Raw genomic sequence first — 56,879 nt, 5'->3', positions numbered from 1 at the left:
CCACCAGTGAGCCCACGGCAATGCCGGACAGCGAAATGGTCACGCCGCCCAGCTCCAACACGATGGCGCCGGCGGTGCTGTACGCGATGCCGAGCGAAAGCACGAGCACCAGCGCGGCAACCAGCACGTTGCGGTTGTTCTGGAAATCGACCTGGTTCTCGATGAGGTTGCGGACGCCCACAGCGCTGATCATGCCGTAGAGCACGAGCGACACACCGCCGATAACGCATGCCGGCATGGCGGCGATGACCGCGGCGAACTTGGGGCAGAACGAAAGCACGATGGCGCAACACGCGGCAATTCGAATTACGCGCGGGTCGAACACGCGCGTCAGGGCGAGCACGCCGGTGTTCTCGCCATACGTAGTGTTGGCCGGAGCGCCAAAGAGCGAAGCCAGAATCGTGGCAAGGCCGTCGCCGAGCAGCGTGCGATGCAGACCGGGATCGGCAATGTAGTTGCGCTCGCAAGTCGAACCGATAGCAGAGATATCGCCGATATGCTCGATCATGGTCGCGAAGGCCAGCGGCATGATGGTGATGATGGCCGTCGTGGCAAGACCGTTATCGAACTGCGGCCCAAAGAGTGCAAACACGGTGTTGTCCCACACGATGGGCAGACCGACCCACGGAGCGGCGGCAACGCCCGAGAAATCAACCTCGCCGAGCGCAGCCGCAACGGCATAGCTCACCACAACGCCCAGCAAAATCGGCACGATCTTGACCATGCCACGGCCCCAGATGTTGCAGATGACGATAACGGCAACGCCAATGACAGCCACAAGCCAGTTGGTCTGGCAGTTAGCAATAGCGGAGCTCGCCAGGATCAGACCGATCGAAATGACGATGGGGCCAGTCACCACCGGCGGGAAGAAACGCATGACACGCTTGGCGCCAAAGGCGCGGAAGAGCGCCGCAAGCACCGGATAAAGCAGGCCGGCGCAAGCAACGCCCAGACAAGCGTAGGGCAAAAGCTCGGTCTCGCCGTTGGGCGCGATTGCGGCATAACCGGCAATAAAGGCAAACGATGAGCCCAAAAATGCCGGCACCTTACCGCGCGACAGGAAGTGGAACAGCAGCGTGCCCAAACCGGCAAACAAAAGCGTTGCCGAAACCGAGAGACCGGTGAGCACGGGCACCAGCACGGTGGCGCCAAACATGGCAAACAGGTGCTGCAGACCGAGCAAAAACATGCGCGGGCGGCCGAGCGACGATGCGTCGTAGATGGCATCGCTGGCGGCGGGCGTCGAGGACTGGGACATGAGAGTCCTTTCAAAATGGAAGGGCGCTCGAGCATAGCGGATTACCTGCCCGAACGATACGATCCGAACCATTGTACGCGATGCGCCATGTCTCGCACGCGCCGTCACCTGCGAACGTTACCGCTATTTCCAAACGCGCTCGGCAATACGCTTGACCAGCGCGATCTTTGCCCATTGCTCGTCCTCGGTCAGCTTGTTGCCAATCTCGCAGCTGGCAAAGCCGCACTGCGGAGACAGATACAGGTTCTCGAGCGGAACATACTTTGCAGCCTCGTGAATACGCTCGACGATGGCATCCTCGTCCTCAAGCTCAGCGGCCTTGGTGGTCACCAGGCCCAACACGACCTTCTTGCCAGGGGCAACGTACCTCAACGGCTCAAAACCGCCGGCGCGCGGCGTATCGAACTCCAGGTAAAATGCGTCAACATCCTCGTTTGCGAACAGGTATGGCGCGATGGGGTCATAGCCACCCTCGAAGGCATAGGTAGAGTGGTAGTTACCGCGGCACACATGCGTGTTAATGACCAGGTCGTCGGGCTTGCCCTCGATAGCGGCGTTGTTGAGCGCCACGCCCAGCTCACTCACCTTTTGCAGATCAACCGGGCTCATGCCGGTCTTGGACACAAAGTCGGTATCGCAATAGATGCCCCAGGTGCAGTCATCAAACTGGATGTTGCGGCAGCCTGCAGCGTACAGGTCGGCGATCACCGTACGATAAGCGGCTGCGATGGCGTCGGCAAGTTCCTCATCGGTCTTATAGACAGCGCGCAGGCTCTCCTGCTGGCCATCGCAGCGGTCGAGCGTGACCTCAGAGAACGTCTGGATAGGCGCCGGGATGGTCTGGCGTGCAACGTGGTCCTCGCCCTCAAGTGCCTTGACAAACTTAAAGTGCTCGACGAAGGGGTGGTTCTCGCCGCTGATGGAGCCAGTCACCACGGCGGTATCGGCCGTGGTCTCCTCGTCGTGGAACATATATCCCGTACGCGAGGTGCGACGCTCGACGCCGTTCAGCCCCCACATAAAATCGAGGTGCCAGTAGCTGCGGCGAAACTCGCCATCGGTGATGACCTGCAGGCCGGCGGCCTTCTGCTTTGCCACCAAATCGCGAATAGCATCGTCCTCGACGGCCTTAAGGCCGGAAGCGTCAAGTTTACCCGCGACATAGGCGGCACGGGCATCCTTTACAGCCTGCGGACGAAGAAAACTGCCGACGATATCGGCGCGAAACGGCGCGTTCGGTTGAATCGAAGTGCTCATAGATATCTCCCTTTGCATTGGTTGCTTTACTGGGACAGAGTATGAGCGCTCATATGGCCATCGTAAAATATACGTTTATAACAGTTTGATATAGATGCTTCCTATATCAGTCTGGACTGTCATAAAGAGACTTGAACCGTGCGGAGCACAGCAGCCTAGATATGCTGACGAATCGCGTCGATATAGGCCCGACCGTAGCGCGTGAGCGTCGTGTTCTTGCGCGTAATAATGCCGATCTCCATGTACTCGTCCACGTCGAGCGGAATCGAGATAATGCCGGGGCCGTTGAGCTCGTGGCTGATCACGCCCGAGCATACCGTGTAGCCGTTGAGGCCCATGGCCAAATTGAACAGCGTCGCACGGTCACGCACGCGGATATTCTTGCGACGCTCAAAGGTCGAGGTCAGCTCCTCGGAATAATAAAACGAGTTATAGCTGCCCTGCTCGTAGGACAGGAACGGGTAGTCTTCCAGATCCTCGAGCGTCACGCTGGAGCGGCCCGCCAGCGGATGGTCGGCGCAGACGAAGACATGCGGCGTGGCGCAGAAGAGCCCTTCGAACACGAGCTCGTTGGCCACCAGCATGCGCTCGATGACCTCGCGATTGTGCTCCGACAGATACAGGATGCCCAGCTCGCTTTTCATATGCGCGACATCCTCGATAATCTCGTGGGTCTGCTCCTCGCGCAGGGTAAAGTCGTAGCGCGCGGCATCGAACTCGCGGATCACATCGACAAACGCATTAACGGCAAAGGAATAATGCTGGCAGCTCACACTAAAGTGCGGCACCTGCTCGGACGTACCTTTGTACTTGCCCTCGAGCAGGTCGGCCTGGTCGAGCACCTGGCGCGCGTACCCCAAGAAGGTCTCGCCCTCCTCGGACACAATGACACCCTTGTTGGTGCGCTCAAAGATATGCACACCCATCTCGTTTTCGAGATCGCGGATCGACGCGGTAATCGAAGGCTGCGACACAAAGAGCCGGCGCGAGGCCTCGGTGATGCTGCCGCATTCGGCAACTTTGACGACATATCTGAGTTGCTGGAGCTTCATGGCTTTCTCCCTAGACGTTCGTGACGTCAAAACCCGCCGTGTCCATTTGGCTCATAAACGACGGCATCTCCCCCGTCGCGGCGCAGGCGGCAATCTGATGCAGAGCCCCGGCAACCGCATCATCTGCCGCAGCGCCAATATGCCAGCGTGCGGCAGCCGTGACGGCCTCGTTGGCATTGGCGACTGCAACGGAGTTAGGAACGGCATCGATCATGGGCAAATCGTTATCGGAATCGCCAAATACGGCCACCTCGTCGGGCGTCAGGCCCAAAGCGCGCGCCAGCTCCAGCGCAGCGCAGCCCTTGTCCCAGCCGGTCGGAAGAACGTCGAACAGGCGCACGCGGTTGTTGGGAAACACGAGTGAGAGCTCCGGCACCTCAGCGGCAACACGCTCGCGCAGCTCGGCGAGCTCCTCGCGCGAACGGGCACTCCAGATATTCGCCTTGTATACCGGGGCATCGTCAACGACAGGACGACAGGGAGCCTCTTCGCCCTTGAGCCACGCGTTGCCGCCTGACTTCATGGCGCGACGCACACGCTCGGGATCGCTTGTCACGCAATAGGCATCGTTATTCCAAAAGTCATCACCCAGACGGTAGACCTTCAAATACGTATCGTCGGTCTCCTGTTCAAAATAATCGGCTAAGCGCATAAGGACATCGTTATCGATTGCGCGCGAAGCGACTACTTCGCCATCGACAAACATCACCTGGCCGTTGCAAAACGCACCGGTCGAGAAGCACTCGGAGCGATTGCGGAACATCCAGCCCATCGCGGACGGCTGACGACCCGAAACCGGCCCAAAGTGCAAACCCGCCGCCTGCATGGCATGAATACCCTCAATGGCGTAGTCGCTGGCGCCGTCATGCCCGGCTGGAATCAGTGTATCGTCCATATCGGTCAGCACAAGTTTGATCATAAGGTCCCCTCGGTCATTCTTAATCCCATCTATTGTACCGACCTGCCAAAAAGGGACAGGTTTATTTCGGCAGGTTTCATCTGGGAAAACGCAAAGTCCCAGTTGTTACCTGCCAAAATAAACCTGTCCCTTTTTGGCAGGTGCGCTAGTATAGGGAACAACAGATTCGATGCGGGAGTGCCGGCGGTGCAAACCACAAGGCTGAGAGGGCAATGGGCCCAATCCTTTGAACCTGTCAGTTAATGCTGGCGTAGGGAGCATGCCGCCTTTACAGGGGCGCTGTCTATGCACAGCGCCCCTTTTCTATGCCAAGGAGGCATGTGCAGTGATTGATTCGGAACAGCTTAAGCAACATATGGTCAAGGCCGTGGAGGAGATTCGCGCTACCAATCCGATGGCCGGTTCCATCACCAACACGGTGACGATCGACTTTGTCGCCAACGCGCAGCTCGCCGTGGGCGGATCGGCCGCCATGGTCTATCTGCCCGACGAGGGCGAGGCACTCGTTGCCGGCGGCGGCGCCATCTATCTCAACATGGGCACGCTCTTCCCCATTTACGAGCAAACGATTCCCCGCGCGGCCAAGGCGGCACACGACGCCGGTAAGCCCTGGGTGCTCGATCCGGTGGGCCTGGGTATCGGTAGCCTGCGCACCCAGCTGGTCAACGAGCTCAAGCAGTACAAGCCCGCCATCGTGCGCGGCAACGCCTCCGAGATTATCGCGCTCGCCGGCCTGTGGGGTCTTGAGGGCGAGGCGGCCGATCTGAGCCGCGTGCGCGGTGTCGATACCACCGACACGGTCGACGCCGCCCGTGGTGCCGCCGTGGCGCTCGCTCGCCACACCGGTGGCGCCGTTGTGGTCTCGGGCGAAGTCGACCTGATCACCGACGGCACGACGGTGGCCAAGTCTCACGGCGGCAGCCCGCTCATGTCCAAGATCACCGGCTGCGGCTGCTCGCAGGGCGGCGTGCTGGCCGTGTACGCCTGCGCCGCCGACCCGTTTACGGCAGCCGTCTGCGGCACCGCCGTCTACAACGTGGCCGGCACGCGTGCCGCCGCTGTCGCCGACGCCCCGGCAAGCTTTAAGGTCGCCTTTATCGACGAGCTCTACCGCGCAACCGCCCAAGACATCGCCGATAACCGACTCGAGCTCGAGGAGGCATAGGCCATGTCCGAGCCCGCAACCAATGCCGGCATGAACACGCTCGTCGCCGTGGCCATCGCCCCGTGCGGCACCGGCGATGAGCTATCCGCCGAGGTCGCCGAGGTCGTGCGTGTCATTCGCGAGAGCGGCCTGCCCAACCGCACCACCTCCATGTTCACCGAGATCGAGGGCGACTGGGACGAGGTCATGCAGGTCGTGCGCGACGCAACCTTTGTGTTGGCGAGCAAGGGCATCCGCACCGAAGTCGTGCTCAAAGCCGATATTCGACCCGGATTTACCGACACCATGACCGGCAAGCTCGAACGCATGGAAGCGCAGATCAAAAAGCAGGAGGAAGCACGATGAGCATCCGCGACAACCTTGATATCTCGGCCTATCTGGTACTCGGCCCCGAAAACACGCTCGGGCGTCCCGTGGGCGATGTGGTGGCCCAGGCGCTCGACGCCGGCTTTACCTGCATCCAGGTGCGCTCCAAGGTGGCAAGCGCCCGCGAGATCATTGCGCTGACGGGCGACGCCGCGCAGGCAATCGCACAGGCCGGCAAAACCGGTCAGGTTGCCCTGCTGATCGACGACCGCCTGGACTGCGTACTCGCCGCGCGCGAGCAGGGTATTGCTGTCGACGGCGTGCACGTGGGCCAGAGCGACATTCCCGTCGAGGTCTGTCGCAAGCTGCTGGGGCCCAACGCCATCGTGGGCCTTTCCGCCCGTTGCGAGGAGATGCTCGAGTACGTCAAGACCGCCGACATGAGCCTAGTCGACTACCTGGGCATCGGCCCACTCCACGAGACCGAGACCAAGCGCGACTGCGGACGCGCGGCCGACGGCTCTATCATCACCAAGAGCTTTGAGGACCTGGCCGCCCTCCACGCGGCAAGCCCCGTGCCCATCGTGGTGGGCGGCGGCGTCAAGACGGCCGACCTGCCACAGCTCAAGGCCACCGGCGTCGACGGCTTCTTTGTGGTGAGTGCCGTCTGCAGCGCCGATGACCCCTACGCCGCGGCCAAGGAGCTCGTCGACACCTGGCAGCAGGCGTAAGTCTAGGCCGAGCAGCTGATTCGCAGCCTCATATCTTCAGCAATGGAAAGCGCATCCCAGTTTGAGCCTCCATTCCGGGATGCGCTTTCCGCATGCGACCCTTACCCCGCCAGATACGCTTTCAACGCCGGCAAAGTCGCCTCCGCATCTCGACGACCGATCTGATAGATGCGCTCGAGCTCATCCGGTTCGCGGCACAGCGACGGCACCTTCACCGATTCGCTCGGCCGCACCATAAAGACCTCGCCGGCAGCCTCGCGACGCGCCAGGTCATCGAGCGTGGCATTGTAGACCTCATGCCGATGCTCAAGCGCCGCGACAAACTCCGGGTAGTGACGGAACACGCGCCGCAGCATGGGCATAACGCTGTTGGGCTGCTTTACAAAGCCCGCCGGTTGCGTCAGCACCACCACGTTGCGGTCGTAGCCCTGCGCAAACAGCCATGCACTGGGAATAGAATCAGCCACGCCACCATCCAGATATTTGTGTCCCTCAATGACAACAGGACGCGTCGCCACGGGAATAGCCGACGACGCCCGGATCCACTCGATATCGCGCTCATCGCCATAGGGCAGGTCGTGGTAGACAGCCTTGCCCGTCTCGATATCGGTACACACGCACGTAAACCGCATGGGACAGGCGCGATATGTCTCCAGGTCGATGGGATCGCGCTCGATAGGCACCTCGTGATAGGCAAAATCGGCATTGAACATATCGCCGGTCCGCAGCCAGCTTGCTACACCCGCATAGCGCTTATCGGCACAATAGGCCTTGTTATAGCGAATGGCGCGGCCGATCTGGCGCGATTTAAAGTTGTAGCCAAACGCCGCACCCGCCGAGACACCCACCATATGGTCGCAGGTCAAACCGTGCTCCATCCAAACGTCGAGCACGCCCGCCGTATACATACCGCGGTAGCCGCCTCCCTCGAGCGCAAGCCCCACCGTGTGTGATGTCTCCGGCTGTGTCATGCAACCATCTCCGTTCCCATGCTTTTGAACTCAACAAGTATATCTGTCAACGTATGCCGTCAAAAACGTGTTTATAAGCATTTATCGAACGTTTCCCAATGCATTCCCCATGCCGTACCGCAATGCCCCTAGATGGCCTTAGGCATGAACGCCCTTAAGAACGTTGCGGGATAAACATCGCCCGCACCATGCCGACGTCATCGCACGCAACGTGAGATAATTCTCAGCAGAAGTCACCAAAAGCAGAGGGAGTTTATGATGAAGGTTCTTTTGGTCAATGGCAGCCCCAAGGCAAACGGCAACACCGCCCGCGCACTCGCCGAGATCGCCGAGCAACTCAATGCGGAAGGCATTGATACCGAGGTGTTTCAGCTGGGCGCCAAGCCCATTCGCGACTGCATCGGCTGCGGTCAGTGCGGCAAGCTTGGCGGTCGCTGCACCTTTGACGATGACGTGGTGAACGAGCTCATCGCTGCCGCCGAGCAGGCAGACGGCTTTGTCTTTGGCTCGCCCGTCTACTATGCGCATCCCAGCGGACGCATCCTCTCGGCTCTCGACCGCGCATTCTATGCCGGCGGGCATGCCTTTGAGCACAAACCCGGCGCCGCGGTCGCCGTCGCCCGTCGCGGCGGCACGTCGACCACCTTCGATGTGCTCAACAAGTACTTCACCATTAAGCAGATGCCCGTAGTTGCTTCCACCTACTGGAACAACGTGTTTGGCCGCGTGCCCGGCGACGCCGATGGGGATGCCGAGGGCCTTGCCACCATGCGAAACATCGGTAAGAACATGGCTTGGCTTCTACGTTGCATCGAGGCCGGACAGGCCGCCGGTATCAACGCACCCGAGGCAGATCGAGCAACGACCAACTTCATCAGGTAGAACGGCGGAACATACTATGAACGTGCAAATCTTCGGCACCAAGAAGTCCTTCGATACCAAGAAGGCACAGCGTTATTTTAAAGAGCGCCGCATTAAGGTGCAGTTTATCGACCTTAAGGAAAAGGAGATGAGCAAGGGCGAGCTCACGAGCGTGATGCAGGCGGTCGGCGGTATCGACAAGCTGCTCAACCCCAAAGCCAAGGACGAGGAGACGCTCGCGCTCATTCAGCATCTCACCCCCAGTCAGCGCTTCGACAAGCTGCTCGAGAACCAGCAGGTTCTAGCCGAGCCCATCGTGCGCAACGGCAAAAAGGCCACCGTCGGTTATTGCCCCGATGTATGGGGAGCCTGGGAGTAGCTTGTGTTATTTGCCGGCGCGTGGGTATAAGAGCAGGCGTTTGGCATAAGATTCAACTGTAAGCCATGTCTAACAAAGGAGGGCACATGCCCAACAAACCCGTGAAGATCATCATGCTTACCGGATACCTCGGTGCCGGCAAGACCACGCTGCTCAACCACATCCTCGCTAACGACGGCGGCATCCGCGCCGCCGTGATCGTCAACGATATCGGCGAGATCAATGTGGACGCCAGCCTTATCGCCGACGGCGGCCTTTCCGAGACCGATGACCTCATCCCGCTCACCAACGGCTGCATCTGCTGCACGCTTTCGGACGACCTGGCCAACCAGCTGCAGGGCATCGCCGATTCGGGCAACTTCGATTACATCATCATCGAGGCCTCGGGCATTTGCGAGCCCATCCCCATCGCCTACACCATCTCGAGCTTCTGCGACGAGGCCAAGGTGGGAGGCGAGCCCAAGCTCGCGCTCGACAACATCGTGGCCGTGGTCGACTGCGCCCGCATGTACGACGAGTTCAACGGCGGTCGCGACCTGCTGGCAGAGGATATCGACGAGGACGACATCGAGAGTCTGCTCATCCAGCAGATCGAGTTCTGCTCCACGCTGATCCTCAACAAGACCGATACCGTGAGCCCTGAGCAGATCGCCGAGCTTAAGGCCATCGTGCGCAGCCTGCAGAAAGACGCCGTGATCGTCGAGGCCCAAAACGGCGAGGTCCCCATGGAGGAGCTGCTCGACACCGACCGCTTCGACTTTATGCGCGCCTACAACTCCGCCGCCTGGATCGAGGCCATGGAGCATCCCGAGGAGCACGACGACCCCGAGGTGCTCGAGTACGACATCGAGACCTTTGTGTACTCGCGCCGCAAGCCGGTTGACCTGCAAAAGTTCACCGATTTTGTTGAGCAGGAGTGGCCCGACGAGGTCATTCGCGTCAAGGGCCCGCTGTGGCAGACCGGCGATCCGGACATGTGCTACATGTTTGAGCAGGCCGGCCACCAGATGCGCCTGATGGAGAACGGCCTGTTTGTCGACTCGGCGCCCGAGGGCGAGAAGCAGAAGATCATCGACGAGAACCCCGAGATCATGCAGATTTGGGACGACGAGACGGGCGACCGCATGACGAGCCTGTGCATCATCGGCCGTCACATGGACAAGGATGCGCTCATCGCCTCCCTCGATGCCTGCCTGACCGACTGGCACCGCGCCTAGGTTTATCCAAGCGGACATTTTTCCGCTACGTAACCGCCAAACCACCACGAAGGTGCCTGTCCCCTTCGTGGTGGTTTTTCGTTCTGAGCCAAGGAGATTCATGTTCAACATTGTGCTGTATGCGCCCGAGATTCCGGCCAATACGGGCAATATCGGCCGCACCTGCGTGGTTACCGGCGCCCGCCTGCATCTGGTGGAGCCGCTGGGCTTCTCGCTCGACGACAAAACGGCACGTCGCGCCGGCCTGGGCTACTGGCAAAACTTGGACGTGACCACCTATGCCAGCTGGGAGGATTTCCTTGCGCGCAATGGCCTCTCCCCTGCCGACGAACGCCTGCATCTGCTGACCAAAAAGGCACGCCGCACCTATGCGCAGAGCACCTACCGCGACGGCGACTACTTGGTCTTTGGCAGCGAGAGCTCGGGCATTCCCGAGCCGCTGCTCGCCGCGGCGCCCGAGCGCTGCGAGCGCATCCCTATGCTGCGCGATTGCGACTCGCTCGATAACGCCGAGGCCTGGGAAGCCCACGAGGAATCGCTCGGGCATACCGAGGACGGCCACGAAGCCATCCTTCGGCAGGACATCTGCGGCAACTTCGTCAATCCGGACGACTACCGCATCAGCGCACTCAACCTCTCCAACAGCGCCGCCATCGTCCTCTACGAAGCCCTGCGCCAAACAGGCTTTCCGGGAATGTGACAAAGGAACTGTCCCTTTGTCACATTCAAGCGCCGCGCCGATGGCGCACACGCCTAATTGATGCTCTAGATAAAGAGCCTCACTTTTAATCAGAATTAACTAAAGTAAAATGAAGTTAAACGGCGGTGTGAAAGGAGAGCCTTGTGGAATATCTCGAGAACCCGTTTACCCCCAGTTTTGGTGAGGTTCCCGCCCATCTCGCTGGCAGACAACAGATTATTCGGGATTTGGACCGTGCCTTCTTGAGCCAGCGCAGGCGCCCAGAATTGACCTCGATCTTCTCAGGCGCGCGTGGAACCGGTAAAACCGCTCTCATGTCGTCGCTCGCGACAAGGGCGGAATCCCACGGCTGGATAGCCGTAAAGACGACCGCGCTCCCGGGAATGCTTGAGGAACTCGAGTTCGGGGCGAAACGCGCCGCAGCCCATCTCATCGACCCGTCCAACCACTTCGAAGTCACCGGCCTCGGAATTGCACCGCTCGGCAGCATCGAGGTCAATCGTGTCCACGATGCCTCAACCTGGCGTTATCGCATGAGCGACATCATCGACCAGCTCAACGAGGCGGGCACCGGTCTGCTCGTCACGGTTGACGAGGTGGACCCGACACTCGACGAGATGATTCAGCTCGCAGCGACGTATCAGCACTTTGTGACCGATGGGAAACGCGTCGCCCTGCTCATGGCGGGACTTCCCAACAACGTCTCGACGTTGCTGAACCACAAGACGGTCTCGTTCCTTCGCCGCGCCCAACAATATCATCTGGGTCGCATTGCCGACTATGACGTACGCGAGGCCTTGATTCGCACGATCCAGGAAAACGATCGCTTGGCAGATGCTGAGGGAATCGATAGAGCCGTTCGCTCGATCTCTGGTTTTCCCTTCCTATTGCAACTCGTAGGCTACCGTGCCTGGGATCTCACAAGCGATTCGAAGGAGATCTCGTCACGCGACTTTGACCTGGGAATCAAAATCGCGCGCGACGAGATGGACAACCGAATCCTCGCGGCAACCTATCGGGAACTCACTGCAGAGGACAAGCGATTCCTCATCGCCATGCTCGATGACGAGGAAGAGTCCACCACCGCTGACCTTGTCGAGCGCCTTAGGCGTTCGCCGCAGCAGGTCTCCCGCTACCGACGCCGCATGATAGACGCCGGCATCATCGGGGAGCGAGGACGAGGGCTCGTCGCATTTGAATTGCCATTCTTCCGCGACTATCTCTCCGCTCAGTGCGTGAAATAGGCATCAATGAGGCAAAGGGACTGTCCCTTTGCCTCATTGTCTATAGGTAGCGGCCAGTAACGCTCTTGGGACAGGCAGCGATATCCGCCGGCGTGCCGGCGCAGACGATTTGCCCGCCGGCGTCGCCACCGCCCGGGCCCATGTCGATCACATAATCGGCGTTACGGATAAGGTCGAGATCGTGTTCGATCACGATAACCGTGGCGCCCTTGGAAACAAGGCCGTCGAACACACTCAGCAACACCTGAACATCGAGCGGATGTAGTCCGATCGTGGGCTCGTCGAATACGAACACGGCATCGTCCTGCACGCGGCCCATCTCGCTCGCGAGCTTAAGGCGTTGTGCCTCGCCGCCCGAGAGCGCCGGCGTGGGCTCACCGAGCGTGAGATAGCCCAAGCCTAGGTCATGCAAGGTCTGCAAGCGCGCCTGGACTTTCTTGAGTCCCACCGTGGCGTCGAGGGCCTCGTCCACACTCATGTCCATGAGCTGCGGCAACGTAAGCAAGCTCCCGTCCTTGCCCTCGCGATGGATATGCGAGGCGGCCTCGGCGTAGCGCGAACCACGGCATGCCGGGCAGATGATCTCGACGTCGGGCAAAAACTGCACGTCGAGCGATATCGAGCCCGTGCCGTCACACGTAGGGCAGCGCAAGGCGCCGGTGTTGTAGCTAAAGGCGCCCGCCTTGTAGCCGGCTGCCTTAGCCTCGGGCGTACGGGCGAAGGCGCGGCGCAGCTCGTCATGAATGTCGGCATAGGTCGCTACCGTCGAGCGTACGTTGGCGCCGATGGGCGTAGCGTCAATCAGATTTGCGCGGCCAATGCCCTCGGCATCGACCCAACGCACGTGCCCCGGCAAGCGCTCGCCAGCTGCCTGCGCCTTAAGTGCAGGAATGAGCGTCTCGAGCACGAGCGTCGTCTTACCCGAACCCGAAACGCCCGTTACCGCGACAAGGCGGCCGCGCGGGATATCAACCTCGAGCGGCTTGACGGTATGGATGGCATCGGTTGCCATGCGGATATGTCCCTGGTCGAACATTTCGTCGTCAGTCACCTGCGGACGCAAGCGCTTGAGCTCGGCGCGCAAAAACGGCGCGATACGGCTGCCCTGCGATTGCTCGACCTCGTCTACCGTACCAGCGGCGATTACACTGCCGCCGCCTGCTCCGGCAACGGGGCCCATCTCGACCAGATAGTCGGCTTCCGCCAGTACGCGCGTATCGTGGTCGACAACAACCACGGTGTTGCCGTCATCCACCAGATCGCGCATCACGCCCACCAAGCCGTCGACATTGGCGGGATGTAAGCCGATCGAAGGCTCGTCCAGCACATAGAGCACGCCCGTCGATCGGTTGCGCACCACGCGGGCGAGCTGAACGCGCTGGCGCTCACCCGTGGAGAGCGTGGCACCAGCGCGGTCGAGTGAAAGGTAATCGAGACCCAGGTCGACCAGACGACGGGCCACGCTCAAAAACGAATCGCAGATATCCGTCGCCATGGGCCGCATCTCGGGCGGCAAGGATGCGGGCACCCCGCGCACCCACTCAACCGCATCGCCAAGCGTCATGGCCGCGGCCTGCGCCAGATTGATACCGCACACCTGGGGCTGGCGCGCAGCCTCGGAGAGACGCGTGCCGCCGCAATCGCGGCATGCTCCCTCGCGCAAAAAGCGCGCAACGCGTTTGAGGCCCTTGTCGTCCTTAACCTTGGCGAGCGCATTCTCGACGGTATAGACGGCGTTGTAATAGGTGAAGTCGAGCGGCGTGGCACCCTCGCCGTTTTTGGGAACGTAGAGAATGTGCTTCTTAACCGCCGGGCCGTGGAACACGATGTCGCGTTCTTCAGGCGTGAGCTGGTTAAACGGCACATCGGTGCGCACGCCCATCTCGCCAGCCACTTGCTTCATCAGATCCCACATGAGCGTACCCCAGGGAAGCACCGCGCCCTCGTTGATAGTCTTTGACTCATCGGGCACCAGGCTCGCTTCGTCCACCTCGCGCATGACACCGGTGCCGCCGCAGGTGGGACAGGCACCGCCGCTGTTAAAGGCAAGGTCCTCGGCGCTCGGCGCGTAGAACTCGCGACCGCATGCAGGGCACGTGAGCGACAGGCCCGCAGCCACGTTAAGGCTCGGCTCCACGCGCGCCCCGCAGTGCGGACACACGTGATGGGCGCAACGGCTAAAGAGCAGGCGCAGGCTGTTGTTGAGCTCGGTCATGGTACCAAAGGTCGAGCGCACGCCCGGCACGCTGGGGCGCTGATGCAATGCGAGCGCCGCCGGTACGTGCAATACCTCATCCACCTGGGCGTGTTCGGCCTGCGTCAGGCGACGTCGAGTATAGGTGCTGAGCGCTTCCAAGTAGCGGCGCGAACCCTCGGCATAAAGAACCCCCAGTGCCAGCGAACTCTTGCCCGAACCCGATACGCCGGCAATACCCACCAGCTTTCCCAGCGGAATATCGATATCGATGTCTTTGAGGTTATGGACGCGCGCGCCGCGTACCTCGATAGCCTGCGGGCTCATCTTCTGTTCCGTCACCTTTATCACCCTACTCATGCCATAAAACTCGATCGCGAACGTACGCGCCCAGCATGGGCACGGTAAATCGGACGAGGCCGTATCCGGCAGCCTCGATGACACGCTCGCGAATCAGGCTTGCGCGATATTTGCTCGCCCAGCTCTGGGTGCGATCGCAGCGCTCAATGATATCCGCCATGCGAGTCGGTTTGCCCTCGTCAACCGCCATGGCCTCGATAAAAAGGCGCTGTGGACTGCGCAGCCCGTAATATAGAGGCGCGTCAACCGCTTCGTAGAACTCGGAGACGGCATCCGCATGGCCATCCTCGACATCGTGCCTTTCGATGACTTGCGAGCCACGCCGGACAGCAGAGCGCCACATGTAATAGCCCACCAGCTGAACCATATAGGGATGCCCCATGCTCCTGTGTGCCGCAAGGTCCGCCGTCTCCGCGTCAACGTAAAGACCAGCGTCTTTGACCGTCTGGATATATGAATCACGCACCTTGGGCAAGGATATCGCCCCCAGCGTACGCTGCTGGGCACGCCGCAAAAACGTCACGCTCGGCTCTTCGAGCAGATCGTCAACCATACTGGGTAAGCCGGCGAACACCAGCGCAAGACCGCGCTGGTCGCTATCGGGCAATCCCGTGGCATCCTGGTCTCCGAGCACCTGCTGATAGAGAACGGCAAGAGCCGCTAGTTCCTCGATAGACGCAGATTGCGCCTCGTCAATCGCAAACAGTATGCCCTTGCCTGGACCGAGCTTCTTGAGGCGCTCGTTGACCAGCCCTCGCAACGTTTCGCCCTTTGCTCGCGCCGCCTCGACCGACATCCGGCCAAACGACGAACCGAATTCCATTGACGTCACAACGGGCCTATTCGAGCGAAGCGCGTCGGCCAAGCGGTCGCATAAGCCAAGCGAAGCGGAATCGGAGACAACCGCCCATCCGCGCTCGCTGGCCAGACGTTGCAGCTCCCGCAGGAGAACTGTCTTGCCGCAGCCGCGGTTTCCCGTAATGAGCATGAGCCTGCCCGGCGCTCCGGCGCCGTTATCGAGCCCTTCCTCGAAATCTTCGATGACCGACTCGCGACCAATGAGCATCGGAGGCCGCTTGCCTGCCGTTGGCTTAAAGGGATTTGGATTCATGTCGGCCTCCTCGGATTGGCAAACGCTGCCTATAGTTATACCAACTTATACCGAGTTATACCAACAGCAGGTGACAAAGAGGCCGCCCTTCTATCACCTATGGCAGAAGAACTCTGCGTCTGCTGCTCGCCAGGGGCGGAAGGTGGCGGGATCGATCTTTACGTGCGCCGCGGCGGGCACGTCGTACCATTTGACCGTGTAACCGGCGCCGTGAGAGCAAAAGACCGAGTCGGGCGTGTTGGGCAGATCGGCCTCGGGCTCATAGGCGGCCGTCTCGATTACGCGCTCGGCATCATGACAGGCCGCATAACCGGCGAACTCCAGGTACAGATGCCCGCGACCGCTCGTGTAGGCAGCCACCTCCAGCGCGTAATCCTGCACCTCGGATGCCGGCACGCGACCCACAAGCTTCGCCCGGTCTCCCGCCATCGCCGGTGGCTCGTACTCGGCACCCATGCGCGTGGCATCCGAGAGCGCCCGGCCCACGCACTCCCCCGGCACCTCAACCTCAAAGTGGTACCACGGCTCCAACAGCACCGCCGCGCCAGCCTCACGCGCCTGCATGAGCCCCTGACGAATCGCGCGGTACGTGGCCTGGCGAAAATCGCCGCCCTCGGTGTGTTTGGCATGCGCACGGCCGCCCGTGAGCGTAATGCGCACATCGGTGATGGGCGAGCCGGTCAGCACGCCCAGGTGATCGCGCTCCATGGCGTTGGTGAGTGCCAGACGCTGCCAGTTAAGATCGAGCTCGTCGGTCGAGGTCACGGTGCCAAACTGCACGCCCGAACCCGCCGGCAACGGCTCCAGACGCAGATGCACCTCGGCATAGTGGCGCAGTGGCTCAAAGTGGCCCACGCCCTCGACCGGCTGCGAAATGGTCTCCTTATAGAGAATGCCGCCGGGCTCAAACGCAATCGAAAGACCGAAGCGATCGGCCAGCACCCGCTGCACGACCTCGAGCTGCACGGCGCCCATCAACTGCAAGTGAATCTGCTCGAGATGCGTATTCCAGCTTACGCCGAGCATGGGGTCTTTGTCCGCTAACTCAGTCAGCGCTTTGAACACCGCGTGGACATCGTGTTCGCCCGGAAGCACCGTATAGGTGAGGACCGGCGCAATGACAGGCGCATCGCCCGCAGGCTCCGCGCCCAGGGCGTCCCCCGGGCGAACGTGCGCAAGACCCGTCACGGCACAAATACCGCCAGCAGCAACTTCTTGGGCAAGCTCATACTTCTCGCCGTTATAGATGCGCACCTGGTCGATCTTTTGCTCCCAAGTGGAGGCGCCAGAGCATCCCTCGACAACTTGCTTTGCACGCAGCACACCGCCCGTCACCTTGACCCAGGCAAGACGCTCGCCACGGTCTCCACGACTCACGCGGTAGACACGCGCGGCGAACTCCTGGGGCCATGTTCGCTCGTACATCAGAGTGCACATACCGTCGAGTAGCTCGTCCACGCCTTGGTCCTTGAGCGCCGAGCCGGCAAAGCAGGGAAAGAGCTTGCGCTCGGCGACCATGCGCGACAGCGTTGCGACGGAAAGCTCACCCGCCTCAAGAAACTCGTCGAGCGCCGCCTCGTCTAACGCAGCGGCGTCCTCCTGAACGGCGCCGCCCGCCAGCAGTTCGTTGGCGTCCAGGCAGCCCTCGGAAAGACGTTGCCCAAGTTGTGCCAGCAAAACATCGCGGCCGGGATTCTCCAAATCGATCTTGTTGATATAGATGAACGTCGGGATCTCATAGCGCGCAAGCAGGCGCCACAGGGTTTCGGTATGCCCCTGCACGCCGTCGTTGGCGCCCACAACCAAAATCGCGTAGTCGAGTGCGCGCAGCGTGCGCTCCGCCTCGGCTGAAAAATCGACATGCCCTGGTGCATCCACGAGCATGACGTGGGTATCGCCATGGTCGAGCACAGCCTGCGACGAGAAGATCGTAATACCGCGCTCGCGCTCAATCTCGTTCGTATCCAGATGCGAATCGCCATCGTCCACGCGGCCGCGCTTGCGAATGCGGCCCGCGTTGAATAGCATGGCCTCGGCCAACGTGGTCTTGCCGGCATCGACATGCGCCAAGATTCCAACGACCGCTTGCTTCGACATGGCTCTCCTCTTATTGCAAGCCCATCGCACGCGGCAACGGGCGTCCTCATTCCACACTGGATGATACAATTTACGGGCCGGCGGGCGAAGCGGGCCCTATCCCCCGACCGAGCTCATCGCCCTGCGTTGCCGCGCGGCGATTTTCGTAGGTTCGCGCCTTGCGAAAGCCGGCTTGCAAAACAGCCAGCGAACGAAAATGGCCCCACCCGGGGCCATTTTCGTTCGTGCAAATTGTTGATACGCGTCCCCGCTCTTATGCCTCGCGCAGCCAGTCAAACGCAACACGCGGTGTACCGTCGGACACATACACGATGCCGGCGCGCTCAAACCCCGCCTTGAGGCTCGCGCCCTGCATGGGCAGGTTGTCCTGATGCGTGTCGATGCGCAGGTGATCGGCACGCTCCTTGGCAAAGGCAAACATCGCAGCCGCGATACCGTGCACGGTGCCGTCGGATGCCACACGGTGCAGCACGGCGTACGGAGTGTCGCTACGCCATTGACCGTCCTCAATTACGTCATAGCACTCGTCCGGGCCCTGTAAAAATGCAAACGTCGCCACCACGCGACCGTCGACTTCACACACATAGCTGCCACCGGCAGCGATATCGGCAGCCAGCTGCTCGGCAGAAGGCGTGCCCTCGGGCCACTGCGTGGCGTTGCCATGCGCGCGCATAAAGGCGCGGGCCGCGTCATAGACAGCCATGACGGCGGGAATGTCGGTATCGAGGGTTTTTCTGATCATCACGCGGCGACCTCACGTTTATTGGTATCACTTTGATTGAGCAATGATACCAACGTTTGGAGAGGGGCGCGAAGCAGATGGGGAGCAAAAAGCGAGCCGCTTGGTCAAAAGCCAAAAGCGAGTTTTTAGGCGCTGCCACGGGCGGCGATATGAGTGACCTGTTTGCGCGCGAAGACGAGCGCCGCGACGCCCTGGACGCCGAGCGCGATGAGGCCTGGCGCTACAAGTCGTGCGAGCGCAAAAACCGTTACGACACGCGCGCCGAGGCCGAGGCTGTTATGGCCGAATGTGAAAACCGCGGGCGGCGTGGCTTGGCCTGCTACAAATGCGAATACTGCGGCGGCTGGCATTTGACGTCGCACCCTTGGAAATAGACCCCACATTGGCACGGCACTGACGGAGCGCCAGCCATCGCACACAAGCTACGGGCGCGGCGGCACCAAAACATCGTAGCGAACGGCCTTGCCCGCAAGTTGATAGCTCGGCTTAACGCCGGCAAGCAGTGGCCCCTTCACCGGTCGCTTGATAACGACCTTGCGCGGGTGCACCGCAAGCGCAGCTTCGACCAACGTCTCCTCATCGGCGCACGGCTGTTCCAGATGATGCAAAAGTTGGAACTTCTTTTTAACCGCCGCGCTCTTGGTGCGCTCGGGAAACATGGGGTCCAGATACACCACGTCAGGAACGGTGAGCTCGCCCTGCCCGATCAGCTCAGCTGTATGGCGAAGGCCGGCAATGCTGTCCTCGCCCGCATGTAAGCGCATGCGCGCCACGGCTGTCGCAAGCGCCGGATCATCTGCCGCGCGATCCAAGGCATCCTTGAGGAGCGCCGCGATCACGCAATCCTGCTCATACAGATCGACGGTAAAGCCCGCGGCCGCCAGCAGCAGCGAATCCTCGCCAAAGCCTGCCGTGGCGTCAATCGCCCATGGGCTCTCGATGCCTTTTGCGCGCGCAGCCTTTACCAGCAGTTCTTGCTGCAGACGGCCCTGCTTGAGCCGTGGAAGCATGCGGCCAAAATCGGCACGCAGCTCCATCGTGCCGTCGGTGAGCGTGAGGCCCTCGGACTTCCCGATTAGCTCAAGCCCCGCGGACCGAGCAACAGAAAAGGGATCAACGACGCCCATGGGTACTCCTTAACAAGCAAAACGAATACGCGAGCGCCGTTTATGTCGGCACCCAACCGTCCGCTATTGTCCCACATGCGACATGGCCCACAGCATCCCAATGCAAAGCACCGCCATCAATCCCGTGCACACGGCAGCGATCACAGAATCACCCATGCGCCTTCCCAACGACCGCGGCTCATGCACTTGCCCTGCTCCGTACATCATGGCTCCTCCTTGAGACCAGCTCTTACCATGGACCCATCATCGCAGCGCCACGCATACGCTGCCATCGATTTGACTTACGCCCAGCTTTCCTTTTTGAAAGGTTGGGTTGGGCCGCGCGGGCTCAATGCGCTTTCAAACGCATGCATCGCCGCGTTGAACTACAATGTGCTTCACCATATGTGCAGCACATTGGGTGCGCCAAGTTGGCGTACTCGTATCGAAAGGACCAGCCATGAGCTTCACTCGCAAGACTCTCAAAATCCTTGCCCTCGTCTACTTTGTTTTGGGCATCGCCAGCCTCGTCATCGCCGGCGTCGGCATCGCGACCGGCAACCTCGATTCCACGTACGGGTCGAACGCCATGCTCGCCGCGGTCGTGCTGGTCGCCAAGGGCCTCATCGATCTCGCCGCGGGCGTTGCGGGCATCAAGGGCGCCAACAAGCCTTCGCAGGTGGATGGTGCGTTTAAGCTCGGCATCGTTGCCGCAATCGCCACGATTGCGCAGGCCGCGCTCACGCTTCCCGCGCTCGGCGGCAGCTCCGTCAATATCGTCGCCTTTGTCATCGTGGTCTACGACCTGTTCTTTGTTCAGCAGGCACACGCCGTTAAGGCCGAGAACAAGGACCGCCTGTAAGCGCTCGCTTCTCATAACCTCTGCAGCCAAGCAACTAAAAAGGGCCGATCGCGCATCTCCGCGGTCGGCCCTTTACGTTTGCCCAGACAAAACCTACCAAAACAAACCTGTCCCTTTTTGGCAGGTTGTTAGCTGTGGCGGTACTCGGCGATGATGAAGTCGATGTCGGTTTGAAGGGTGTCCAAGTTTGCCAGGCGCTCTTTATCGGCAGGGCGCGTGCGGTAGTAGTACGGCGTCATCTGGAACACCGCCTCGATGTCGGCCTGGGTTTGGAGCGTAATGTTCGCAGACACCCGCCGCGTTCCGACCAACTCGAGCTCGGTGGTCTTCGGCAGCTTCTCATCGTTAAGGTACGGCGTGTCGTAGAGTACCTCCTTGAGCCCAAACAGATGACGGGCACCCGGCACCACGGTGTAGAGCGAGCCCTCTGGCGCCAGCACGCGAGAAAACTCACGCTCGTTAAAGGGAGCAAAGAGCTCGGTCACCATATCGAAGGTGCCATCGGCCACGGGGATGTCCTTCATGTTGGCCACGAAGTAGGTCGCATCGCCGCGCTTGGCGGCAAGGCGCACCATCTCTTTGCCCAGGTCAAAGCCGTAAGCATCCACGCCCGGCACCGCACCCATGGCGCTGGTGTAATAGCCCTCGCCACAGCAAATATCGAGCAACGTCATGGGGCAGTTCGTAGACGCGGCACGTCCAGACACCCGCTCGCGCACCAGCTCGACCATCGCATCGCGCAACGGCGCATAGTAACCGCGGTTCAGAAAGTCGCGACGGCTGCGTGCCTGCGACTTGGGATCGCCCATGGAGTCGCCGCTCTTGGACGAGCGCAGGAGATATAGATAGCCCTCGCGCGCACGGTCAAACCGGTGCCCACCCGCGCATGCAGCACCGCGTTCGTCATCCACCAGCGGCTCATGGCAAACGGGACACAACAACATGGCAACTCCTTAGCGCGAACAACACAACGTCCACCATTGTCGCACGCCTTCCCCGCCTAGTCATTGGGGACGTTCTTGAATGAGTAATCGTTTTAGAACGTCCCCAATGACTAGTCGATTAGGAGTATCATCGTCTGCGCAAATAAGCACAAAAGAGCATGTTAGAGATTGAGAGCGTATGGCTGACACCGTATCTAAGCACATTGACATGACCACCGGATCGCTGTGGCGCAATGTTCCCCTGTTCGCCTTCCCCGTGGCCGCCACGAGCATCTTGGAGCAGCTGTCGAACCTCATCGCCACGGTCATTATCGGTAACTTCTCGGGTGACCAGGGAACCCTCGCCATGGCGGCGGTCGGCTCCAATGTTCCGCTTACCAGTCTTATGCTCAACTTGTTTATTGGCATGTCGCTTGGCTCCAACGTGGTCATCGCCAACGCTATCGGCCGCAACGATCAGAACATGGTCAAACGCGCCGTCCATACCTCGATTTTAATGGCGCTCGTGGGCTTTGTCGTCATTGCGCTGGGCGAGATCTTTGCCGAGCCCATGCTCGCCGCGCTCAATGTTCCCGCCGAAACCATGCCGCTCGCTTCACTCTACCTACGTGTCTTTTTGCTCAGCATGCCCTCGATTTTGCTCTACAACTTTGAGGCCGCGATTTTCCGCTCCGTCGGCATCACCCGCATGCCGCTGCAGGCGCTTGCCGTGTCCACCGTCCTCAACATTGGCCTGGACCTCATCTTTGTCCCCGTACTCCACTGGGGCGTCGCGGGCGTCGCTATCGCCACCGCCATCGCTTACACCGTCAGCGCCGCTACGCTCTTTATCCGCCTACTCAAGACCGACTCCGTCGTCCGCGTCACCCCGCGCGACCTGGCTATCGACCCCGTCGCCCTCAAGCGCATCGTCAAGATCGGCCTGCCCGCCGGCATCCAAAGCGCCGTCTTTGCCGTCGCCAACATCATCATCCAGTCTGCCATCAACAGCCTGGGCACCGAGGTCATGGCAGCCTCGAGCGCCGCTATGAGCCTGGAGTACGTGTGCTACAACCTGCTCAACAGCTTTAGTCAGGCTTGCACCACCTTTGTGGGACAAAACCACGGTGCCCGCCAGATCGACCGTTGCACCAAGACGCTCAAGGTCTGCCTAGTCGAAGGCGGTATCGTCGCGCTCACCACGATTATCGTTATTGTTGGCCTGGGGCGCGAGATCTTGTCGCTGTTCAACAGCGACCCCAACATCGTCTCGATCGGCTATATCCGCGTATGTTCGATCTTCCCGGCGTACGCCTTTAGCATGTTCTACGAAAACATGTCAGGCTACCTGCGCGGCTTTGGTATCTCGCTCACGCCCGCCCTCATCACCATGATCTGCGTCTGCGGCATCCGCTTCTATTGGGTGTTCTGCGTGTTCCCGCATTTCCGCACCTTTGCGAACATCATGATGGTCTACCCCATCAGCCTGGGCACCACGGCGTTCTTTATGGTCGTGGCGGTACTACTTTGCCACCCGGCACGCACCTATCGCGCCACCCAAGCCAAAGCGACAGCCCGCTAAACACCGCACTCAACGCCACGCCAGTCATTAATTGACAATATGAGAGCTCATATAGTCGATAAAGCGCCTCGTGGCGATGGGCATGGTGTCCCAGCTGCGCCAAGCGGCCACCACGTCGCGCGAGGGGGCATGCACGATAGGACGTACGCGAATATCGGCCTGCATGCCCTCAACGGTACGACGATACAGCATGCTCACGCCTAGGCCCTCCTCCACCATCGCCATGATGGTGTAGTCGTCGGTCACCTCACTCGTTACGTGCGGCGACTGCCCATGCGCCGCGAATGCATCGAGCACCAGGCTCTGTTCGCCTTCATCCAGCAGCACAAACGGCTCGGACGCTAGGTCAGCGAGTGTCACCTTTTCCTTTGCCGTCAGCGGATGCGCCGCCGGCAACAATGCCACCAACTCGTCGTGATAGACCACACGCTTCTCGAGCCCCGCGGTAAATCCGCGTGCCGTAAAACAAAAATCAACCACGCCATCGTGCACCCACTGGGCGTTGCGCGTGTAATCGCCCTGCTTAAGGGTAAAGTGTACCCCCGGGTGAAGGGCCCCAAAGTCGCGGATCACGCGCGGCAACACGGTTCGACTCACGTTGGTAAACGTCGCAATACGAATATCAGTCGACGAAAGCCCCAGCAGCTCCTGGCGCTTGCCCTCGAGCTCGGCCTCGGCAGTCACGATCTGGCGCAGGTACGGCAGATACTGCTTGCCGTCGCGCGTAAGCGAGACGCCCTGCTTTCCGCGCTCGATAAGCGTGGTACCCAGCTCGCGCTCGAGCGCCTTAACGGCCTGGCTCACCGCACTTTGCGTATAGCCCAGCTCGTCCGCCGCGCGTTTCAGGCTGCCGCAGTCGACCACCATACATACAATCTGATACCGCGATGCCATCGTGCCTCCGCATCAATGCAGACGTAAAACGTTTTGCCAGCGCTTTTCGTGCCTACTTTAGTATTTCTTAATCATACTGAAGATACATTCGCTTTACTACACCCACATCTGGGAGCAGAATCCTTTGTGCGAAACCGTTCTGTAACAAAAGGAGTCCCATGGATCGCAAAAAAGCAATCGCGCTCTCATTTTCCGTTCCCGTCGCATGGGGCTTTTCGTATCCCCTCATGAAGATCGGCATGGACAGCATGAACGCCACGAGCATCGTTGCGCTGCGCTGCATCATCGCCTTTGCGGCCTGTCTGCTGCTCTTCCACAAGCACGCGTTTCGCATCAACCGCGACCTTATGGTCCGTGCCGCCATCATCGGCGCCATCATGGCAACCGAGCTCACCTGCATGTGCCTGGGCTCCAGCCTCACCTCTGCCTCCACTGCCGGCTTTTTGCAGAGCCTGACGGTCGTGATCGTGCCGTTTGCCAACGCCGCCCTGCTGCGCCGCGCCCCCGAGCGCAAAGTGCTCGTCGGCACCGCCATCGTCACCTGCGGTATGTTGCTGCTCTCGGGCGCCGACTTCACCAGCCTGAACCCGGGCGCGCTCATCATGCTGCTCTCCGCTTTTGTCTATGCCGGCCATATCATTGTGGCGAAGCGCTTTGTCGAAGAAGTCGATCCGCTGTCCCTGGGCGTTTGGCAGCTGGGCTTTGGCGGCCTGTTCTCGGGCATTGCCGCATGCGTCTTTGGCGGTTTCACACTTCCCAGTACGCCCAGCGAGATCGTGGTTGTTGTCGCGCTCGCACTCATTTGCTCTGCCTACGGCTTTATCACCCAGACGCTCGTGCAGCCCCACGTGCCCGCCGAGACCACCGGCTTCGCCTTCTCGCTCGAGCCGGTCTGCTCCGCTGTCTTCTCGTTCTTCTTGGTCGGCGAGGTCCTGAGCCCCATCGCCTTCCTGGGTGCAGCTCTTATCCTCACCGGCGTCATGGCGGCAACCGTCGAGTTTCCGCGACTTCATGCGCATGCTCACGACCACGCCCACATGGCAGGAACGCCCGAGCGAGCCTCGTAAGCGCCTCACCTTTTGTGGCCCCGACACAAAGGCAACCGGTGCGCCTTTACAATAGATGCCAACAGAGCATCTGCCATAAAGGAGCCCCATGGACACCGCAACTCGCGACCGCAACATAGCAACTTGGTTGGGCGATGCGCCGCAGCTGGTACGTGACACTACGAACCAGCTGCTCGAGCGCATCGCCCTTTTGCGTGCCGAGCAGACCATCTACCCGGCACAAGACGACATCCTCAATGCCCTCGCCTATACGCCGGCCGACCAGGTCAAGGTTGTCATTCTGGGTCAAGACCCCTATCACGGGCCCAACCAGGCCATGGGGCTGTCGTTCTCGGTCCCTGCGACGCAAACCAAGTTGCCGCCGAGCCTGCGCAACATCTATAAGGAGCTCAAAGCCGATCTGGGTTGCCCCATTCCCGCCACGGGAGACCTAACCCCATGGGCACAACAGGGCGTCCTGCTCCTCAACACCACGCTCACCGTGCGCGAGCATGCCGCGAACTCGCACGCCAAGCTGGGCTGGAGCACGCTCACCGACTACGTTATCGAACGCTGCTGCCAGCTGCCCCAGCCGGTAGTCTTTTTGGCATGGGGCCGCTTTGCCCAGCAGATGGTCGAAGGCAAGCTCGCCGCGACCGGCGCGGGCAAGGCGACCGGCAAGTTCTGCCTGGCCTCCACGCACCCCTCACCGCTTTCGGCTAACCGTGCCACGGCAGAACTCCCCGCCTTTATGGGGTCGCGCCCCTTCTCGGCAGCCAATCGGCTACTCGAACAGCACGGCTCGACCCCCGTCAACTGGACTTGCCTCGGCTAAAAATCGATACATCAAAAACGCGCCCGACAGCTTTCCATCGGGCGCGTTTCCTATTCGGGCCAAATAAATTGTGTGCGGCCGGCCTCGCCGCCATCGATTAGCAGACTCTGCCCGGTCATAAACCGGTTGGTCACGCCCACAAAGTAGATCCACTCGGCGATCTCTTGGGCGGTGGCCCAGCGCTTAAGCGGCGTGAGCTCCATAATCTGGTTCCACAGGTGTTCGTCTTCCATCACGCAACGGTTGAGCGGCGTGATAACGCCACCCGGGTCCACACTGTTGGCGATAGCCTGCGGCGCCAGACGGTTTGCAAGGTTCTTGGTGTAGGCGATAACGCCGCCCTTGCTGGCGGCATAGGCGGGAAACTCCGATCCCGTATGCCCGCTCGCCGACCCCACATTGACCACGGATTTGATAGCCGGCGCCGGCTTGGCGGCAAGCCCCTCCCCCGCAAAGGCGTAGCGCTCGGTCACGTTGATGGTGCCATACAGGTTGGCGGCGATGTCGTCAGCCGAATCCTGCGTACCGGCAACGTTCACGATCACCTGGGGTTCAAGATCGTCTGGAAACGCGTCCGGCTTGCGAACATCAACGATCAGATGGCGGTAGCGCTCGTGTTTGATCGCCGCCGGTAGCAAATCAAAGCCCACGACCTCGTGGCCCTCGTCCAAAAATCGTTGCACGCATGCGGCTCCGATACCGCCCGAAGCACCCGTGATCAAAACCCGCATACTTGCTCCTTAGGCGGTTGCGTGGCGCTCGAGGTACTCGGAGCCCACATTCTCGCGCTCCCAGCCGCGCACGACCTTGTAGCCCACGGGGCTCAGGAAAACCTCGCACAGCAGCTCGGCAACAGCGCCGGTCAGCGAGCACATAAGGACCTGCACCCACGTCCAGCCAAAGAACGTGTGGCTTACCACAATGGCAAAGACCAGGTTGTCGATAAACTGGCCAACGCCCGTAGACACATAGGAGCGGAAGGCAAAGCTCGCGAAGTTGTTCTTCTTGAGCATACGGCCAAGCGACTGGTTGAGCGTGGAGTTAACCACGGCAGAAACGAGCATTGCCAGCGAAGAGCCCAGCACCACGTACCAGGTGCCGCCGATGGTGGCGTTAAGGGCAGTGTTGACCTCGATCATGCCCGTGTCGTAGTAGGCGCCCCACATGCCGGGCGTGAGCGAGCATACCCAAAAGCACAGGCTCACGGCGAGGTTGACTGCCAGCGCGAGGATGGAGATTTTGATGGATGCCTTGGCGCCAAAGCGCTTGCAGATCATGTCCTGGCACAAAAACGAAACCCAGCTCACCACAAAGCCGCAATCGAGTGCCAGATACGGCAGGCTGATAAGCTCTTTGTTGGCCAGCAGGTTCATCATGATGACGCTCACGAAAAACAGCGAAACCGTTGCCGCGGGAATGCTCCGCAACAGGACCTTGTAGTCCTCCATGACCTTCTTGATCATTATGTACTCCTTTGGTTTTAGGTTTAACGAGCAGGATATCGGACCCGAACTGCTCGGACGCCCCGGTCTTGAGACGACGGTGGGTATGATAGCCGCTCACACGGCATCAGGCAAGCAAACGGCGCGGCAGCCCCGCAGGACCACCGCGCCGATGCGTTAAAAGGCTACGTTGCCAAACTCCGACAGGATAAGGTCGGGGTTGTGGTCGGTTGCCCAATCCACGTTCCACGGGCTCGTGAACAGCAGCAGCTTACCGCCGCGCATGTCCTCGACGCGCAGCGTGTCGCGCGTGAGCGAAAGAGCCGGGATATCGATGGTATCGGGGTCGTTCTGGATCCAGCGGATGTCCGTATAGGGCAGCGGCTGGCGACGAACCTCAACACGGTATTCGGCCTTAAGGCGGCGCTCGAGCACCTCAAACTGCAGCACGCCGACCACGCCCACGATGACGCTCTCCATGCCGGCACCCAGCTCGCGGAAGATCTGGATGGCGCCCTCCTGGGCAAGCTCCTCCATGCCCTTGACGAACTGCTTGCGCTTGAGCGTGTCGACCTGCGTAATGCGAGCGAACATCTCGGGGGCAAACGTCGGGATCTGCGGATACTGCACGTGGCGCTTGCCGGAGCACACAGTGTCGCCGATGCTAAAGATACCCGGATCGAACAGGCCCACGATATCGCCCGCGTACGCCTCGTCCACGATGGCGCGGTCGTCGGCCATCATCGACGTGCCCGTGGCAAGCTTGAGCTTGCGGTTGCCCTGCACGTGGAAGGCGTCCATGCCGCGCTCGAACTTGCCCGAGCAAATGCGCACAAAGGCGATGCGGTCGCGGTGGTTCTTATCCATGTTGGCCTGGATCTTAAACACAAAGCCGCTAAAGTCGTCGCGGCAGGGATCGACCGGTTCGCTGGTGAGCGTATCGGTATAGGCGCGCGGCGTCGGGGCCAGACGCAGGAACTCCTTGAGGAAGGGCTCCACGCCAAAGTTGGTGAGCGCCGAGCCAAAGAACGCCGGGCTCAGCTTGCCGCAGGCCACGGCATCCAAGTCGAGCTCGTCGCCGGCGCCATCGAGCAGCTCGATGTCGTCCATCAGGTTCTTATGGTTTTCCTCGCCGATGAGCTCGTCCATGGAAGGATCGCCCAACTCGGCTTCGACCTCGGCGACCTTTTTGGTGGCGTTGGCGTGGCCGTCGCCCTCAAAGGCAATGACGTGACGAGTCTGACGATCGAACACGCCGCGGAAGTTGCGGCCGCTGCCGATCGGCCAGTTCATGGGATAGGTGTTGATGCCCAGAACATTCTCGATCTCTTCCATGAGCTCAAACGGATCGCGGGCCTCGTGGTCGAGCTTGTTCACAAAGGTGAAGATGGGAATGTGGCGCAGCGTACAGACCTTAAAGAGCTTTTTGGTCTGGGCCTCGACGCCCTTGGCGCCGTCGATGACCATGACTGCGGCGTCGGCGGCCATAAGCGTACGGTAGGTATCCTCCGAGAAGTCCTGGTGGCCGGGGGTATCGAGGATGTTGACGCAGGCGCCGTTATAGGTGAACTGCAGCACCGAGGAGGTAACGGAAATGCCGCGCTCCTTCTCGATATCCATCCAGTCCGAGACGGCGTGCTTGGCCGAGCTCTTGCCCTTGACCGAACCGGCGGTCTGGATGCTGCCGGTATAGAGCAGCAGCTTCTCGGTAAGCGTGGTCTTACCGGCGTCCGGGTGGCTGATGATCGCGAATGTGCGGCGCGACGAGATTTCATCCGACAGGCTTGCCATGCGGATCCTTTCTTGCATTGAGTGCATTACGTCGATGTAACCGCCCTATTGTAGCCGCGAAATCCCGCTCTAGGGCGCCTATCAGGACAAATTCATCAGTTGGGGCCTGGGTAGCCGGCCCAATCCACATTTGCCTCTTGCATAACTGTGCATAGTGTATATATACTGTGCTTACCGGTTATATACACGTGTAGCCCATCAGCTAAGGAGCCGCTGTGGACATCATCCTATCCAATTCGAGCGACAAGCCCATCTACGAGCAGATAACCTCGCAGGTCAAAGCCCAGATCCTTTCGGGCACGCTCGCTGCGGGAGCCAAACTCCCCAGCATCCGTGCACTCGCGAGCGACCTTGGCGTGAGCGTCATCACCACCAAGCGCGCCTACGCCGACCTGGAGCAGCTCGGGTTTATCTGCACCGTGCAGGGCAAAGGCTGTTTTGTCGCCGAGGACAACCAAGAGCTCTTGCGCGAAAACCAGCTCTGCTATATCGAAGAGCTGCTTGCGAAAGCGGCAAGCCAAGCCGAAACCCTGGGTGTCACGCGCGACAAACTGCACGAGATGCTCGACCTGGTAGCCCCCGAAACCATGCAGTAGCCATCTGCAAGAAAGGCTATACCATGCAAAACTTGCTAGAACTCAAAGGTATCTCATGCCGTGTGAGCGACCGTTTTTCGCTGCGCGACGTCACGCTTGCCGTGGAGCCCGGCCAGATCGTTGGCTTTGTGGGCGCAAATGGCGCTGGCAAGACGACGACGATTCGCGCCGCGCTTGGGCTTATAAAGCTCGATGCCGGCGAGGTGCACCTGTTTGGGCAGCACTGTGGCGCCGGCGCGCCCGATGAAGCGCAGTGCTGCTTGCGCACTCGTGTCGGCCTCGTGCTGGACACATGCCCCTTCCCTTCCACACTCAAGGTGACCGAAGTTGAGGCACTCGTAAGCCCGGCGTACCCCACCTGGAGCCACGACACATTCGCCAGCCTTATCGATCGGTTTGGCTTGGATCCCAAGACAATGGTCAAGGACCTCTCCCGCGGCATGGGCATGAAACTGCAGCTTGCCTGCGCACTCAGCCACAAAGCCAAACTGCTCGTTTTGGATGAAGCCACCGCGGGCCTCGACCCCATGGCACGCGAGGAGCTGCTCGATGAGCTGCTTGCCTTTGTCGCCGACGGCCAGCACAGCGTGCTGCTCTCGAGCCACATTACGTCCGACCTCGATCGCGCCGCCGATCGCGTCATCTGCATCGATAACGGCTCGATTGTGTTTGACCTGCCACGCGAGGACATTACCGACCGCGCCGGCATCGCCCACTGCACCCAGGCACAGGCCGCCGAGCTCATGGCTTGCGTCGAAGGCACCCGCGCCGCCCGCCACGCCTACAGCGTGGACGTACTCGTGCCCAACCGTCGCGAAACGCTCGAGGCCTTCCCAGAGATTCCCCGCGATCGGGCAACCATTGATGACTACCTGCGCCTCATGCTGAAAGGGGCTTCGAAATGAAACGCGCCTTTATGTCCGAGCTCGCCATCGTTCGCACGCTTATCCCGAGCATCGCGGGCGTCAGCCTGTTCATCTTCGTTGTGTTGACCCTCGCCAACGCGTCGGATGGCGATTCCGGCATGAGCGCTGGCGCCTGCGCGGTCAGTGCCATGTCGCCCATCATGGTCATGAGCTCGCTGGCCGGCTTCGACAATCAAAATGGCTGGGAGCGTTATCGGGCAACGCTGCCCTTCTCGCGCAAAGACATTATTTGCGCACGCTACCTGAGCGTTATTGTCTTCTCGGCTGTCATGGCGTGCGCCGCCGCGCTTCTGAGCATCGTCTCCATCCCGCTATTCAACAGCGTGGGCATCCCCTCGACGGGACAGACGGTCTTTGAGATCGTTATAGCCTCGGCAGCATCGATGCTCATCTCCCTCATGATGGTGTTTTTGGCACAGCCGCTGTTCTTCCGATTTGGACACATGGAGGCGCTGCGCCTATCCGTCGGCCTGTTTGCCCTGCTCTGGTGCCTTGCCATTGCCACGCTGAGCTCCTCCAACCCCATCAGCAACTGGCTCATGTCGATTGCCGGAGCGAATCCCGATCCCGCCGTCCTTGGCTGTCTGTGTGCAGGCATCGCCACACTTGCCCTCGTGCTATGCGCAATCAGTTGCACCGTCAGCACCAAGGTTTATCGAGCACGCGACCTGTAATCGACAGCTAAAAAAGCTTAGGTGGTACCCCGCTTATTTTTTCAATGAAACAAGGCGGCATAGCGTCACCACCGCCCCTCACAGCAGGCCGTCTAGTTCTTGGCAACCAAAAAGACACCGTCAGCATATCGAAGGTGAATACTTTTCCGAGAAGTGAACGAGTAAAAACAGTGCCCTGTAGCATCGACATTTTTAAGGACTCAATTCCTGCGGTTTTGTCTAAGAATCCTGCAGTTTTGTTCGAAAAAAGTGTGCATGTTCCAGGGTTCCAGATTTACTCGTTCACTTCGCGGAAAACCATTCACCTTCGATTCGAGCCTTAACCAAATGCCCTCTCGAACTATGGCCCCTGTCTCACCACAGCGATATCAAAGCTTCATGGCGGGACGGTATCATCGGACGAGCGCCGTAAATCTAGCGCGGTTGTTCTTTGGGGAGGCATTTCACCCGTGTCGTGGGTCGCAGCAGCATTTGTGTCGGCTTTCTTTGCCGGCATCACATCTATCCTGGCCAAATGCGGCATCAAGCAGACCGACTCCGATGTCGCGACGGCCATTCGCACCTGCGTGGTGCTCGTTTTCGCCTGGGCAATGGCGGGCATTTCTGGATCCATTGGAACCATCGGCAGCATCGAACCCAGATCTTGGCTCTTTCTCGTCCTCTCGGGACTCGCTACCGGTGCTTCGTGGATCTGTTACTTTAAGGCGTTGGGCATCGGAGACGTCAATAAGGTCGTACCGGTCGACAAGATGAGCACCGTACTCGCTGCACTGATCGCCATCGTGCTTTTTGGCGAGACGAGCAACCTTGCGGTTAAGCTCGTGGGAACCGCTGTCATCACCCTCGGCACGTTTTTAATGATCGAGAAGAAGCAGCCTGCCGGACCCGAGCAGCAGCAAGACCGGACCTGGCTCGCTTACGCCCTCGGCGCCGCCGTGTTCGCAGCGCTCACGTCCATCCTTGCCAAGGCTGGCATCGAAGGCGTCGAATCCAACCTGGCCACGGCAATCCGTACCTGTGTGGTACTGGTTATGGCATGGGCAATCGTGGCAGCTAAAGGCAAGATGGGCCAAGCCGTGCACGTAGACCGCTACGAACTCGTATTTCTCGCGGCATCGGGCATTGCGACTGGCGCATCGTGGCTGCTATGCTACTACGCCATCGCCACAGGCCAGGTGAGTGTCGTGGTGCAGATCGACAAACTATCGATTGTCGTATCGGTACTATTTGCGCGCCTGGCATTCAACGAAAAACTCTCACGACGCAGCGCCATCGGTCTCGCTCTCATCGTCCTGGGCACTGCAGCGCTCGCAGTTTGGAAGTAGCGCGGCCAGCAGCCGCTACATCCTCACACCTGGCTTGGGATGCCTGTACTGACCGTGGGATGCCGTGCGCTTACCGTGCGAGATGGCAAATTTGGGACAACAGTGCAGGCAACGAAGGCAGGCTGCGCACTCCGGCTTTGTCCAGACGGGAAGGCCGTCGCGCATCTCAATCGCCGCCATGGGGCAGCGCTTGGCACACAGGCCGCAGCCGATGCAGCGATCGGCATCGACGGCAAACTTGCTCGTCTGTTGCATGCGCGGCAGCCCAATTGCGTGATACGCGCACGATGCAAACAGAGGCACGCGATGGCGCATCATGTTGCCCGTGCGGCGTGCCCGCACCGCCTCGATCACGGCATCAATCTGCGCCTCGGCAGCTCTATTGATACCCTCAACCTTTTGAGGGTCAGACAGGTCGAAAACAGGCGTCCAGGTATCGGGCATCTTGACGCTCATCGCCGCATCTAACTCGAGCCCACGCTCGTGCAGCAGGTCGCGGGCAAACTTGGCCGATTGGCCGGTCGTCGAACCGTACGTCGAAACATAGAACGTATAGGGGCGCTCGCCGCCCTTTGCACCGGCAGCAATCGACAGGTCGGCAGTCTTCAAAAACTCGATCATCGGTGTCGGCAGACCCCAGGCATACACCGGAGCAACAAATCCCAGCTGGCAGGGGCCTTCCGTCGCAACAAGGCGAAGGGCTTCGGCATCAAAGCGCTCAATCGACATAACTTTGTCGCTTGTCGCCGCTACAATGCGACGCGCCACATGCTCGCTGTTCCCTGTCGCGCTAAAGTACAGGATCATCTCGTACCCCTGGAATTGACTCGTGAAAAACCGCGCTACTTGCGCAGCGGCTTGGGCAGCGGAATGCCGGCGGCGATGACGGCCGCGATGATCATGCAGACGATACCCTTGAGTGGGAAGCACATGAGCAGCAGGCCCACGACCATGACCGGCTGGCGCATGACCGCACCCATCGTCGATGCCGTGCAGACGGCGACGCAAAAGACCGGATCTGCGCCGGTGAGGATGGCAAGGCCGTAGCCCAGGCTCACACCCGAGAAGATAACCGGGAAGAAGTGGCCGCCACGCCAACCAAGGTTGATGAGGGCGGGCGTCAGCATGGCCTTAACAAGACCGGTCGCGATAAGCACGCCAGCGGGAATGGTCAGGTAGGTTTCCATGAGCACGTCGGCCTGGGTCTCGCCGGCAAACATGGTGTAGGGCAGGACCGTGCCGCAGATGGCGAGCGCCAGACCGGCCAGCATGGCTTTGACGACAGGGCGCGCCCCTATTGCATGGGCAAGCGCTTCGCTCGCATGCTCAGAGACAAAGAACAGCCAACCGCATACGGTGCCGACCAGCGCCAGCGGAATGAGCCAAACAAGTTCCAGGTTGCCTACCTCGGCAGCCTCGAACCTGGGCATGCCCATGCCACCGCCCACAAGCTGGCCAAGCAGCAGGTAGGTGCCCAGACCACCGGCAATCGCAATGCCGTAGACCACCGTCTTTTGCGCCTTGGGCAGCTTGATGGTGATCTCGCCGGACATGGACTCATCGTCGGCGTCTTCGCCCTGGCCGTCAGTACTTCCGGCAAGCGGCGCCACAAAGCCAAAGACGGGCGCGGTAAAGAGTGCCGTCAGGGCAGCCTGGGTGCCCAGCAGCGTGAGCTCCCTAAACTCGGCGCCAAAGCGACGCATGCGATCGCCGACCCAGCTGCACAGACCCGCGATGACGCCGGTCAGGCCGGCCTCCGGTCCAATGCTGCCGCCAAACAGCAGCGGCAGCAATGCCGCGAGCGAAAGCTTGCCCAGATTGTCGTACGGGTAGCGTCCATCGCGCTTTACCTTGGCCATCACCTGGTTGAGGTCATCGGTCTTGGTGCCCGTCGTCTTTTCGTACAGACCGATCAGCAGGCCGCCCAGCAGGCAGACGAAAAACGGGTATGGCAGAAAGCCAAACGGGCCGCTGGCAAGCTCGGGCGAAGCGACGCCCAGCGCGTGTGGAATCTCGGTCCATAGATAGTCGATGCCGTGCTCCATCGCAAAGAAGAACAGCCAGACTGCGGCACCTGCGAACGCACCGGTCACGGCAACGCTAACTAAAAACAGCGCGCGGTTTGTGGGTTTGGCAAGGTTATCCATCGGGTCCTCCCGCGGTCAAAGTCGACATAGATACGTTTTATTGTAGAGCGAGTGTGGCCCAGACAAGCCAACCGCCTGCGCCGCAAACGGCACCATTGGGAGCCATAGTGGGGCAGGCTCAAGGCTTATCCGTTGATAATCGAGGCAATCTCGCGCAAATCGTCGGCAAAGTAGATGCCGTGCTGGCGCTTCAGGCTCGAAAGCCCCTTATCAATCATGTGCCCGAGCAGCGCCTTGAGGTCGTTGTAGTAACCGTTCAGGTTGTACAAAATGCACGGCGCATCGAGATGCCCCAACGACACCGCGGACATGACCTCGGCAATCTCCTCGAGCGTACCCGTCCCGCCGGGAAAGGCAATGAAGGCATCACCAAGCTCGATCATCTTGGCTTTACGCTCGGCCATATCGCTCGTCACGATGAGATCGTCGATTCCGTCGTGCTGAAACTCGGCCTCGATAAAAAAGCTCGGCTCCACGCCCGTCACATGTCCGCCAGCATCGAGCACGCTATCGGCGAGCGCGCCCATCAGGCCCGATTTGGACCCGCCGTACACCAACGCGTGGCCGTTGGTGCCAATCCAGTTGCCCAGCTCCTGTACCGCAGGTAGAAACGCCGGGTCACTACCGACGCTGGCACCCAGATACACGGTGATATTCATTTCAGTCCCCCTCATCGTGACGCGCGGCGCCCGTTCTAGCGTTGGCGGCGGCGATATTCGCGCACGCGGCGCGACAGATCGGCGAGCTCGTCACGATCGAGCTCTTCCAAATGCTCAAGATCGTCCATAAAGCGCGCCATGGTGTCCTTTTGGCGCAGCTTGATGAGCGTATTGCAGTAGTTCACCGCCACGCCCGTAAGCATGGCGATATAGAAGATACTGATGACGCTTAGGATGACGGTAATGCCGCGGGCAACCGGCGTTTCTGCCGGGATATCGCCAAAGCCGATCGTCGAGACCGTCTCAAAGCTAAACCAGAGACCATCACCAAAGGTGAGGGTCGTAGGCTCGGACAGCCAGACAGCCGTCGAGCACAGCAGGTAAAAGATAAGAAACAGGCCCGTAATGCGTGCAAAGCCAGCCTGTCGCAGCACATCGGCAAGCGTCCTCAACCTGTTCATCGCGACCCTTTCCACGGACAACCAATCACGTTCGCTCGGTATTGTCCCACAACCGGCAGTTAGGGACGTTCCTTTTGTGCCGGCAGAAAGGGACTGTCCCCAACTGCCGGGCGGGATCGTTTAGCGATGCAGCTGCCGACTGGGCAGGCTGAGCTGGTATCCTTATGCGGTAATGTCTCGATTCGTTAGGATTGCATGTGAGAGCTTCCGCTGTCCTTCGTTCAGTTATATATCGCACCCTGGCCGTCGCGCTTGCCGCGCTTGCCGTGCTGAATTCCATCGCGCCTGTCCAGGCTTTTGCCGATGACTCTAGTCAGCAGGTCAAAACGGTCCGCGTTGGTTGGCTCGTCAACAACGAGGGCTTCCAGGACGGCACCCCCGGCGAGCGTCTCTCGGGATGGGGTTACGAGTACCTCCAGACCCTCTCGTACTACACACCCGGCTGGCAGTACGAATACGTCTCCGGCACCTTCACCGAGCTTATGGAGAAGCTCGAAGCCGGCGAGATTGACCTCATGCCAAACATCTCCTACTCCGAAGAACGCGCCCAAAAACTGCTCTTCTCATCGAACCCCGAGGGCACCGAGCGCTACTACATCTATGCCAGGCCCGAGCGCGACGATCTGGCCAAGGGTGACCCCCGAGCGCTCCAAGGCCTTACCATCGGCTGCAACCCCGGCGTTATGCAAACCTTCGTTGGCCAGCAATGGCTCGCCAACGAAGGAATCGCCTGCACATACAAGGAGTATGACGGAAACTCCGTTCTCTTTGACGCGCTCGCAAACAACGAGGTCGATGCCGTCATCATGAACGACACGACCTCGTCGCCCAGTGCCTCCCCCATGTTCTACATTGGGTCGAGCGACTACTATTTTGCCGTCCCCAAAAGCCGCCCCGACCTGATGGACGACATCAATGCCGCCATGACAGCAATCGCCCGCGTCAACCCACGCTATAACGACGAAGTCAAATCTCACTACTCGGCCCAAAACAGCGGTTCATCATCGCTCAACGGCCCCGAATGTTCCTGGCTCAAAGCAAACAACAACACCATCACGCTCGGCTACATTACGGGCAAACTCCCCTACTGCAACGAAGACGAAGACGGCAAAATGGAAGGCTCGCTCGCATCGCTTGCGACGACGCTACACGATAAATTTGGCATTACGGTCAAAACCGTCGCCTTTGATAGCTACAAGATGATGTCAAAGGCCCTGTCAGAGGGAAGCATAGACGTTGCGCTGCCGGCATACCGAGATTACTGGTTTGCCGAGCAATCAGGCGTTGTGCAGTCGGTATCGTTGGGGACCATGTCCCTCACCGCCATCCACACCGGCAGTAACCTGAAAAAAGACCTTCAGAACATCGCCTGTACCAAATCATCGTTTGTCAACCGAAATGCACTTGAAAGTCTATTCCCCACAGCGACCGTAACCGAATACCAATCCGACGATGAAGCGTTCGACGCCCTCAGGAAGGGAACGGCGCGCTGCATCGTCGCTCCCAGTTCACGCGTAAAAACCATCGGTGACCGTTATGATCTCGAGGACTGCGAGACGGTCGAGCTCCCTGACACCTGTGACCTCGCGTGCTTGATGTCGCGCGGCAAGCCCGAACTGCTGGGAATCATCAACAAGGGCATCATCAATGCCGGAGAATCGCTCTCCGCAAGTAATTACTCCTCCACGTCGTACACGGCCCAGGAATCCAACACGCTTCAATTCCTTTATCGCAACCGCACCGCCATTGCAGCTACCCTCATCGGTATGTTGTCGGTCGGCATCGTCCTGCTCATCTGGGCGCTCGTGCGCGCTCGAACCGAGCGCAAAAAAGCCGATGCTGCCAACGCCGCTAAGACGGCATTCCTCACGCGCATGAGCCACGACATCCGTACGCCGCTCAACGGTATCCTGGGCCTTATCGAAATTGAAGAATTGAAGGAAGGCGATATGCAAGTCGCCCGCGAGAGCCGTGCCAAGGCGCGCGTTGCCGCCAATCACCTGCTCTCGCTGATCAACGACATCCTCGAGATGGGAAAAATCGAAGACCGCAAGCTAACACTGGAACATGCGCCTTTTAACCTCAAAGAGCTTTGTGATGATACGCTGGTGCTGTGCAAGCTCCGCGCGTCCAGTAACGGCATCACAATGCAGGACAATAGTCTGCCGTACGCCACGGGGCCATACGTAATCGGCAGTCCCACCCATATCCGACAGGTCATGATCAACCTGTTAGACAACAGCATTAAGTACAACAAGCACGGCGGCTCCGTCACCTTTAGTTCACAGACCAAGCCACTCGATAACGGGCGCGCGCTCTTTTGCTTTAGCGTTTCGGATACCGGCATTGGCATGGCTCCCGAGTTTTTAAAGCATATCTATGAGCCGTTCGCCCAAGAAGGTGACGATGCGCGCAGCAAGTTCCAAGGAACCGGCATGGGCATGCCAATCGTCAAGTCGCTTATTGAACTGATGGGCGGCACCATCGAAGTCACCAGCGAGCTCCATGTGGGCACTTCGTTCTACGTGGAGATTCCGCTCGATATCGACAAGAACCCCCAGCCGCGGGCAGATACGGTCGAGAGGGCGCTCGACTGCTCGCTCGCCGACATGAACGTACTGCTCGCCGAAGACAACGAATTGAATGCCGAGATTGCCCAGGCGCTGCTAGAATCCGAGGGCGTCGTGGTCACCCGCGCCGCCAACGGCAACGAAGTCGTCGATCTGTACCTGTCTCATCCCGCCGGCAGCTTCGATGCGATCCTGATGGACATTATGATGCCGGACATGGACGGCTATGAGGCAACCCGCACGATCCGTCTGAGCGAGAAGGTCGATGCAGCCGATATCCCCATCATCGCGCTCACCGCCAATGCCTTTGCCGAGGACGCCAAGGCGGCACACGACGCCGGCATGAACGCCCATCTGTCCAAACCGCTCGACTTTAACAAGCTCAAAAACATACTCGCCCGCATCAAGAAAGACGGGTCCGTTTCGCTATAGTTTGTGCTCAACTACCACGCATGACCAGAAAGGAATCCAACGATGTTTAGGCCCCTACGTCGAAAGAAACGCGCCATCACTGACGAGGAAGCGCGCGAACTGCTCGCTGCCTGCAAGCGCGGTGTCTTTGCCGTCAACGGCGACGATGGCTACCCGTACGCCATTCCCGTCAACTACTTCTTTGACACCGAGCACGACAAGATTTATTTCCATGGCGCCAAGGATGGCCACAAGGTCGACGCACTCAAGCGCGATGACAAGGTCTGCTTTACCGTTTACGGCAACGAGTGGCACAAGAACGGTGACTGGGCTCCCTACGTTATGAGCACCGTGGTCTTTGGCCGCTGTCGCCTGGCGAATGACACCCCCGCGTTTATCGAGGATAAAGTCCGCCAGCTCGCCCTTAAGTACTACCCTTCTGCCGAGGAAGTCGAAGAGGAAATCGCCAAGGACATTAAGGGCGTCCAGCTCTACGAGATTACGATTGAGCATCTTTGCGGCAAGCAGATTCAGGAAAAGTAAGCCCCTCAGCAGGTCTCATCAATAGTAATATGGCCCGGTTCCAGCCCACCTTGGAACCGGGCCATATGCTTATGAAGCGTCGGCGGCGATGTGCGCTAGCGCCTCGACGAGCTCTTGCGAGCTCACAGGTTTGCTCAGGTGCGCGTTCATGCCCGCCTCACGCGAAAGCCTACGGTCGTCGGCAAAGGCGTTGGCACTCACGGCGATAATCGGCGTGGTCGCGGCATCCTCGCGATCGAGTGCTCGAATCTGACGCGTGGCCTCAAGGCCATCGATGCCAGGCATCATGATGTCCATCAACACCACGTCGTACTCGTGCGGTGCGCTCGCGGTAAACATCTCGACGGCAGACTCACCATCCTTAGCATGCGTCACGATGGCACCGGCACGGCTGAGCGTAAACTGCGCGATCTCGGCATTCAGATCGTTATCCTCTACGAGCAAAACGCGCAAGCCCTGGAGCGCATCGCCGTCTCCCGCATCCGCGGGAGCTGCCTGAGGAATCTCGGAGCGGTCGCACTTCTCGAACGGCAGGCGAATGGTAAACGTCGTCCCCTGCCCCAAGACACTCGTAAAGCTCATGGTTCCGCCCATAAGCTCGACCAGCTGTTTTGCGATAGGCGCGCCCAGGCCAGTTCCCGACGAAGCGCCTTCCACCTGCTGCTCCTCGCGGCAAAACGGCTCGTAGAGGTGCTTTTGGAACTCCTCGCTCATGCCAATACCGTTGTCGGCGATCGTGTATTCATAGACGGGGACGCCATCCGCTGGCTCCACCTCGCGGCACACCAGGCGGACATAGCCGCCCTGGCGGTTGTACTTGACGGCATTGCCGGCAATATTGAGCAACAAACGCTTGAGGTGCGTCACGCTCACCCGCGCATAGGGATGATTAAGCGTCTGCTGGTCGGAGATAATTGTCACCAGACGCTCCTCGGCCTGGCGCTCCAGAATATCGCGCACTTCACAGTTGAGGGCCACCAAATTTATGGGCACGAGGTTCAGGTCGACCTGCCCGCTCTCCAGGCGACTCATATCGAGCGCCTCGTTGGCAAGGTCGAGCAGCAGTCCCGATGCCGTCCAGATTTTTGAGCGGCACTCAGTCTGCTTTTGCAGATCGTCCGCATTGGCATCGCCAACCTCGACCATGCCGCGAATGCCGTTGATGGGCGTGCGCAGATCGTGGCTCATGCGACACAGAAACTCCGTCTTTGCCGAGTTGGCAGACGAGGCCTCACGCGCCGCCTTTGCCAGCTTGTCGCCATAGTCGCGCTCCTGCTGCAGCAAGTCCGTCAAACGCCGACGATCAGCGCGGCGACGCACCATCACAACAACGGCTACAACACCGCTGTAGAGCGCCAGCACGCCGGCAGCAACAGCCGCGACGACCTCAAAGTAGCGCCGCGCCGGAGCATAGGTGTACACATAGAATTTGTGCGCTTTTCCAAATGTGCCCAAATACCACTCGCCGTCGGCGTTAATCAATTTGACCTTACCGGCCAGGCATCGATCCTTAATACCGTCGACAATGAAGACGTCCGTCGCAGGCAGATCGAATACGCCCAATACAGTGGGTTCAACGGCATTGGTCGCAACGACCTTGCCGTCGCTTTCGATCACGATATTGCCGCTATCGATGGTTTCATAGCCTTCGAGCAAACTCTGCAGTTTGAGTGTATTGCTTGCAACCGCCTTCGCGCTCTGATGCCTTACCGCGATAACGATGCCCTCGCCATCCTGCCGAGTCACGCAGCCAATGTCTGCGACCGAATCATCCGCAAGCGTGATGCGGGCGGTATAGGACTTAAGCGGATGAGTTGCCACCTCCAGCACGGGTGCTTCCTTGAGATACGTAGCAAGCGACTCGTAGCCCACGCCATCCGTCGAGGACTCAGACACCAAATTGCCCGATGCGTCCGTCACGATCAGTGCGCTCACGTTGAACTGGTCGGCATATAGCTCCAGCCTTGTGTTATCCACCGAACCGTCGCGCTCCATATCGCGCGCTGCCTCTCCGGCAATCTCCATAACGCGTATCAGGTTTTTGGTCGTATAGGCGCTATTGAACGCGTCGTGGGAAAGGCTCTGCGTCGCCACGTAATCGACAACGTCGGCAAAGCGCTGCTCGGCTTGGGCCGTCGTGTAACCGTAGCTCATCATGCCGGCAACAACCGAGAGCGCTATCCCCAGCAGAGCGACAAGGAGCCATGCCCCTGCCGAACGATTGCCCCGCTCCTGAGCAGCGTGGTCGGGCGCATCGATCATGACAGGCCCTCCATATTCAAAAATGGCGAAGGGTCATCGAAGTACTTTGACACCAGGCGTTCCATGGTGCCATCGGCAAGCATTTCTTGGTAGGCATGAGTGAGCTTGACGTCAATGCCACGCGTATCGTTGATATCGAAAGCGGTGCCCAAACCGACCTCTAGCAGCGACTCATCCAAAATGCGATATGTCACACCATAGTCTTTTTCGTAGGTGAGGAACGAGGACTCATGCGCGGCGATAGCGTCGACCAGGCCCTCGACGAGCGCCGGGTTCAGGTATGAACCGTCCGAAAAGCTGTAGAGTTCCTTGGTCTGCGGAACGTTTTCATTTATGCGATTGAGCAAAATGTCCTCGGGCTTGGTGGTGGACTGAACCGCCACGATCTTATCCTCAAGATCGGCAAGCGTGTAGATATCGCTCTGGGGATCGACCGCGACCACCTGGCGGCTCGCAAGGTACGGGCCGGCCCAACGATATTCGTTTTCGCGACCCGTCATACTAAAGCTGCCCATGACACAATCGAGTTCGCCGCTCGCCAGCAGCTCCTTCTTCTTTTCCCAGTCGATCAGCTGGTATTTTGGCTTGTAACCAATGCGAGCCAAAGCCTCGGTCAATATCTCGACATCCAGGCCAACGATATCGCCGTACTCGTCGGTATACACAAACGGTGGATAGAGGTCGCTTCCGACGTTGAGCGTCTTAAGGTCGTCGTCTTTGACTTGCGAGGCGTCCAGACCTTCTAATGCAGACGTCGAGGCTCCGTCATTCGACCCGGAGCAGCCAGCTATCGCTACGACAAGGGCGCTCGCTACTGCAAGCACAACAAGCAACGATATGGCAACCGAGCGGCGAGGTCTTTTCATCGAGCTCCATACGATCCTGTTTACAGACTGAAATGGCTAAAGATAATAGCAAACAAAACCACACGAGCACCCAATTGTTACAGATGCTTTACTATGCGGGGCCTTCCAGCCAACTTGGCAGAAGGCCCCGCATGCAGTGCTCACTTACCGTGCATTAAAAACGTAGCGGTCCAGGCGGTCGCACGCCTCCCTTACGCGCGAAAGCGGCAGCGCCAGATTCACGCGAATGTGGCAGGGCCCGTGGAACGGACGGCCGTCCTGATACCCCACGCCCACGCGCGCCCCCTCGTCGAGCAGCCACTGAATATCGCGGCCATGTTCGCGACACCACTCGGTGCAGTCCAGAAACACCATGTACGTGCCCTGCGGACGCGAAAACGCAACGCCCTTCCAGTGTTTTTCTGCATACGTGCAGAAGTACTCGATATTACCGGCAAGCACCTGGTTGAGCTCGTCCACCCACTCGTAGCCCTGCGGCTGGTAGGCACCGATAAGCGCATGCATGGAGAGGACGTTCATCTCGTTGTAGTGGGTCTTGTTGGACACGGCGCACACGCGGTCGCGCAGCGTCTCGTTGTAGATGATGTGGTAGCTGCCGACCAGACCCGCCAGATTAAACGTCTTGCTCGGCGCATAGAGGGCAACCGTGCGCATGCGGGCGTCCTCGCTCACCGACTGCGTCGGGATATGCTTGTGCCCCGGCAGGATGATATCGGACCAAATCTCGTCCGAGATCACCACGCAATCTTGCTGGCGATAGATGTCCATGGCGCGCTCGATCTCGTCACGCTCCCATACGCGGCCGCAGGGATTGTGCGGCGAGCAGAACACCGCGGCATGGATGTGGTTTTGGGCGAGCTTGTGCTCCATGTCCTCAAAGTCCATACGCCACACGCCCTGGTCGTCGAGCTTAAGCGGGCTGTGGACAATACGATAGCCCGCGGCCTCAATGGACTTGGTAAAGCCAATGTAGGTGGGGCTGTGGACCAGCACCGCATCGCCCGGCTGGACATACGCGCGCAACGTCGACACGACGCCGCCCAGCACGCCATTTTCGTAGCCGATATGTTCAGGGCTCAAACCTTCGACGCCATTGCGGCGATTCTGCCATTCGATGATGCGATCGAAGTACTCAGCGCGCGGGTTAAAGTAGCCAAACATGGGGTGCTGGGCACGCTGAATGATGTGTTCCTGGACCGTGGGCACCGTGGCAAAATTCATGTCGGCCACCCACATGGGGATGCGGTCGAAGCCCTCGTCGGGTGCGTTCGGAGCCATACCGGGGATCTCGCCCCAAGAGTCAACGGCGATGGAGTCCATGCCGTGGCGGTCGATGATTGAAGTGAAGTCGTATTTCATGCTGGACCCCCGTGCAAAGTAGACTGTTTCGATAGGCGCTATTGTCCACCAGCACGGGCGGTTTTGGCGCGGGGTTTGGCGCTTAATTTGACGGGTGCGGGCGAATGGCTGGTTAGTCTCGCGCGTCGTTGACGGCGACTACGGTTAGCTGGGTTTCATCGACCGTAAACGATATGTCGAGCCCGGCGTAAGCCAAGTGGTAAATGCGGTTTGGCTCGTGCTTGCTGCCTGCGCGGCGTGGGTCTTGGCGAAGGACTTCGACCAAGCCGGGGAGCTTTGCGGGCGGGACCATATCCTGTAGCGCTTGCGGAAACTCAACATCGAGCTCTTGCCACGGAGCATCCTCAATCCAGCCGCCGGTCGCATCCGGGTGACAGTCCGCAAACGGAATGTAGGGCTTAATGTCGTAGATGGGCGTGCCGTCGCGCAGATCGGCCCCCAGCACATGGATGATGGGGCCATCGTCGGTGCGCTCAACGCGGCTGAGCTTAACGCAGGTAAGACCGATAGGATTGGGGCGAAACGGGCTGCGCGTGGCAAAGACGCCCACACGTTCGGCTCCGCCCAGACGCGGCGGGCGCACGGTCTTCGACCACTTGACGTTGGTGCCAGACCTGTCCTGCGTTTTGGCATCGGCAGCTATGTCCTTAGCCGTGCCGCCGGGCGTTCCGTTTTCGAAGCGCCACAGCAGCCACAGGTGAGAGAAGGAGTCCAGACCCTCAACCGCTGCATTGGAGGCAAATTCCGGCTCAAAAACGATGCGTCCCTGCAGATGGGGTGCCAAAAAGCTGTTGCGTGGAATGCCGAACTTCTGCGGCAGGTCGGTATGTATGTATGCAATAGGTTCCATGCCGGTCATTGTACGGCATGGAGGCGTGGGGCGTTGTGCGCAATTCTTCGCCGCGGTCCCCCGTCGTGCAACCAACGGTTGCTTGGAAGGGCGCCTGCCGCCGCGTATGCTTAAGCCATCAACCAGCAGAAAGGAGCCGCTATGGCCTTTGCAGAAAAGCTCATCGCTGTCCGTCGCGCCCATCGCCTTACCCAAGAGCAGCTCGCCGCCAAGCTCTTCGTCACACGCCAAGCCGTCAGCCGTTGGGAGCGCGGCGAGGTCACACCGGGCATCGACATGATGAAGCTCATTGCGGCCGTAACCGGCGAGCCGCTGCCCCACCTGCTCGAAATGCCCGAGCATTATTGCCAGAGCTGCGGCATGATACTCACGCCCGACGACTGCGGCACCGATGCCACGGGCGCCACGACCGACCATTACTGCAAGTGGTGCTACGACCACGGCAGGTACACCTACGACACCACGATGGAGGCAATGATCGAGGATTGTGCCCCGCGGCTGGCGCAAAACACCGGCATGTCGCTCGACGAAGCCGTCTCGCTCATGGGCGCCGTCCTGCCACAACTGGAGCGCTGGCGCACCGTGCAGGAAAACGAGGAGCGCTACGGTGCCGAGGCGCGGGCGCGCTATGGCGACGAGACGATCGACGCAGCAAACGAAGCGCTGCTGGACATGGACCCCGAGACATGGAACGACATGAAGGAACTTGAACGCGCTGTTCTGGGCCAGCTTTCGATTGCCATGGGCATTGGCGACCCAGAGAGCAACGAGACCCACAAACTTGTCGCAATGCACCGTCGATGGATTGCCCTTAACTGGGGACACGAGCCCCAAGACGAAGCATACCTGGGCCTCGCCCACGGCTATCTTGCCGACCAGCGCTTTGTTGACTACTACGACAAGCCCTGCGGCACCGGAGCCACGGCGTTTCTGGTCCAGGCCATCGAGTCGTCGTTGACGCGCGCATAGACCGCGGCTGCTTTGGGTATTTCAATCGAAACCTCAACCGATTGGAGACCCATGGCTACTAATCATGAGCTCACGCTGTACGTTATGACCGGCTGCCCGTATTGCATAAAAGTCAAGCGATTCCTTGCCGATAACGGTGTGACCATCCCCGAGCGCAATATCTCGACCGATACCGAAGCCGAGCAGACACTCATCGCCATCGGCGGAAAGCGCCAGGTTCCCTGCCTGTTCATCGACGGCAAGCCACTCTACGAGTCGAGCGACATCATCGCATGGGTACAAGAGAACCTGCTCTAGTGCAACATAGTCATCGGGGTCGTTCTTAAATGACTAGTCGTTAAAGAACGTTCCCAATGACTAGCTAGCCGTGGAAGCGGGCTATGGGTGCAAGTGGCTGCTCGCGAAAGACACGATCGACGGCGGCGCGGTATTCGTCGACCTTTTTAGTCTTGCGTACGAGTTTATGAACGGTAGCGGGGTCAGCGAAGGCGCACTTGGCGTAGAACCACCACTCCTTCATACGAAAGACCGCGTTACCGCCAATCTCTTCTGCATATGCCGCAAACAGCGTGTCGTGGAAGCGCTGCAGCTCAGCAGCCGTTGCAGCAGGGCCGCCCTTGACCATGCGAGCCAGAGCGGGGTTCGCGAGCAGGCCACGCCCCAACATCACATGGCGCGTGCCGGGATAGGCCTCCACCAGCGCGTCCATATCCTCAAGATCAAAAATGTCACCGTTATAGGCCACGGGGAACGGCGCACGCTCCAGCGTCTCGCCATAAAACTCTTTGCGCGGCGAGCCCGTATAGCGGTCCTTTTGCACGCGCGGATGCACAATGAGCTCTGCCAACGGCATGCGGCAATACAGATCGAGTACGCGCTCGTATTCGTTGTCGCTCTCCAGCCCCAGCCTGGTTTTTACCGACACCGGCAACGGCGAGCGCTCGCACACATCACGCAAGAACACTTCGAGCTCGTCCAAGTTACGCAAGAAACCCGAGCCCTTGCCCTTGGCAACAACCGTACCCGAGGGGCAACCAAGATTGAGATTGACCTCGCGGTAGCCCATGTCGGCGAGCACCTGCGCCGCCCACACAAACTCGTCCGCGTTCTTGGACATCAGCTGAGGCACTACGTTGAGCCCCTGGTTATTGGCAGGATCGATCTCCTTAAACGCCTTGCCGCCAAAGCGGTTTCCCACCCGCGGCGGCGGCAAAAACGGCGTGTAATAACAATCGAGCGCACCGAAGCACTCCGCATGCACGCGACGGAACACATGCCCGGTAATCCCCTCCATAGGGGCCAGCGATAGAATCATCTACTCTTCTCTCATATCAACGAACGTGACAAAGGACTGTCCCTTTGTCACATTATTCGGAGCGCAGGGCTTCGACGGGGTCCTTCTTGGATGCGCTACGGGCCGGCAGCAGGCCGGCAACAACCGTCAGCAGCACCGAAATTGCAATGAGCACCAGCGCATCCTGCACGGGCAGGCTCATCAGATTGGGTACCTGTTTGGCAGTAAGCGCCCAGGTATTAACCGGAAAACTCACGAGCACCACGACGATAATGGCAAAGACGCCGGCAATGAGGCCCTCGATAAAGGTCTCGGCATTGAATACGTTGGCCACATTACGCTTCGACGCGCCGATCGCACGCAGGATGCCAATCTCCTTTTTGCGTTCCAGCACGCTGATGTAGGTGATGATGCCGATCATGATGGAGCTCACCACCAGGCTGATACTCACGAATGCGATGAGCACCAAGCTGATGGTGTTCACGATGTCGGTCACCGAACCCATGATGATGCCCATGTAGTCGGTGTATGAGATTGCCTGTTCATCGTGGCCAGAGGCTTTGACCTGCTTGTTGTACGCGTCGATGTGATCGAGCACGCGCTCCTTGGCCTCAAAGTCACGCGGGAAAATCTTGACTGAGATGGGGTCTGCCTCGTCCGCATAGCCCAACGTGGTCAGATTGTTGTCGTAGGTGAGCTTCGACGCCTTCGCATAGCTCATCATGAGCGAGCTCAGGTCCTCGGCGTCCATGTTGAAGTGGATGGCATGAGCAAAGGCGCTCGCATCCACGCGCATGGCGCCCGCCAAGTTGGCAAAACTTGACGACATCTGCGTCGCCATCTGGCCCATGAGCTCTGCTGTGCCTGCCTTGAGCTGAGCTGACACCGTCGCCGCAATCTGATCGCTGATCGACTTCATCACCTGATCCATAGCCTGCTGCAGATACGGAGCCAGCTGCTTTTGCACATAGTCGGTCATCGCCTGCTGCAGACGCTCGGCCGGAGCATCGCCGCCGAGCGCTTTGAGCTGGGCCAGGATTTGCTGGGCTGTGTCATCATTCTCAAGATACGTCGAGAATGCGGCAGAGAGCTTTGACGCGTCCTTAAGATCATCGGGCGACAGCGCCTTAAACTGATCAGACTGCAAAAAGCCCTCAAACAGCTGGTTGGCTAGTGTTCCCACCTGCTGCATTTGCTCGGGCGTGAGTTCCAGACCGTCAAAGATATCCGAGAAATCTGGGGTTGGCGCTTTTGCCATGATGTCGCTGAAGTCGATGTCCTTGCCAACGCCCGAAAGGTCAATGTCCAGCCCCGACAGATCGATGCCAGAAAGGTCCATACCGCCGGCTGCACCCGAGAGCGCAGATGTATCGAACGAAAACGCGCTCTTGAGCGCTGCCTCGTCCACACTGAACATGCTGCCCAGATCCACGCCTTGCTTGGCCTCGCCTTGCAGTTCGTCGAAGGTTTTGCCCGTAAAGACATCCGTCTCGGGGTGGGCGAGTTGCTCCTGCACAATCTGCGAATCGGCGGCGCGCTCCATAAGCTGGCGAGTCAGCGCATGCGTGTAGGCAATGCCCGGGGACAACGCGCTCGCGTTGGCGGTCTCGTTGGGTCGCACCACGCCCACAATGTGCACGTCGATACCGTCGGCAACCTTGGCGGCCATAAAGTCGGTGTCGCCAGACATATCGGTCCATATGCCGGTCTCTTCGTTTTTGCGATACGCATCGGCCGGCGACAGCACCTTAAACGTCGTGGACAGCGCATCGTCGTAGGTAAATTCGGTGCCGGTCTCGGGCGTTTCGACCCCACCGTCAGCCGTCATAGCGCTGTTTACCAGATCGTTGAGCTCATTGATATCCAGCGCGCCGATGCTGTAGAGCGTGTAGTCGCCCACCGTGCCACGACTCGAGAGCACCATCACGGCTTCGTTGGCAGACGTGGGCCAATGACCGGCGACGACATCGTACTGGCTGTCGAGCAGGCTCTGGTCGTCAATCATCTCGTTAAAGACCGAGGTTCCCATGGATTCCATGCTCACCGTTGCCGCCGAACTCGCGCCTCCGCTCATGGCCTCGGTCATAGCGTTGGGAACAAGCCGGACGGGCTTCTCGTCGCCCTTGCCGGCACGATAGACAACCGGCGATACACCGTAGCCGTACTGAATGGCGTTGACTTCTTTATCGATGCCGTCGCCACCGGCATCGAGCCATGCCTTAAAGCTCGTCATGTCGTTGGACTTAACACTTGCAAACATATCCTTTACGGCCGTGACCACGGGAATCTTATCGTTTCCCTGAGCCTTGTCGCCGGCACTGTCGTCGGACGAATCCACGTTTTCAGGCGAGTCATCATCCGCAGCCCCCTGTCCGCCCATCATGGACGACAGGTCGTAATCCTGCTTGGAAATGGTGAGCGGGTAGCTCGAGAGCGTATCCTCCTCGACCTTTTTGATGTAGCCGTTTACGCCATTGGACAGCGCCAGAATCGCCGCGATACCGATAATGCCAATCGAGCCCGCAAAGGCAGTCATGGCCGTACGGCCCTTTTTGGTCATAAGGTTTCGGGCAGAAAGCCCCAGCGCCGTCACAAAGCTCATCGAGGTTTTGCGCGTAGGCTTGGCCTCGCGGCGCGTGGCGTCAGCGACATCGAAAGGGTCGGAATCGTCGGTGATCTTGCCGTCCGCCAGGTTAACAATGCGCGTGGCGTACTGGTACGCCAGCTCGGGATTGTGCGTGACCATGATGACCAGGCGGTCGCGCGCCACGTCCTTGAGCAGGTCCATGACCTGTACGGATGTCGTTGAATCCAAAGCGCCGGTCGGCTCGTCTGCCAGCACAATCTCGGGATCATTAATCAGGGCGCGGGCGATGGCCACGCGCTGCATCTGCCCGCCCGAAAGCTGGCTCGGGCGCTTGTTAACGTGCTCGCCCAAGCCGACTTTCTCCAATGCCTCGCGCGCACGCTGGCGACGCTCGGCATGCCCCACGCCCGTGAGCGTGAGCGCCAGCTCCACGTTTTCCAAAATGGTCTGATGCGGAATGAGGTTATAGCTTTGGAACACAAAGCCGATGCGGTTGTTGCGGTAGGCATCCCAATCGCGATCGTGAAAGTCTTTGGTCGAAATACCGTCGATCAGCAGGTCGCCAGAATCGAAATGATCGAGCCCACCGATAACGTTGAGCATCGTAGTTTTACCCGACCCCGAAGGTCCCAGAATGGCCACGAACTCGTTATCGCGAAAAGCCAGGCTCACGTTATCGAGCGCCACCTGCGTAAACGACTGCGTGACGTACCTTTTGCAAATACCTTTGAGCTCCAACATGGACGGCAACCTCTCCCACGCGGGCGCACTCGCCCACTCTCCCCCGCCGTTCGTATTCGACGCGTTTGTCCTACTCTATCCCCATTTTTGCCGGAGCCAGTGAGGAATGTAACGAACCGCGCCAAAAAAACGAACGGGATGGTGCCCAAAAGAAGAGGTCCCGAGCGGGACCTCAAAATGGTGGAGATTATCTTGAAAGGCAGCAGACTACTTCGCACAGCGACACACGATCCTCGCTATGCTTTACGCGGTTTTTACTGCTCGCTATTCGCAATCGCCTGGTCGATAAGCTTGTCGAGTGCTGCGCGCTGCTCGGCGGAGCTGATGGCTCCCACGATTGGATCCCCTACGATGTTGCCATTCTGATCGATGACATACGTTGTCGGGAACGAGAACAAATTTGACGTAAACTTACCGGCCTCGCTATCCGACTTGAACCAGATGTTCTTATATGTCACGCCCTTCTTGCTCAGCACGTCCTTGGCATCTGCAATCTCGCCCTTGTTGCCATCGAGCGTAAAGGAATTGACGCCCACGACCTGGCCGCCCTTCTCGGCAAGCTCCTGATTCAGTTTCTCAAGATCGCCCAACTCACCCACGCACGGCTTGCAAGTGGTGAACCAGAAGTTCATGACGGTAACCTTGTTCTTAGAGAACAGCTCGTCGCTGCTCACGTCGTTGCCGTCCAGGTCCTTGCCCGTAAAGCTGGGGAACTTCGTCGCCTCGCTCGAAGCATTGGCACCAGCCGTCATGCCAGCGGTCGAAGCGTCGACGCTCTCGCCTGCGCTCGGCGTGCTTCCACAGCCGGGGAACTCCTTCTCCAAGCTCTCGAGCTTGTCCTCGATTTCCTTGATCTGCTGCGCACCGGCCTTGAGCGTCTTAAGCTCATCCGCCGTAAACTCATCCTTGGCGCCGTCGATGGTCTTGAGCAAGAAATCGCCGTAATTGCTGCCGTCCTCAATCATTGTCGAGTCTTTATTTGCCGCATTGAATACCTTTTCCCACAGCGCGTTATCACTCGAAAAGATCTCGTTCTCCTTCTGCATGAGCTTCGCATACAGCTCGGCGGCCTCGTCGGCATTGGCCGGCTTCTGCGCAGTGAGTTCTGCGATCTTAGGATCGGAGCTCGCAGATTCGCTCACATTGCCACCGGGCGCCGAACATGCCACAAGGCACAAGGCCAATACCGGCACCATAAACAGGGCCGCAATCTTAGAAAGCTTCATAGTCATTCCTCCGTTTTGTCGAAGCTTGTTTACTTTTTATCGGCGGTCAAGGGAAGCTTTTCCGCCGATACATCCAGGCCATAGCGATAGCTGATGGCATCGACAGGACAGGCCCCGATGCACTTTCCGCACCGGATACATTCGGCATGATTGGGCGCGCGGACCACATCAACGTCCATCTGACAAACCCTTGAACACTTGCCGCACGAGACACATTTGCATGCGTCAACCCGAATCCCCAGTAGGGACACCCTATTCATGAGCGCATAGAATGCGCCAAGTGGACAAATCCATTTGCAGAAGGGGCGATAGAACAAAACGCTCAGCACTACCACGGCAATGAGAACGGCAAGTTTCCAGGTAAAGAGCTGCCCCAGCGCAGATCGAATGCCGGCGTTGGCAATGGCCAGCGGAATGGCGCCCTCGAGCACACCCTGTGGACAGATGTACTTACAAAAGAACGGGTCGCCCATGCCCACGTCGTTAACCACCAAGACGGGCAGCAGCACCACGGCAAACAGCAGCACGACGTACTTGATGTACGTGAGCGGCTTGAGCTTTTTCGTGGAGAACTTTTTGCCGGGAATCTTATGAAGCAGCTCCTGCAGCCAGCCAAACGGGCACAGAAAGCCGCATACAAAGCGTCCCAGCAGCACGCCGAGCAAAATGAGCGTACCGGTAACATAGTAAGAAAAGTTGAACTTGGATGAACCTACCACCGACTGGAACGACCCGATGGGGCACGCACCCGATGCCGCGGGGCACGAATAGCAATTAAGTCCAGGTACGCAGACTGTTTTTCCCGCGCCCTGATAGATGCCGCCTTTGGCAAAGTTTGGCAGGTGAATGTTGATGACCAGCGTCGCCGCCGCCTGAATGAATCCGCGAAATCGGGCCAAAACATGCGACGCAGTGTTTTCTCTTTTATCCAATTCCGATACACTCCAAGCACAGCCTAATCGCTTTGGCCAGCACGGCATCCGCCTCGCCACGCATAACACCAAAGCACACCATGGCAATTCCGACGATCAACAAAGCGACCTGTACCACGGGCTTTACCGCTTTGAACAACCTGACCACTCCTTTCGTTACGCGACCATTGGACCATATCGACTATAAAATCCGTGTTAAGCGCGATTTGGAATGTGCAAGGAGACTGTTATGCGTATTTTGATCGTCGAAGACGAGCGAGCGCTGTGCGATGCAATCGCGCGCAGCTTGCGAAACTTGGCGTACAGCGTCGACTGCTGCCACGACGGACAGGAGGCGCTCGACCTGCTGGGCGTCGAAGTCTTTGACCTCGTGGTACTCGACCTCAACCTTCCCCGTATCGATGGCATGACCGTGCTCAGGGAACTTAGGAAAACCGACTGCGAGACCAAGGTACTGATTCTGTCCGCACGCGGCGAGGTCGCCGACAAGGTCGCCGGACTCGATGCCGGCGCCAACGATTACCTTACCAAGCCGTTTCATCTTGACGAGCTTGCGGCAAGGATCCGCAGCCTTACCCTCAGGCGCTTTGCACAAAGCGACATAGTATTAACCTGTGGAAAGCTCCGCTTTGACACCAAGGCGCGCATCGCTTCCGTAGACAGCGAGGCCCTATCTCTTACGCGCAAGGAAACGGGAATCTTGGAATACCTGATGCTTAATCAGGGGCGACCGGTAAGCCAAGAGGAGCTTATAGAGCACGTTTGGGATAGCAGCGTGAACAGCTTTAGCAACGCGACCCGCGTTCACATCTCGTCACTCCGCAAAAAGCTACGCAGCGCTTTGGGATACGACCCGATTCGCAATCGGATTGGAGAGGGCTACGTTATGGAGGATAGCGAATGAAAAGGCTTTCGCTGCAATGGCGCATAACGATTACGACGGCACTGCTCACGTGTGCGGCATGCGTGCTGACGAACTGCCTGGTCGGCTATACGGGCATGCGCTACATGGATGCCATCGGCAGTAACATCTCGGCCTTTAACGCAACCGGCGAAAATTCGCCCCAGGCGTTCGACCCTACGAAAGCGACCCCCGATGACGAGGTCACGATCGTCGTAAACGACGCACAGGAGTCTTTTGGCACGACAGCCTGGTACATCACGGCTGGAGTAACACTCCTTGGCGGCGCGCTGGCATACTTTGTGAGCGGCCGTGCACTCAAACCGCTACGGGCTTTTGCGGCCCAGGTCGAGCGTGTGCAGCCTGACAACCTAAGCGAAATCAGGCTCAGTGAAGATGTGCCCATCGAGCTACAACGATGCAGCGCCTCTTTCAACGACATGATCGCCCGTCTTGGCGAAGGGTTCTCTGCACAGCGTCAGTTTACCGGCAACGCCGCACACGAGCTGCGCACCCCGCTCGCCCTTATGCAAGCACAGATTGAACTATTCATCTCCGAGCACTCCGGTTTGCAACCCGAAACGGCCGAGCTGCTCGGCCTGCTACAAGAACAAACCGAGCGCATGTCTCGAATGGCCAAGGTATTGCTCGAGATGAGTGAGCTCCGCAGTGTTCCTTGCGAGGACGATGTGGAACTTGGTCCCTTGTCCGAAGAGGTCCTCACCGACCTTGCGCCACTTGCCGAAAAAAGGGGCATAGCCCTCAATTGTGCCGGAGACGCTCTAGTAATCGGGAGCGACACGCTCCTCTATCGGCTGGTGTTTAACCTGGCCGAAAACGCTATCCGCTATAGCCGCACCGACTCGAGCGTTACCGTCTCCATCTGCGACAACGACAGCCACGTGTTCCTGCGAGTCGAGGACCAGGGCCCGGGAATACCCAAGCAGTACCGTGAGAGCATCTTCCAACCGTTCTTTCGTCTAGACAAATCCCGCAGCAGGGCATACGGCGGCGCAGGACTCGGACTAGCGCTCGTTTGGGAGATTGCAGCTCTTCACGGTGGCACAGTAGAGGTCGAAACAAGTTCCGAGAACGGGACCACCATGCTCGTAAGCCTTCCAAAACGATCCGCAGCGTCAACCGAGCAGTAAAACGAAAGGGGTCCCGAGCAACAGGAGTACAATTGCTGCTATTGTTGCCAGCTGTTGGGAGATGGAAGATGGACTGCGATGGCTACCCATGCGTTCCCATGCCGTTGATGTGCACTGCCTTTGTGCCGGGGCAGATTGACGCTGCGGTTGCAGGCATTTCCGACCCCGATTCACGCACCATCGCCACGGCAGAAGCGCTGTACTTTCGCGGACAGGCCGCCCTCGCTGCCAAGACGGCGCGCCCCTATCTTGACGCCACCGATTCCGCACTGCGCTATTCCGCATGCTTTATCTGCGGATACGCCAGCCTGTCGCTCAACCGTATCGCCGACGCCCGCCGTTGTCTTGCGGGCATCCTCGATACGCCAACTGACGAGGAATCACCCGCCGTCCACGCCACGCATATCCTGTTCGCCTCGGCCGCAAGCGTCCTGCTGCACTTGTCTTCCCCGTATTCTGCCGAAGAGTTTTATCCGCTTGCGGCGCATCTGCCCGAAGGCCTGCGCCTGTTCGCCAGCTACGTGATGGCGCATGCCCTGTACCTGCGCGGCGAATATGGCCGCAGTCTGGGCATGGCGGAAAACGCCCTGATCATGAAACAGGGGAGCTATCCGATCTCGGAACTGTTCCTGCACCTGGCAGCTTCCATGGCATGCATGAGTCTCAAAGACGTCGACGCCGCAAAAACGCACTTCGGAGCCGCTTGGAACATTGCGCGCCCCGACGGCCTTATCGAGCTCATTGGCGAGCACCACGGCCTTTTACAGGGGCTTATCGAGGCATGCTTAAAATCGCAATACCCTGACGATTTCGCACGTATCATCGAGATTACGTATCGATTCAGCTACGGCTGGCGGCGCATCCACAACCCCGATTCGGGCGAGGACGTTGCCGACGATTTAACGACCACGGAGTTCACCATGGCCATGCTCGCCTGCCGCGGATGGACCAACGCCGAAATCGCACGCCACATGGGCGTGTCGCCAGGTACCGTTAAAAATCGACTGTCCAACGTGTATGCAAAGCTTGGCATCGGCACGCGCACCGAACTGGTCGCGCATATGCTGCGTTAGCGGCCAGACTGCCTAGCGCGGCACGTGCGCCCCGGAGCCCCGGCGCTTCGCTCGCTCAAATTGGACATTTTGGCCCTCGGACGGCACTACCGTGACAGGATGCCTTCTCGCAAAATTGGATTATTTCCACCGATACCTGCGGGATGGGAGCCAAAGATGCTTGATCGCCGTTCGTTACTTGTTGCCGGAGCGTCCTCGCTGGCGAGCATTATGTTGCCGCGCGTGCCGGGAAGCGCAAACGCCTTCATATTGCCGTTCGCCCCCGCCGAGGCATACGCCGACGAAGATGATCCCTTCAAGGTCTTGGTGCTCTCGCGCACCATGTTTGGTGTGGTCGTGGTCGACGTCGCCAACAAGAATACGCCCATCACGGGTGCCCAGGTCACGCTCATATCGCGCTATGCCGCAGGCAAGCAGCTCACCGCCACGACCGATGACGAAGGCACGGCCATCTTTGAGGTCGCCCCTCTTTCAGAAGGCTACGTGGACGAGGCAACGCTTCTCGACGCGTACGACTTTAACGGCGGCATCTCCATTAGCATGGCAGGCTACCGCGATGTCGAGATTCCCCTTGCGCGTATCCAGGGCGGCACCGCTATTACCGCACCCACACGTCCGCTCTCCGATGGCGAGCCGTACTTTCGACAGCTCACGTTCGACGAATGGGACATCCAGTACGCCGACGCCACGTTTATGGCAATGCCAGCGGACGAAGCAGCAAACGACCAGCCCGACACGCACGCTTTTACCGTGCAGGCTCATCTGCCGCAGGGCGGGCAGGCAACGTTGCATATCAATAAAGTGATGCCCGCTGCGGGCAGCTCACCCGAAACCGTCACGCAGATCGGCCAGATCAAGGCCAGCGCATCGGGCGCGGATAATCTGGCGACGTTCACGCTTGAAGACACGTTCCTCGATGCAGCTTCGGGCCTTCTGGAGGAAGGGTGCAAGCTGCGCTTTATGCTCGACTACCAGGGCAAAACCTACACGCTCTCATCCCCTATGGCCGTTGTCACCGCGCCGGCCGCAAAGGCGGAATCGGGCTCGACCACCATCATTCCCACCACCATGGACCAAGAGATCACTCCGTTTGATTTCCCCGCGGCGTTTCCCGGTATCGGCGGCAATAAGTTCACGTGCTGGATGCCCACATTTCCCATTCTGTTCGATTTCTCGTTTGCTGGATACGTGCTGTTTGGCGGAGGGTACAAACCAGCTAGCTATATGAACGATTGGGGGTGCGGACAGAAAGTTGGACCGCGGGGCGGTCCGGACTGGAGGTTCGCATGTACAGCAGGGAGAAGGTCGAGC

53 protein-coding genes and 1 riboswitch (1 of these 54 running past the window's edge) are annotated in these 56,879 nt (G+C 59.4%); of the genes, 25 read left to right on the top strand and 28 right to left on the bottom strand.

Features of this window, described 5'->3' with window-relative positions; genetic code table 11:
- The 4 genes from ACESWY_RS03560 to ACESWY_RS03545 form a co-directional block, all read right to left on the bottom strand.
- Positions 1–1,258, bottom strand: the 5' portion of a protein-coding gene (locus ACESWY_RS03560; RefSeq protein ID WP_138111850.1) for a uracil-xanthine permease family protein. The gene continues 77 nt to the left of window position 1, outside the view; the window shows 1,258 of its 1,335 coding nt (coding positions 1–1,258); the start codon lies at positions 1,256–1,258; the stop codon falls past the left edge of the window.
- Between the two features lie 123 nt (positions 1,259–1,381).
- Positions 1,382–2,515 carry a 5-methyltetrahydropteroyltriglutamate--homocysteine S-methyltransferase gene (locus tag ACESWY_RS03555; RefSeq protein ID WP_229025959.1) on the bottom strand — a complete coding sequence of 378 codons (1,134 nt, stop codon included), beginning with the start codon at positions 2,513–2,515 and terminating at the stop codon, positions 1,382–1,384.
- Between the two features lie 155 nt (positions 2,516–2,670).
- On the bottom strand, positions 2,671–3,567 hold the full coding sequence (locus tag ACESWY_RS03550; RefSeq protein WP_138111844.1) for a LysR family transcriptional regulator: 897 nt from the start codon (positions 3,565–3,567) through the stop codon (positions 2,671–2,673).
- Between the two features lie 10 nt (positions 3,568–3,577).
- On the bottom strand, positions 3,578–4,486 hold the full coding sequence (locus ACESWY_RS03545; RefSeq protein WP_138375182.1) for an HAD-IIB family hydrolase: 909 nt from the start codon (positions 4,484–4,486) through the stop codon (positions 3,578–3,580).
- A 163-nt stretch (positions 4,487–4,649) separates the two neighbouring features.
- Positions 4,650–4,760, top strand: a riboswitch (TPP riboswitch).
- Positions 4,761–4,811: 51 nt separating this feature from the next.
- Here ACESWY_RS03545 and thiM point away from each other — a divergent pair.
- From thiM to ACESWY_RS03530, 3 genes are read left to right on the top strand one after another with little or no spacing between them, the layout of a single operon-like run.
- A complete protein-coding gene (gene thiM / locus ACESWY_RS03540) occupies positions 4,812–5,651 on the top strand; it encodes a hydroxyethylthiazole kinase (RefSeq protein ID WP_238022525.1) in 840 nt (279 codons plus the stop codon).
- Positions 5,652–5,654: 3 nt separating this feature from the next.
- Positions 5,655–5,996: a thiamine-binding protein gene (locus tag ACESWY_RS03535; RefSeq protein WP_225093307.1), complete on the top strand. Its 342-nt coding sequence runs from the start codon at positions 5,655–5,657 to the stop codon at positions 5,994–5,996.
- A complete protein-coding gene (locus tag ACESWY_RS03530) occupies positions 5,993–6,688 on the top strand; it encodes a thiamine phosphate synthase (RefSeq protein WP_117769839.1) in 696 nt (231 codons plus the stop codon). Before ACESWY_RS03535 ends, ACESWY_RS03530 begins: the two co-directional genes overlap by 4 nt.
- Before the next feature lie 101 nt (positions 6,689–6,789).
- Here the strand turns inward: ACESWY_RS03530 and ACESWY_RS03525 are convergent, their stop codons facing one another.
- Complete coding sequence (locus ACESWY_RS03525) at positions 6,790–7,659, bottom strand: patatin-like phospholipase family protein (protein WP_138111838.1); 870 nt, start codon at positions 7,657–7,659, stop codon at positions 6,790–6,792.
- A 258-nt stretch (positions 7,660–7,917) separates the two neighbouring features.
- On the opposite strand from ACESWY_RS03525, the gene ACESWY_RS03520 reads away from it, so the two are divergent.
- The 5 genes from ACESWY_RS03520 (at position 7,918) to ACESWY_RS03500 (ending at position 12,060) form a co-directional block, all read left to right on the top strand.
- Entirely contained in the window at positions 7,918–8,541 is a 624-nt protein-coding gene (locus tag ACESWY_RS03520) for a flavodoxin family protein (RefSeq protein WP_138111835.1), read from the top strand.
- Between the two features lie 16 nt (positions 8,542–8,557).
- On the top strand, positions 8,558–8,899 hold the full coding sequence (locus tag ACESWY_RS03515; protein WP_055252194.1) for an arsenate reductase family protein: 342 nt from the start codon (positions 8,558–8,560) through the stop codon (positions 8,897–8,899).
- 86 nt (positions 8,900–8,985) lie between these two features.
- Positions 8,986–10,116: a CobW family GTP-binding protein gene (locus ACESWY_RS03510; RefSeq protein WP_138111832.1), complete on the top strand. Its 1,131-nt coding sequence runs from the start codon at positions 8,986–8,988 to the stop codon at positions 10,114–10,116.
- Positions 10,117–10,216: 100 nt separating this feature from the next.
- Positions 10,217–10,816, top strand: a complete 600-nt coding sequence (locus ACESWY_RS03505; protein ID WP_138111829.1) for a tRNA (cytidine(34)-2'-O)-methyltransferase — start codon at positions 10,217–10,219, stop codon at positions 10,814–10,816.
- A 143-nt stretch (positions 10,817–10,959) separates the two neighbouring features.
- Complete coding sequence (locus ACESWY_RS03500; protein ID WP_138111826.1) at positions 10,960–12,060, top strand: DUF8462 domain-containing protein; 1,101 nt, start codon at positions 10,960–10,962, stop codon at positions 12,058–12,060.
- Positions 12,061–12,100: 40 nt separating this feature from the next.
- Here ACESWY_RS03500 and ACESWY_RS03495 read toward each other — a convergent pair whose 3' ends face one another.
- From ACESWY_RS03495 to ACESWY_RS03480, 4 genes are all read right to left on the bottom strand, one after another.
- Positions 12,101–14,614 carry an excinuclease ABC subunit UvrA gene (locus ACESWY_RS03495; protein ID WP_171021558.1) on the bottom strand — a complete coding sequence of 838 codons (2,514 nt, stop codon included), beginning with the start codon at positions 14,612–14,614 and terminating at the stop codon, positions 12,101–12,103.
- Positions 14,607–15,725 (bottom strand): DUF8462 domain-containing protein, encoded by a 1,119-nt coding sequence (locus ACESWY_RS03490; RefSeq protein ID WP_373093018.1) that lies wholly within the window; start codon positions 15,723–15,725, stop codon positions 14,607–14,609. The genes ACESWY_RS03495 and ACESWY_RS03490 overlap by 8 nt, the downstream gene beginning before the upstream one ends.
- 93 nt (positions 15,726–15,818) lie before the next feature.
- Positions 15,819–17,822: a GTP-binding protein gene (locus tag ACESWY_RS03485; RefSeq protein ID WP_373093016.1), complete on the bottom strand. Its 2,004-nt coding sequence runs from the start codon at positions 17,820–17,822 to the stop codon at positions 15,819–15,821.
- A gap of 253 nt (positions 17,823–18,075) precedes the next feature.
- Positions 18,076–18,564, bottom strand: coding sequence for a GNAT family N-acetyltransferase (locus ACESWY_RS03480; protein ID WP_082421908.1), 489 nt, complete (start codon positions 18,562–18,564; stop codon positions 18,076–18,078).
- A gap of 149 nt (positions 18,565–18,713) precedes the next feature.
- On the opposite strand from ACESWY_RS03480, the gene ACESWY_RS03475 reads away from it, so the two are divergent.
- Positions 18,714–18,938, top strand: coding sequence for a hypothetical protein (locus ACESWY_RS03475; protein ID WP_349074942.1), 225 nt, complete (start codon positions 18,714–18,716; stop codon positions 18,936–18,938).
- A gap of 48 nt (positions 18,939–18,986) precedes the next feature.
- On the opposite strand, the gene ACESWY_RS03470 is transcribed toward ACESWY_RS03475, so the two are convergent.
- Positions 18,987–19,691 carry a class I SAM-dependent methyltransferase gene (locus ACESWY_RS03470; RefSeq protein ID WP_373093013.1) on the bottom strand — a complete coding sequence of 235 codons (705 nt, stop codon included), beginning with the start codon at positions 19,689–19,691 and terminating at the stop codon, positions 18,987–18,989.
- A gap of 439 nt (positions 19,692–20,130) precedes the next feature.
- Here ACESWY_RS03470 and ACESWY_RS03465 point away from each other — a divergent pair, with 439 nt between their 5' ends.
- A complete protein-coding gene (locus ACESWY_RS03465) occupies positions 20,131–20,532 on the top strand; it encodes a hypothetical protein (RefSeq protein WP_373093011.1) in 402 nt (133 codons plus the stop codon).
- A gap of 128 nt (positions 20,533–20,660) precedes the next feature.
- Here ACESWY_RS03465 and ACESWY_RS03460 read toward each other — a convergent pair whose 3' ends face one another.
- Positions 20,661–21,476, bottom strand: a complete 816-nt coding sequence (locus ACESWY_RS03460; protein ID WP_195544233.1) for a putative RNA methyltransferase — start codon at positions 21,474–21,476, stop codon at positions 20,661–20,663.
- Between the two features lie 178 nt (positions 21,477–21,654).
- On the opposite strand from ACESWY_RS03460, the gene ACESWY_RS03455 reads away from it, so the two are divergent.
- A complete protein-coding gene (locus tag ACESWY_RS03455) occupies positions 21,655–23,037 on the top strand; it encodes an MATE family efflux transporter (RefSeq protein ID WP_195363954.1) in 1,383 nt (460 codons plus the stop codon).
- A gap of 27 nt (positions 23,038–23,064) precedes the next feature.
- Here ACESWY_RS03455 and ACESWY_RS03450 read toward each other — a convergent pair whose 3' ends face one another.
- Positions 23,065–23,931 carry a LysR family transcriptional regulator gene (locus tag ACESWY_RS03450; protein WP_138111799.1) on the bottom strand — a complete coding sequence of 289 codons (867 nt, stop codon included), beginning with the start codon at positions 23,929–23,931 and terminating at the stop codon, positions 23,065–23,067.
- Between the two features lie 158 nt (positions 23,932–24,089).
- Here ACESWY_RS03450 and ACESWY_RS03445 point away from each other — a divergent pair, with 158 nt between their 5' ends.
- On the top strand, positions 24,090–24,998 hold the full coding sequence (locus tag ACESWY_RS03445) for a DMT family transporter (RefSeq protein ID WP_138111796.1): 909 nt from the start codon (positions 24,090–24,092) through the stop codon (positions 24,996–24,998).
- A gap of 88 nt (positions 24,999–25,086) precedes the next feature.
- Entirely contained in the window at positions 25,087–25,812 is a 726-nt protein-coding gene (locus ACESWY_RS03440; RefSeq protein ID WP_138111793.1) for a uracil-DNA glycosylase, read from the top strand.
- A 50-nt stretch (positions 25,813–25,862) separates the two neighbouring features.
- Here ACESWY_RS03440 and ACESWY_RS03435 read toward each other — a convergent pair whose 3' ends face one another.
- The 3 genes from ACESWY_RS03435 to ACESWY_RS03425 form a co-directional block, all read right to left on the bottom strand.
- Positions 25,863–26,543: an SDR family NAD(P)-dependent oxidoreductase gene (locus ACESWY_RS03435; RefSeq protein ID WP_195362113.1), complete on the bottom strand. Its 681-nt coding sequence runs from the start codon at positions 26,541–26,543 to the stop codon at positions 25,863–25,865.
- 9 nt (positions 26,544–26,552) lie between these two features.
- Positions 26,553–27,275, bottom strand: a complete 723-nt coding sequence (locus tag ACESWY_RS03430) for a VUT family protein (protein WP_373093006.1) — start codon at positions 27,273–27,275, stop codon at positions 26,553–26,555.
- A gap of 156 nt (positions 27,276–27,431) precedes the next feature.
- A complete protein-coding gene (locus ACESWY_RS03425) occupies positions 27,432–29,045 on the bottom strand; it encodes a peptide chain release factor 3 (protein ID WP_373093004.1) in 1,614 nt (537 codons plus the stop codon).
- 215 nt (positions 29,046–29,260) lie between these two features.
- Here ACESWY_RS03425 and ACESWY_RS03420 point away from each other — a divergent pair, with 215 nt between their 5' ends.
- From ACESWY_RS03420 to ACESWY_RS03405, 4 genes are all read left to right on the top strand, one after another.
- Positions 29,261–29,641 (top strand): GntR family transcriptional regulator, encoded by a 381-nt coding sequence (locus ACESWY_RS03420; protein WP_373093001.1) that lies wholly within the window; start codon positions 29,261–29,263, stop codon positions 29,639–29,641.
- Positions 29,642–29,703: 62 nt separating this feature from the next.
- A complete protein-coding gene (locus ACESWY_RS03415; protein WP_373202138.1) occupies positions 29,704–30,546 on the top strand; it encodes an ABC transporter ATP-binding protein in 843 nt (280 codons plus the stop codon).
- Positions 30,543–31,241, top strand: coding sequence for an ABC-2 transporter permease (locus ACESWY_RS03410; RefSeq protein WP_373092997.1), 699 nt, complete (start codon positions 30,543–30,545; stop codon positions 31,239–31,241). Before ACESWY_RS03415 ends, ACESWY_RS03410 begins: the two co-directional genes overlap by 4 nt.
- A 449-nt stretch (positions 31,242–31,690) precedes the next feature.
- A complete protein-coding gene (locus ACESWY_RS03405; RefSeq protein ID WP_373092995.1) occupies positions 31,691–32,566 on the top strand; it encodes an EamA family transporter in 876 nt (291 codons plus the stop codon).
- A gap of 15 nt (positions 32,567–32,581) precedes the next feature.
- On the opposite strand, the gene ACESWY_RS03400 is transcribed toward ACESWY_RS03405, so the two are convergent.
- The 4 genes from ACESWY_RS03400 to ACESWY_RS03385 all read right to left on the bottom strand — a co-directional run bounded on the left by ACESWY_RS03400 (position 32,582) and on the right by ACESWY_RS03385 (position 35,833).
- Positions 32,582–33,373, bottom strand: coding sequence for an EFR1 family ferrodoxin (locus ACESWY_RS03400; RefSeq protein ID WP_373092993.1), 792 nt, complete (start codon positions 33,371–33,373; stop codon positions 32,582–32,584).
- A gap of 35 nt (positions 33,374–33,408) precedes the next feature.
- Positions 33,409–34,713 (bottom strand): chloride channel protein, encoded by a 1,305-nt coding sequence (locus ACESWY_RS03395; protein ID WP_373092991.1) that lies wholly within the window; start codon positions 34,711–34,713, stop codon positions 33,409–33,411.
- Positions 34,714–34,838: 125 nt separating this feature from the next.
- A complete protein-coding gene (locus ACESWY_RS03390) occupies positions 34,839–35,372 on the bottom strand; it encodes an LOG family protein (protein WP_373092988.1) in 534 nt (177 codons plus the stop codon).
- Positions 35,373–35,407: 35 nt separating this feature from the next.
- Entirely contained in the window at positions 35,408–35,833 is a 426-nt protein-coding gene (locus tag ACESWY_RS03385; RefSeq protein ID WP_225093282.1) for a potassium channel family protein, read from the bottom strand.
- A gap of 197 nt (positions 35,834–36,030) precedes the next feature.
- Here ACESWY_RS03385 and ACESWY_RS03380 point away from each other — a divergent pair, with 197 nt between their 5' ends.
- A complete protein-coding gene (locus ACESWY_RS03380) occupies positions 36,031–38,835 on the top strand; it encodes an ATP-binding protein (RefSeq protein WP_373092986.1) in 2,805 nt (934 codons plus the stop codon).
- Between the two features lie 42 nt (positions 38,836–38,877).
- A complete protein-coding gene (locus ACESWY_RS03375; protein WP_373092984.1) occupies positions 38,878–39,357 on the top strand; it encodes a pyridoxamine 5'-phosphate oxidase family protein in 480 nt (159 codons plus the stop codon).
- Positions 39,358–39,426: 69 nt separating this feature from the next.
- Here the strand turns inward: ACESWY_RS03375 and ACESWY_RS03370 are convergent, their stop codons facing one another.
- The 4 genes from ACESWY_RS03370 to ACESWY_RS03355 form a co-directional block, all read right to left on the bottom strand.
- Positions 39,427–41,619, bottom strand: a complete 2,193-nt coding sequence (locus ACESWY_RS03370) for a hybrid sensor histidine kinase/response regulator (RefSeq protein WP_373092982.1) — start codon at positions 41,617–41,619, stop codon at positions 39,427–39,429.
- On the bottom strand, positions 41,616–42,485 hold the full coding sequence (locus ACESWY_RS03365; protein ID WP_373092980.1) for a substrate-binding periplasmic protein: 870 nt from the start codon (positions 42,483–42,485) through the stop codon (positions 41,616–41,618). The genes ACESWY_RS03370 and ACESWY_RS03365 overlap by 4 nt, the downstream gene beginning before the upstream one ends.
- A gap of 144 nt (positions 42,486–42,629) precedes the next feature.
- The gene (locus ACESWY_RS03360; protein ID WP_226802786.1) at positions 42,630–43,844 is read right to left on the bottom strand and encodes a MalY/PatB family protein; all 1,215 of its coding nucleotides are present in this window, start codon (positions 43,842–43,844) and stop codon (positions 42,630–42,632) included.
- A 112-nt stretch (positions 43,845–43,956) separates the two neighbouring features.
- Positions 43,957–44,694 carry a tRNA (N6-threonylcarbamoyladenosine(37)-N6)-methyltransferase TrmO gene (locus ACESWY_RS03355; protein ID WP_373092977.1) on the bottom strand — a complete coding sequence of 246 codons (738 nt, stop codon included), beginning with the start codon at positions 44,692–44,694 and terminating at the stop codon, positions 43,957–43,959.
- Between the two features lie 141 nt (positions 44,695–44,835).
- Here ACESWY_RS03355 and ACESWY_RS03350 point away from each other — a divergent pair, with 141 nt between their 5' ends.
- Both ACESWY_RS03350 and ACESWY_RS03345 read left to right on the top strand, forming a co-directional pair.
- Entirely contained in the window at positions 44,836–45,663 is an 828-nt protein-coding gene (locus ACESWY_RS03350) for a TipAS antibiotic-recognition domain-containing protein (protein ID WP_373092975.1), read from the top strand.
- A 51-nt stretch (positions 45,664–45,714) separates the two neighbouring features.
- Positions 45,715–45,960, top strand: coding sequence for a glutaredoxin family protein (locus ACESWY_RS03345; protein ID WP_373092973.1), 246 nt, complete (start codon positions 45,715–45,717; stop codon positions 45,958–45,960).
- Positions 45,961–46,024: 64 nt separating this feature from the next.
- Here ACESWY_RS03345 and ACESWY_RS03340 read toward each other — a convergent pair whose 3' ends face one another.
- The 5 genes from ACESWY_RS03340 to ACESWY_RS10290 all read right to left on the bottom strand — a co-directional run bounded on the left by ACESWY_RS03340 (position 46,025) and on the right by ACESWY_RS10290 (position 52,507).
- Positions 46,025–46,978 carry a tRNA dihydrouridine synthase gene (locus ACESWY_RS03340; protein WP_373092971.1) on the bottom strand — a complete coding sequence of 318 codons (954 nt, stop codon included), beginning with the start codon at positions 46,976–46,978 and terminating at the stop codon, positions 46,025–46,027.
- A gap of 52 nt (positions 46,979–47,030) precedes the next feature.
- A complete protein-coding gene (locus ACESWY_RS03335) occupies positions 47,031–50,285 on the bottom strand; it encodes an ATP-binding cassette domain-containing protein (RefSeq protein ID WP_373092969.1) in 3,255 nt (1,084 codons plus the stop codon).
- Between the two features lie 254 nt (positions 50,286–50,539).
- Positions 50,540–51,511, bottom strand: coding sequence for a TlpA family protein disulfide reductase (locus ACESWY_RS03330; RefSeq protein ID WP_349114734.1), 972 nt, complete (start codon positions 51,509–51,511; stop codon positions 50,540–50,542).
- A 29-nt stretch (positions 51,512–51,540) separates the two neighbouring features.
- Entirely contained in the window at positions 51,541–52,443 is a 903-nt protein-coding gene (locus tag ACESWY_RS03325; RefSeq protein WP_373092967.1) for a 4Fe-4S binding protein, read from the bottom strand.
- Entirely contained in the window at positions 52,436–52,507 is a 72-nt protein-coding gene (locus ACESWY_RS10290) for a CD1871A family CXXC motif-containing protein (RefSeq protein WP_254179316.1), read from the bottom strand. The genes ACESWY_RS03325 and ACESWY_RS10290 overlap by 8 nt, the downstream gene beginning before the upstream one ends.
- A 147-nt stretch (positions 52,508–52,654) precedes the next feature.
- On the opposite strand from ACESWY_RS10290, the gene ACESWY_RS03315 reads away from it, so the two are divergent.
- The 4 genes from ACESWY_RS03315 to ACESWY_RS03300 all read left to right on the top strand — a co-directional run.
- A complete protein-coding gene (locus tag ACESWY_RS03315; protein WP_430393433.1) occupies positions 52,655–53,347 on the top strand; it encodes a response regulator transcription factor in 693 nt (230 codons plus the stop codon).
- Positions 53,344–54,495, top strand: coding sequence for a HAMP domain-containing sensor histidine kinase (locus ACESWY_RS03310; RefSeq protein ID WP_373092964.1), 1,152 nt, complete (start codon positions 53,344–53,346; stop codon positions 54,493–54,495). Before ACESWY_RS03315 ends, ACESWY_RS03310 begins: the two co-directional genes overlap by 4 nt.
- Positions 54,496–54,563: 68 nt before the next feature.
- Complete coding sequence (locus ACESWY_RS03305) at positions 54,564–55,568, top strand: helix-turn-helix domain-containing protein (protein WP_373092962.1); 1,005 nt, start codon at positions 54,564–54,566, stop codon at positions 55,566–55,568.
- 156 nt (positions 55,569–55,724) lie between these two features.
- A partial coding sequence (locus ACESWY_RS03300; RefSeq protein WP_373092960.1) for a hypothetical protein occupies positions 55,725–56,879 on the top strand: 1,155 nt, incomplete at its 3' end.

Source organism: Collinsella aerofaciens ATCC 25986 (assembly GCF_964237925.1).
Lineage (GTDB): Bacteria > Actinomycetota > Coriobacteriia > Coriobacteriales > Coriobacteriaceae > Collinsella > Collinsella aerofaciens_BJ.
Note: the sequence above shows the minus strand (reverse complement) of the source record. Positions and strands in the feature narration are given on the sequence as shown.

Excerpts from the sequence above, each read along its gene's own strand:
- ACESWY_RS03555 (WP_229025959.1), bottom strand. The coding sequence starts at position 2,515 with ATGAGCACTTCGATTCAACCGAACGCGCCGTTTCGCGCCGATATCGTC.
- ACESWY_RS03550 (WP_138111844.1), bottom strand. The coding sequence starts at position 3,567 with ATGAAGCTCCAGCAACTCAGATATGTCGTCAAAGTTGCCGAATGCGGC.
- ACESWY_RS03545 (WP_138375182.1), bottom strand. The coding sequence starts at position 4,486 with ATGATCAAACTTGTGCTGACCGATATGGACGATACACTGATTCCAGCC.
- ACESWY_RS03535 (WP_225093307.1), top strand. The coding sequence starts at position 5,655 with ATGTCCGAGCCCGCAACCAATGCCGGCATGAACACGCTCGTCGCCGTG.
- ACESWY_RS03530 (WP_117769839.1), top strand. The coding sequence starts at position 5,993 with ATGAGCATCCGCGACAACCTTGATATCTCGGCCTATCTGGTACTCGGC.
- ACESWY_RS03525 (WP_138111838.1), bottom strand. The coding sequence starts at position 7,659 with ATGACACAGCCGGAGACATCACACACGGTGGGGCTTGCGCTCGAGGGA.
- ACESWY_RS03520 (WP_138111835.1), top strand. The coding sequence starts at position 7,918 with ATGAAGGTTCTTTTGGTCAATGGCAGCCCCAAGGCAAACGGCAACACC.
- ACESWY_RS03515 (WP_055252194.1), top strand. The coding sequence starts at position 8,558 with ATGAACGTGCAAATCTTCGGCACCAAGAAGTCCTTCGATACCAAGAAG.
- ACESWY_RS03510 (WP_138111832.1), top strand. The coding sequence starts at position 8,986 with ATGCCCAACAAACCCGTGAAGATCATCATGCTTACCGGATACCTCGGT.
- ACESWY_RS03505 (WP_138111829.1), top strand. The coding sequence starts at position 10,217 with ATGTTCAACATTGTGCTGTATGCGCCCGAGATTCCGGCCAATACGGGC.
- ACESWY_RS03495 (WP_171021558.1), bottom strand. The coding sequence starts at position 14,614 with ATGAGTAGGGTGATAAAGGTGACGGAACAGAAGATGAGCCCGCAGGCT.
- ACESWY_RS03490 (WP_373093018.1), bottom strand. The coding sequence starts at position 15,725 with ATGAATCCAAATCCCTTTAAGCCAACGGCAGGCAAGCGGCCTCCGATG.
- ACESWY_RS03485 (WP_373093016.1), bottom strand. The coding sequence starts at position 17,822 with ATGTCGAAGCAAGCGGTCGTTGGAATCTTGGCGCATGTCGATGCCGGC.
- ACESWY_RS03480 (WP_082421908.1), bottom strand. The coding sequence starts at position 18,564 with ATGATCAGAAAAACCCTCGATACCGACATTCCCGCCGTCATGGCTGTC.
- ACESWY_RS03475 (WP_349074942.1), top strand. The coding sequence starts at position 18,714 with ATGAGTGACCTGTTTGCGCGCGAAGACGAGCGCCGCGACGCCCTGGAC.
- ACESWY_RS03470 (WP_373093013.1), bottom strand. The coding sequence starts at position 19,691 with ATGGGCGTCGTTGATCCCTTTTCTGTTGCTCGGTCCGCGGGGCTTGAG.
- ACESWY_RS03465 (WP_373093011.1), top strand. The coding sequence starts at position 20,131 with ATGAGCTTCACTCGCAAGACTCTCAAAATCCTTGCCCTCGTCTACTTT.
- ACESWY_RS03460 (WP_195544233.1), bottom strand. The coding sequence starts at position 21,476 with ATGTTGTTGTGTCCCGTTTGCCATGAGCCGCTGGTGGATGACGAACGC.
- ACESWY_RS03455 (WP_195363954.1), top strand. The coding sequence starts at position 21,655 with ATGGCTGACACCGTATCTAAGCACATTGACATGACCACCGGATCGCTG.
- ACESWY_RS03450 (WP_138111799.1), bottom strand. The coding sequence starts at position 23,931 with ATGGCATCGCGGTATCAGATTGTATGTATGGTGGTCGACTGCGGCAGC.
- ACESWY_RS03445 (WP_138111796.1), top strand. The coding sequence starts at position 24,090 with ATGGATCGCAAAAAAGCAATCGCGCTCTCATTTTCCGTTCCCGTCGCA.
- ACESWY_RS03440 (WP_138111793.1), top strand. The coding sequence starts at position 25,087 with ATGGACACCGCAACTCGCGACCGCAACATAGCAACTTGGTTGGGCGAT.
- ACESWY_RS03435 (WP_195362113.1), bottom strand. The coding sequence starts at position 26,543 with ATGCGGGTTTTGATCACGGGTGCTTCGGGCGGTATCGGAGCCGCATGC.
- ACESWY_RS03430 (WP_373093006.1), bottom strand. The coding sequence starts at position 27,275 with ATGATCAAGAAGGTCATGGAGGACTACAAGGTCCTGTTGCGGAGCATT.
- ACESWY_RS03425 (WP_373093004.1), bottom strand. The coding sequence starts at position 29,045 with ATGGCAAGCCTGTCGGATGAAATCTCGTCGCGCCGCACATTCGCGATC.
- ACESWY_RS03410 (WP_373092997.1), top strand. The coding sequence starts at position 30,543 with ATGAAACGCGCCTTTATGTCCGAGCTCGCCATCGTTCGCACGCTTATC.
- ACESWY_RS03400 (WP_373092993.1), bottom strand. The coding sequence starts at position 33,373 with ATGATCCTGTACTTTAGCGCGACAGGGAACAGCGAGCATGTGGCGCGT.
- ACESWY_RS03395 (WP_373092991.1), bottom strand. The coding sequence starts at position 34,713 with ATGGATAACCTTGCCAAACCCACAAACCGCGCGCTGTTTTTAGTTAGC.
- ACESWY_RS03390 (WP_373092988.1), bottom strand. The coding sequence starts at position 35,372 with ATGAATATCACCGTGTATCTGGGTGCCAGCGTCGGTAGTGACCCGGCG.
- ACESWY_RS03385 (WP_225093282.1), bottom strand. The coding sequence starts at position 35,833 with ATGAACAGGTTGAGGACGCTTGCCGATGTGCTGCGACAGGCTGGCTTT.
- ACESWY_RS03375 (WP_373092984.1), top strand. The coding sequence starts at position 38,878 with ATGTTTAGGCCCCTACGTCGAAAGAAACGCGCCATCACTGACGAGGAA.
- ACESWY_RS03370 (WP_373092982.1), bottom strand. The coding sequence starts at position 41,619 with ATGATCGATGCGCCCGACCACGCTGCTCAGGAGCGGGGCAATCGTTCG.
- ACESWY_RS03365 (WP_373092980.1), bottom strand. The coding sequence starts at position 42,485 with ATGAAAAGACCTCGCCGCTCGGTTGCCATATCGTTGCTTGTTGTGCTT.
- ACESWY_RS03360 (WP_226802786.1), bottom strand. The coding sequence starts at position 43,844 with ATGAAATACGACTTCACTTCAATCATCGACCGCCACGGCATGGACTCC.
- ACESWY_RS03355 (WP_373092977.1), bottom strand. The coding sequence starts at position 44,694 with ATGGAACCTATTGCATACATACATACCGACCTGCCGCAGAAGTTCGGC.
- ACESWY_RS03350 (WP_373092975.1), top strand. The coding sequence starts at position 44,836 with ATGGCCTTTGCAGAAAAGCTCATCGCTGTCCGTCGCGCCCATCGCCTT.
- ACESWY_RS03345 (WP_373092973.1), top strand. The coding sequence starts at position 45,715 with ATGGCTACTAATCATGAGCTCACGCTGTACGTTATGACCGGCTGCCCG.
- ACESWY_RS03340 (WP_373092971.1), bottom strand. The coding sequence starts at position 46,978 with ATGATTCTATCGCTGGCCCCTATGGAGGGGATTACCGGGCATGTGTTC.
- ACESWY_RS03335 (WP_373092969.1), bottom strand. The coding sequence starts at position 50,285 with ATGTTGGAGCTCAAAGGTATTTGCAAAAGGTACGTCACGCAGTCGTTT.
- ACESWY_RS03330 (WP_349114734.1), bottom strand. The coding sequence starts at position 51,511 with ATGAAGCTTTCTAAGATTGCGGCCCTGTTTATGGTGCCGGTATTGGCC.
- ACESWY_RS03315 (WP_430393433.1), top strand. The coding sequence starts at position 52,655 with ATGTGCAAGGAGACTGTTATGCGTATTTTGATCGTCGAAGACGAGCGA.
- ACESWY_RS03310 (WP_373092964.1), top strand. The coding sequence starts at position 53,344 with ATGAAAAGGCTTTCGCTGCAATGGCGCATAACGATTACGACGGCACTG.
- ACESWY_RS03305 (WP_373092962.1), top strand. The coding sequence starts at position 54,564 with ATGGACTGCGATGGCTACCCATGCGTTCCCATGCCGTTGATGTGCACT.